At 68.4% G+C, this 54,901-nt stretch carries 56 protein-coding genes and 1 pseudogene (2 of these 57 running past the window's edge); 29 read left to right on the top strand and 28 right to left on the bottom strand.

Annotated elements, in window-relative coordinates:
• From CLV01_RS02335 to CLV01_RS02315, 5 genes are all read right to left on the bottom strand, one after another.
• Positions 1-770, bottom strand: partial view of a D-alanyl-D-alanine carboxypeptidase family protein gene (locus CLV01_RS02335; protein WP_013800247.1) — the 5' portion only. It extends 400 nt beyond the left edge of the window; 770 of the gene's 1,170 nt are visible here — the first part of the coding sequence; its start codon is at positions 768-770; the stop codon falls past the left edge of the window.
• A gap of 92 nt (positions 771-862) precedes the next feature.
• Positions 863-1,498, bottom strand: a complete 636-nt coding sequence (locus tag CLV01_RS02330; RefSeq protein ID WP_071953785.1) for an alpha/beta hydrolase — start codon at positions 1,496-1,498, stop codon at positions 863-865.
• Positions 1,499-1,578: 80 nt separating this feature from the next.
• Entirely contained in the window at positions 1,579-1,953 is a 375-nt protein-coding gene (locus CLV01_RS02325) for a (2Fe-2S) ferredoxin domain-containing protein (protein WP_063327689.1), read from the bottom strand.
• 10 nt (positions 1,954-1,963) lie between these two features.
• Positions 1,964-3,097 carry a VanZ family protein gene (locus CLV01_RS02320; RefSeq protein WP_063327690.1) on the bottom strand — a complete coding sequence of 378 codons (1,134 nt, stop codon included), beginning with the start codon at positions 3,095-3,097 and terminating at the stop codon, positions 1,964-1,966.
• 31 nt (positions 3,098-3,128) lie between these two features.
• Complete coding sequence (locus CLV01_RS02315) at positions 3,129-3,557, bottom strand: CopD family protein (protein ID WP_013800243.1); 429 nt, start codon at positions 3,555-3,557, stop codon at positions 3,129-3,131.
• 123 nt (positions 3,558-3,680) lie between these two features.
• On the opposite strand from CLV01_RS02315, the gene hemB reads away from it, so the two are divergent.
• Together hemB and CLV01_RS02305 are read left to right on the top strand one after the other, a co-directional pair.
• Positions 3,681-4,688: a porphobilinogen synthase gene (gene hemB / locus CLV01_RS02310; RefSeq protein WP_099732459.1), complete on the top strand. Its 1,008-nt coding sequence runs from the start codon at positions 3,681-3,683 to the stop codon at positions 4,686-4,688.
• Between the two features lie 4 nt (positions 4,689-4,692).
• Positions 4,693-5,895, top strand: a complete 1,203-nt coding sequence (locus tag CLV01_RS02305) for a magnesium transporter CorA family protein (RefSeq protein WP_013800241.1) — start codon at positions 4,693-4,695, stop codon at positions 5,893-5,895.
• 103 nt (positions 5,896-5,998) lie between these two features.
• Here CLV01_RS02305 and CLV01_RS02300 read toward each other — a convergent pair whose 3' ends face one another.
• Positions 5,999-7,849: a sensor histidine kinase gene (locus CLV01_RS02300; RefSeq protein ID WP_257221174.1), complete on the bottom strand. Its 1,851-nt coding sequence runs from the start codon at positions 7,847-7,849 to the stop codon at positions 5,999-6,001.
• A gap of 19 nt (positions 7,850-7,868) precedes the next feature.
• Positions 7,869-8,606: a response regulator transcription factor gene (locus CLV01_RS02295; protein ID WP_099732461.1), complete on the bottom strand. Its 738-nt coding sequence runs from the start codon at positions 8,604-8,606 to the stop codon at positions 7,869-7,871.
• A 228-nt stretch (positions 8,607-8,834) separates the two neighbouring features.
• Between CLV01_RS02295 and CLV01_RS02290 the strand changes: the two genes are divergently transcribed.
• The 3 genes from CLV01_RS02290 to CLV01_RS02280 all read left to right on the top strand — a co-directional run bounded on the left by CLV01_RS02290 (position 8,835) and on the right by CLV01_RS02280 (position 12,641).
• A complete protein-coding gene (locus CLV01_RS02290) occupies positions 8,835-11,453 on the top strand; it encodes a choice-of-anchor Q domain-containing protein (protein ID WP_099732462.1) in 2,619 nt (872 codons plus the stop codon).
• Positions 11,450-12,094: a molybdopterin-dependent oxidoreductase gene (locus CLV01_RS02285; protein WP_013800237.1), complete on the top strand. Its 645-nt coding sequence runs from the start codon at positions 11,450-11,452 to the stop codon at positions 12,092-12,094. Before CLV01_RS02290 ends, CLV01_RS02285 begins: the two co-directional genes overlap by 4 nt.
• Positions 12,095-12,323: 229 nt before the next feature.
• Positions 12,324-12,641 carry a hypothetical protein gene (locus CLV01_RS02280; RefSeq protein WP_099732463.1) on the top strand — a complete coding sequence of 106 codons (318 nt, stop codon included), beginning with the start codon at positions 12,324-12,326 and terminating at the stop codon, positions 12,639-12,641.
• On the opposite strand, the gene CLV01_RS02275 is transcribed toward CLV01_RS02280, so the two are convergent.
• Positions 12,642-13,334 (bottom strand): dienelactone hydrolase family protein, encoded by a 693-nt coding sequence (locus tag CLV01_RS02275; protein ID WP_013800233.1) that lies wholly within the window; start codon positions 13,332-13,334, stop codon positions 12,642-12,644. It abuts the gene before it with no gap.
• A 189-nt stretch (positions 13,335-13,523) separates the two neighbouring features.
• Here CLV01_RS02275 and CLV01_RS02270 point away from each other — a divergent pair, with 189 nt between their 5' ends.
• Entirely contained in the window at positions 13,524-14,171 is a 648-nt protein-coding gene (locus CLV01_RS02270) for a MarC family protein (protein WP_012202311.1), read from the top strand.
• A gap of 53 nt (positions 14,172-14,224) precedes the next feature.
• Here the strand turns inward: CLV01_RS02270 and CLV01_RS02265 are convergent, their stop codons facing one another.
• From CLV01_RS02265 to CLV01_RS02235, 7 genes are all read right to left on the bottom strand, one after another.
• Positions 14,225-14,725, bottom strand: a complete 501-nt coding sequence (locus tag CLV01_RS02265) for a hemerythrin domain-containing protein (RefSeq protein ID WP_099732464.1) — start codon at positions 14,723-14,725, stop codon at positions 14,225-14,227.
• A gap of 246 nt (positions 14,726-14,971) precedes the next feature.
• On the bottom strand, positions 14,972-15,559 hold the full coding sequence (locus CLV01_RS02260; RefSeq protein WP_013800231.1) for a hypothetical protein: 588 nt from the start codon (positions 15,557-15,559) through the stop codon (positions 14,972-14,974).
• 144 nt (positions 15,560-15,703) lie between these two features.
• Entirely contained in the window at positions 15,704-15,922 is a 219-nt protein-coding gene (locus CLV01_RS02255; protein ID WP_012202308.1) for a CsbD family protein, read from the bottom strand.
• A 302-nt stretch (positions 15,923-16,224) separates the two neighbouring features.
• Positions 16,225-16,893, bottom strand: coding sequence for an ABC-type transport auxiliary lipoprotein family protein (locus CLV01_RS02250; RefSeq protein ID WP_099732465.1), 669 nt, complete (start codon positions 16,891-16,893; stop codon positions 16,225-16,227).
• Positions 16,894-16,907: 14 nt separating this feature from the next.
• A complete protein-coding gene (locus CLV01_RS02245; RefSeq protein ID WP_013800229.1) occupies positions 16,908-17,870 on the bottom strand; it encodes an MlaD family protein in 963 nt (320 codons plus the stop codon).
• 197 nt (positions 17,871-18,067) lie between these two features.
• On the bottom strand, positions 18,068-18,871 hold the full coding sequence (locus CLV01_RS02240; protein WP_012202305.1) for an ABC transporter ATP-binding protein: 804 nt from the start codon (positions 18,869-18,871) through the stop codon (positions 18,068-18,070).
• The gene (locus tag CLV01_RS02235; protein ID WP_034397875.1) at positions 18,871-20,001 is read right to left on the bottom strand and encodes an MlaE family ABC transporter permease; all 1,131 of its coding nucleotides are present in this window, start codon (positions 19,999-20,001) and stop codon (positions 18,871-18,873) included. Before CLV01_RS02235 ends, CLV01_RS02240 begins: the two co-directional genes overlap by 1 nt.
• A 321-nt stretch (positions 20,002-20,322) precedes the next feature.
• Between CLV01_RS02235 and CLV01_RS02230 the strand changes: the two genes are divergently transcribed.
• From CLV01_RS02230 to CLV01_RS02210, 5 genes are all read left to right on the top strand, one after another.
• On the top strand, positions 20,323-22,080 hold the full coding sequence (locus CLV01_RS02230; RefSeq protein ID WP_099732466.1) for a GMC family oxidoreductase: 1,758 nt from the start codon (positions 20,323-20,325) through the stop codon (positions 22,078-22,080).
• A 371-nt stretch (positions 22,081-22,451) separates the two neighbouring features.
• On the top strand, positions 22,452-23,210 hold the full coding sequence (locus tag CLV01_RS02225) for a sulfite exporter TauE/SafE family protein (RefSeq protein WP_013800226.1): 759 nt from the start codon (positions 22,452-22,454) through the stop codon (positions 23,208-23,210).
• Between the two features lie 251 nt (positions 23,211-23,461).
• Positions 23,462-24,232, top strand: a complete 771-nt coding sequence (locus CLV01_RS02220) for an ABC transporter substrate-binding protein (RefSeq protein WP_013800225.1) — start codon at positions 23,462-23,464, stop codon at positions 24,230-24,232.
• 65 nt (positions 24,233-24,297) lie between these two features.
• Positions 24,298-25,080, top strand: a complete 783-nt coding sequence (locus CLV01_RS02215) for an amino acid ABC transporter permease (protein WP_012202298.1) — start codon at positions 24,298-24,300, stop codon at positions 25,078-25,080.
• Complete coding sequence (locus tag CLV01_RS02210) at positions 25,077-25,835, top strand: amino acid ABC transporter ATP-binding protein (RefSeq protein WP_012202297.1); 759 nt, start codon at positions 25,077-25,079, stop codon at positions 25,833-25,835. The genes CLV01_RS02215 and CLV01_RS02210 overlap by 4 nt, the downstream gene beginning before the upstream one ends.
• A 68-nt stretch (positions 25,836-25,903) precedes the next feature.
• Here CLV01_RS02210 and mrdA read toward each other — a convergent pair whose 3' ends face one another.
• The 4 genes and pseudogenes from mrdA to CLV01_RS02190 all read right to left on the bottom strand — a co-directional run bounded on the left by mrdA (position 25,904) and on the right by CLV01_RS02190 (position 30,778).
• Complete coding sequence (gene mrdA / locus CLV01_RS02205) at positions 25,904-27,949, bottom strand: penicillin-binding protein 2 (protein ID WP_097204528.1); 2,046 nt, start codon at positions 27,947-27,949, stop codon at positions 25,904-25,906.
• 13 nt (positions 27,950-27,962) lie between these two features.
• A pseudogene (gene mreD, locus CLV01_RS02200) lies at positions 27,963-28,480 on the bottom strand (rod shape-determining protein MreD).
• Positions 28,477-29,550 (bottom strand): rod shape-determining protein MreC, encoded by a 1,074-nt coding sequence (gene mreC, locus CLV01_RS02195; RefSeq protein WP_043821860.1) that lies wholly within the window; start codon positions 29,548-29,550, stop codon positions 28,477-28,479. Before mreC ends, mreD begins: the two are co-directional and overlap by 4 nt.
• 184 nt (positions 29,551-29,734) lie before the next feature.
• Positions 29,735-30,778 carry a rod shape-determining protein gene (locus tag CLV01_RS02190; protein WP_012202293.1) on the bottom strand — a complete coding sequence of 348 codons (1,044 nt, stop codon included), beginning with the start codon at positions 30,776-30,778 and terminating at the stop codon, positions 29,735-29,737.
• Positions 30,779-30,990: 212 nt separating this feature from the next.
• Here CLV01_RS02190 and gatC point away from each other — a divergent pair, with 212 nt between their 5' ends.
• Genes gatC through gatB form a run of 3 tightly spaced genes read left to right on the top strand, consistent with a single transcriptional unit; the run spans position 30,991 to position 34,291 of the window.
• A complete protein-coding gene (gene gatC / locus CLV01_RS02185) occupies positions 30,991-31,290 on the top strand; it encodes an Asp-tRNA(Asn)/Glu-tRNA(Gln) amidotransferase subunit GatC (RefSeq protein ID WP_012202292.1) in 300 nt (99 codons plus the stop codon).
• A gap of 52 nt (positions 31,291-31,342) precedes the next feature.
• Entirely contained in the window at positions 31,343-32,839 is a 1,497-nt protein-coding gene (gatA, locus tag CLV01_RS02180) for an Asp-tRNA(Asn)/Glu-tRNA(Gln) amidotransferase subunit GatA (protein WP_013800221.1), read from the top strand.
• A 6-nt stretch (positions 32,840-32,845) separates the two neighbouring features.
• Positions 32,846-34,291 carry an Asp-tRNA(Asn)/Glu-tRNA(Gln) amidotransferase subunit GatB gene (gene gatB, locus CLV01_RS02175; RefSeq protein WP_012202290.1) on the top strand — a complete coding sequence of 482 codons (1,446 nt, stop codon included), beginning with the start codon at positions 32,846-32,848 and terminating at the stop codon, positions 34,289-34,291.
• Between the two features lie 44 nt (positions 34,292-34,335).
• Here the strand turns inward: gatB and CLV01_RS02170 are convergent, their stop codons facing one another.
• Complete coding sequence (locus tag CLV01_RS02170) at positions 34,336-35,307, bottom strand: tripartite tricarboxylate transporter substrate binding protein (RefSeq protein WP_099732467.1); 972 nt, start codon at positions 35,305-35,307, stop codon at positions 34,336-34,338.
• A 127-nt stretch (positions 35,308-35,434) separates the two neighbouring features.
• On the opposite strand from CLV01_RS02170, the gene CLV01_RS02165 reads away from it, so the two are divergent.
• Positions 35,435-36,658: a serine hydrolase domain-containing protein gene (locus tag CLV01_RS02165; protein ID WP_012202288.1), complete on the top strand. Its 1,224-nt coding sequence runs from the start codon at positions 35,435-35,437 to the stop codon at positions 36,656-36,658.
• 161 nt (positions 36,659-36,819) lie between these two features.
• Positions 36,820-37,956, top strand: a complete 1,137-nt coding sequence (locus CLV01_RS02160) for an HPP family protein (protein WP_257221173.1) — start codon at positions 36,820-36,822, stop codon at positions 37,954-37,956.
• Between the two features lie 64 nt (positions 37,957-38,020).
• On the opposite strand, the gene serA is transcribed toward CLV01_RS02160, so the two are convergent.
• Complete coding sequence (gene serA / locus CLV01_RS02155) at positions 38,021-39,250, bottom strand: phosphoglycerate dehydrogenase (RefSeq protein WP_012202286.1); 1,230 nt, start codon at positions 39,248-39,250, stop codon at positions 38,021-38,023.
• 358 nt (positions 39,251-39,608) lie between these two features.
• Here serA and CLV01_RS02150 point away from each other — a divergent pair, with 358 nt between their 5' ends.
• The 4 genes from CLV01_RS02150 to CLV01_RS02135 all read left to right on the top strand — a co-directional run bounded on the left by CLV01_RS02150 (position 39,609) and on the right by CLV01_RS02135 (position 41,987).
• On the top strand, positions 39,609-40,586 hold the full coding sequence (locus CLV01_RS02150; protein ID WP_099732469.1) for a hypothetical protein: 978 nt from the start codon (positions 39,609-39,611) through the stop codon (positions 40,584-40,586).
• A 49-nt stretch (positions 40,587-40,635) separates the two neighbouring features.
• Positions 40,636-41,199, top strand: a complete 564-nt coding sequence (locus CLV01_RS02145; protein ID WP_013800216.1) for a nitroreductase family protein — start codon at positions 40,636-40,638, stop codon at positions 41,197-41,199.
• A gap of 122 nt (positions 41,200-41,321) precedes the next feature.
• Positions 41,322-41,558, top strand: a complete 237-nt coding sequence (locus tag CLV01_RS02140) for a hypothetical protein (protein ID WP_013800215.1) — start codon at positions 41,322-41,324, stop codon at positions 41,556-41,558.
• A 75-nt stretch (positions 41,559-41,633) separates the two neighbouring features.
• Positions 41,634-41,987: a hypothetical protein gene (locus CLV01_RS02135; protein ID WP_063327711.1), complete on the top strand. Its 354-nt coding sequence runs from the start codon at positions 41,634-41,636 to the stop codon at positions 41,985-41,987.
• Between the two features lie 30 nt (positions 41,988-42,017).
• On the opposite strand, the gene CLV01_RS02130 is transcribed toward CLV01_RS02135, so the two are convergent.
• The 3 genes from CLV01_RS02130 to pyrE form a co-directional block, all read right to left on the bottom strand.
• Positions 42,018-44,630: a membrane-bound PQQ-dependent dehydrogenase, glucose/quinate/shikimate family gene (locus CLV01_RS02130; protein WP_099732470.1), complete on the bottom strand. Its 2,613-nt coding sequence runs from the start codon at positions 44,628-44,630 to the stop codon at positions 42,018-42,020.
• Positions 44,631-44,841: 211 nt separating this feature from the next.
• A complete protein-coding gene (locus CLV01_RS02125) occupies positions 44,842-45,510 on the bottom strand; it encodes a hypothetical protein (RefSeq protein ID WP_043821876.1) in 669 nt (222 codons plus the stop codon).
• Positions 45,511-45,517: 7 nt separating this feature from the next.
• Positions 45,518-46,219 (bottom strand): orotate phosphoribosyltransferase, encoded by a 702-nt coding sequence (gene pyrE, locus CLV01_RS02120; RefSeq protein WP_088166584.1) that lies wholly within the window; start codon positions 46,217-46,219, stop codon positions 45,518-45,520.
• Between the two features lie 10 nt (positions 46,220-46,229).
• On the opposite strand from pyrE, the gene CLV01_RS02115 reads away from it, so the two are divergent.
• The 4 genes from CLV01_RS02115 to CLV01_RS02100 all read left to right on the top strand — a co-directional run bounded on the left by CLV01_RS02115 (position 46,230) and on the right by CLV01_RS02100 (position 47,702).
• Positions 46,230-47,033 (top strand): exodeoxyribonuclease III, encoded by an 804-nt coding sequence (locus CLV01_RS02115; RefSeq protein ID WP_013800210.1) that lies wholly within the window; start codon positions 46,230-46,232, stop codon positions 47,031-47,033.
• A gap of 92 nt (positions 47,034-47,125) precedes the next feature.
• The gene (locus CLV01_RS02110) at positions 47,126-47,374 is read left to right on the top strand and encodes a type II toxin-antitoxin system CcdA family antitoxin (RefSeq protein WP_088166582.1); all 249 of its coding nucleotides are present in this window, start codon (positions 47,126-47,128) and stop codon (positions 47,372-47,374) included.
• Complete coding sequence (locus CLV01_RS29805; protein WP_180288350.1) at positions 47,374-47,541, top strand: CcdB family protein; 168 nt, start codon at positions 47,374-47,376, stop codon at positions 47,539-47,541. The genes CLV01_RS02110 and CLV01_RS29805 overlap by 1 nt, the downstream gene beginning before the upstream one ends.
• Positions 47,538-47,702 carry a CcdB family protein gene (locus CLV01_RS02100; protein ID WP_099732472.1) on the top strand — a complete coding sequence of 55 codons (165 nt, stop codon included), beginning with the start codon at positions 47,538-47,540 and terminating at the stop codon, positions 47,700-47,702. The genes CLV01_RS29805 and CLV01_RS02100 overlap by 4 nt, the downstream gene beginning before the upstream one ends.
• 70 nt (positions 47,703-47,772) lie before the next feature.
• Here CLV01_RS02100 and CLV01_RS02095 read toward each other — a convergent pair whose 3' ends face one another.
• From CLV01_RS02095 to CLV01_RS02085, 3 genes are read right to left on the bottom strand one after another with little or no spacing between them, the layout of a single operon-like run.
• Complete coding sequence (locus tag CLV01_RS02095) at positions 47,773-49,197, bottom strand: NAD(P)(+) transhydrogenase (Re/Si-specific) subunit beta (RefSeq protein ID WP_012202277.1); 1,425 nt, start codon at positions 49,195-49,197, stop codon at positions 47,773-47,775.
• Positions 49,194-49,538: an NAD(P) transhydrogenase subunit alpha gene (locus CLV01_RS02090; protein ID WP_012202276.1), complete on the bottom strand. Its 345-nt coding sequence runs from the start codon at positions 49,536-49,538 to the stop codon at positions 49,194-49,196. Before CLV01_RS02090 ends, CLV01_RS02095 begins: the two co-directional genes overlap by 4 nt.
• Position 49,539: 1 nt before the next feature.
• Complete coding sequence (locus tag CLV01_RS02085; protein WP_063327715.1) at positions 49,540-50,655, bottom strand: Re/Si-specific NAD(P)(+) transhydrogenase subunit alpha; 1,116 nt, start codon at positions 50,653-50,655, stop codon at positions 49,540-49,542.
• A gap of 320 nt (positions 50,656-50,975) precedes the next feature.
• Between CLV01_RS02085 and CLV01_RS02075 the strand changes: the two genes are divergently transcribed.
• Together CLV01_RS02075 and CLV01_RS02070 are read left to right on the top strand one after the other, a co-directional pair.
• Positions 50,976-51,215 (top strand): zinc ribbon domain-containing protein, encoded by a 240-nt coding sequence (locus CLV01_RS02075; RefSeq protein ID WP_013800208.1) that lies wholly within the window; start codon positions 50,976-50,978, stop codon positions 51,213-51,215.
• Positions 51,216-51,300: 85 nt separating this feature from the next.
• Entirely contained in the window at positions 51,301-51,939 is a 639-nt protein-coding gene (locus CLV01_RS02070) for an MBL fold metallo-hydrolase (RefSeq protein ID WP_012202273.1), read from the top strand.
• A 13-nt stretch (positions 51,940-51,952) separates the two neighbouring features.
• Here the strand turns inward: CLV01_RS02070 and CLV01_RS02065 are convergent, their stop codons facing one another.
• Positions 51,953-52,639, bottom strand: a complete 687-nt coding sequence (locus tag CLV01_RS02065) for a Crp/Fnr family transcriptional regulator (protein WP_099732474.1) — start codon at positions 52,637-52,639, stop codon at positions 51,953-51,955.
• Between the two features lie 84 nt (positions 52,640-52,723).
• Between CLV01_RS02065 and CLV01_RS02060 the strand changes: the two genes are divergently transcribed.
• The 3 genes in view from CLV01_RS02060 to CLV01_RS02050 are tightly spaced (at most 14 nt apart) and all read left to right on the top strand, a layout consistent with a single transcriptional unit that may run on beyond the window.
• Positions 52,724-53,719 carry an ABC transporter substrate-binding protein gene (locus CLV01_RS02060; RefSeq protein ID WP_099732475.1) on the top strand — a complete coding sequence of 332 codons (996 nt, stop codon included), beginning with the start codon at positions 52,724-52,726 and terminating at the stop codon, positions 53,717-53,719.
• A gap of 14 nt (positions 53,720-53,733) precedes the next feature.
• Positions 53,734-54,534 carry an ABC transporter ATP-binding protein gene (locus CLV01_RS02055; RefSeq protein WP_099735002.1) on the top strand — a complete coding sequence of 267 codons (801 nt, stop codon included), beginning with the start codon at positions 53,734-53,736 and terminating at the stop codon, positions 54,532-54,534.
• Positions 54,524-54,901, top strand: the 5' end (the start) of a protein-coding gene (locus CLV01_RS02050; RefSeq protein WP_099732476.1) for an ABC transporter permease. The gene runs 378 nt beyond the window's last position; 378 of the gene's 756 nt are visible here — the first part of the coding sequence; its start codon is at positions 54,524-54,526; its stop codon lies off the right edge, out of view. Before CLV01_RS02055 ends, CLV01_RS02050 begins: the two co-directional genes overlap by 11 nt.

Genomic DNA, 54,901 nt, shown 5'->3' with positions numbered 1-54,901 from the left:
GAGATCAGGCGGCGGCTGCCCACGTTGGGCAGGTCGCGCTTGGCGGTGGCCACCAGACAGTAGCCGGCGGCGGCGGTGTGGCCGGTCTTGAGGCCATCGACGGTCGGGTCGCGGAACAGCAGCGAGTTGCGGTTGGTGCCGTTGGAGGCCGGCGTGCCTGGATAGAAGTACTTCTTGGTCGAGTAGTAGTGCATGTACTCGGGGAAGTCCTGCATCAGGCGCTGGGCGAGGATGGACAGGTCGCGCGCCGTGGTCAGGTGGCCGGGCTCGGTCAGGCCTTCGGGGTTCTTGTAGCTGGTGTTCTTCATGCCCAGCGCCTTGGCCTGCTCGTTCATGAGCCGCACGAAGTTCTCGGCCGAGCCGCCCACGCCTTCGGCCAGGGCCATGGTGGCGTCGTTGCCGGACTGCACGATCATGCCCTTGACCAGGTCATCGACCGGCACCTGCATCTTGGGGTCGATGAACATGCGCGAGCCGGGCATCTTCCAGGCGCGCTCGCTCACGGGCAGGCGCTGCTCCAGCGTGATCTTCTTGGCGCGCAGCGCGTCGAAGACCAGGTAGCCGGTCATCAGCTTGGTCAGCGAGGCCTGCTCGATGGGCGCATCGATGTCCTTGGCGCCCAGCACCTGGTTGGCGGTGACATCGACCAGCAGATAGTTGCGCGCCGCGATTTCGGGCGGCTGGGGCGGGGTGATCTGCGCCAGCGCCAGGGCCGGCGCCATGGCGGCCGCCAGTGCCAGGACTCGCAGCGTGGAGGAAAGTGGCTTCATGAGGAAAACTCTCGCTAAAGGGCAGGAAATGCAGGAAAGGCGAAAACATGCCCGCCCGATGGGGCAGGCATGTTGAGCAGCGGCGCGGGCCGCTAGGGGAGTGAGCGCAAATGGCGGACCACGAGGCTTTTGAGCAGCGGCAATTGTCCGTGAAAGAAATGACCGCCCCCGGGCACGACGGTAACAGGCAGTATCTGCGGGCGCGCCCAGTCCATGACGGCAGACAGCGGCACCGTGTCATCGGCTTCGCCGTGCACCACCAGGGTCCGGTCATGGGCCTCAGGCGGGACAGGCGCCACGGTGAAACGGCTGGCCGCCGTTCCCACCAGCACCGCCTTTTCCACCCGGCCCTCGTTCCAGAGCTCCGCCAGCACATGGCTGGTGACGAAGGCTCCGAAGGAGAAGCCGGCCAGCGCGATCGGTCCTTCGGGGGCGACCTGGCGGACCACGGACAGCATGTCCTGGGCCTCGCCGACGCCTGCGTCGTGCTCGCCGGCACTGGCGCCCACGCCGCGGAAGTTGAATCGCACGGCCGTGTAGCCGCACTGCACGAAGGCACGCGCCAGGGTCTGCACCACCTTGTTGTCCATGGTGCCGCCGAACAGCGGATGGGGGTGGGCGATGATGGCCACGCCGCGCGGCGGTGCATCGGCGGCCGGCGCATCGCGCAGGGCCTCCACGGCCCCGGCAAGGCCGGTCAAGGTCAAACGTTCGGTCTGCGCATTCACAATCGCTATCCTAGTAGTAGCAGCCAATCCAAGCTGACAAAGCACTGATGCCCGGAAAGGCCCAAAGTTCCAGCCGGTGCTCAGCGACCCACGTCGGGCGGCAGCAGCAGGCGCTCAACGGGCTGGCCGTTCTTGAGGTGGGACTCGACGATCTCGTCGATGTCGGTCTCGTCCACGAAGGTGTACCAGGTGCCTTCGGGGTAGACCACGGCCACGGGACCGCCCGCGCAGCGGTCCAGGCAACCGGCCTTGTTCACGCGCACCTGGCCCTTGCCGGCCAGGCCCAGCTGCTTGACCTGCTTCTTGCAGTGGTCAAAGCCCGCCTTGGCGCCGTGCAGCGCACAGCAGTCCTCGCCGTTGGGCCTCTCGTTGAGGCAAAAGAAGATGTGGCGCGCATAGTAGTTGCCTGCGCCTTGCTGGCCGCTGTCGGCCCCGGGACGTGGGTGTTCGCTCATGGAGCGGATTCTAGGCCTGCGGCACTGCAGGCGCCGGGGGCGGCGGAGGTGCCGCATCGCGGCGCGCCAGCCTGAGCAGCACATAGACCAGGGTCGCATAGGGCCACAGCCAGCCCAGCCACTGGCCCAGCCCGTAGAAGCGGATGAAGCGGCCCTGCTCCCAGGCCTGCAGCGTTTCCGAGAAATAGGCGCTGGTGGGGGCCTGGTTCAGGATGCTCAATTGCAGCACCAGCACCAGCAGCAAGAGGGCCGCACAGGCCCTGCGCGGCAGCGGCATGGCCACCATGGCCAGGCCCAGGCCACCCCACACGCCCATGCGCACCGGCAGGTCCACCCACTCCCAGGCATGGGCCGGCCCCCAGCTCAGCGCGGCCGACAGTGCCGAGACACCGATGCCGATCACCACCGCAGAGCCCGCCAGCATGGCGCGCCGGCCCATGTGGCGCATCACGCAGTAGGCCAGCAGACAGGGCACCCACAGGCCCAGCATCACGCACAGCATCTCGGTCACGGGCGACAGCGGCGTCAGCGCGGACTCGCGCAGCGGCAGCCACATGAGGAAGGGCGTGCCTTCAAGCAGATCCAGCAGCCCCTGCTCCAGCCGCTCCAGCACCTGGCCCAGGCCAAAGGGCACGGCGGCGGGAAAGAGCAGCGCCCAGGGCCACAGCGCCAGCAGCACCATGGCGCCGCCGCCGTCCTCGCCCAGCCAGTGGGTGCGAAAGGCGCTCCAGCGCGCCAGCGCGCCCAGCCGCTCCAGCAGCAGCGCCACCAGCGCCCCCAGCAGGGTGCCGCCCGCATTGAGCACCAGATCCAGGTTGGAGGGAACACGCCGCGGCAGGTAGATCTGCAGGAACTCCATGGACAGCGACAGCAGGGTGCCTGCCAGCGCCGCCAGCGGTACGGCCGCGCGCGGGCTGCCGCTGCGCACCAGGGCCAGCGCCAGGAAAAAACCCAGCGGCGCGTAGCCGACGATATTGATGTTGACGTCGAACCAGGTCCAGTACGGCGGCGGGATCTTTGCCGTCAGGAAGACCAGCGGATCAATGCCCTGGGCACGCCAGCCATCGAAAGGAAACAGGCTCGCGAAAACGATGAGCACCGCATAGACCAGCGCCAGCGGCCAGGCCGAAGTCTTTTGCACCACGCCCTGCCTCCCTCTTCGTTGGATCGGTTTCTCAGAAAGGTTTGACGACCACCAGGATGACGATGGCCACCAGCAGCAGCACCGGCACCTCGTTGAAGAAGCGGAACCAGCGGTGGCTGTGCTGGTCCCGGTTGTCGATCAGCTTGCGCAGCAGGCGCGCGCAGGCGTGGTGGTAGCCGATGACCAGCAGCACGCCGGCCAGCTTGGCATGCATCCAGCCGTTGCCCGGCCCCTTGCCGATGCCGTAGCCCAGGTACAGCCACAGGCCCAGGCCCAGTGCGGGCACGGCCAGCAGCGTGGTGAAGCGCAGCAGCTTGCGTGCCATCAGCAGCAGGCGCTCGCGCTCGGCCACCGAGCCGGGCGTGACCATGGCCACGTTGACGAAGATGCGAGGCAGATAGAACAGGCCCGCGAACCAGCTTGCCACGAAAACGATATGAAAGGCTTTGACCCACAGCATGCGGGCAGTGTACGTGCGTACAGGGGTGCGCCAGGCTGCGCAGGCGCAAAAGCCGAGTCCCGCGTGCCGGCGTCGTCGCAAGGGTTGCGGGGCCTGCGGCGGGAATGGGGCACAATTTTCGGCATGCATCTGTCCAGCCCCACCCCCTTCCCGCACAACCGCCCTCGCCGCCTGCGCCGCGACGCCTTCACGCGCAATCTGGTGCGCGAGAACGTGCTCACGGCCCATGACTTCATCTACCCCGTGTTCGTGCACGAAGGCACGAACCAGCGCGAGGCCGTGCCCTCCATGCCCGGCGTGGACCGCCTGAGCCTGGACCTGCTGCTGCCCGTGGCCGAGCAGTGCGTGCAGCTGGAGATCCCGTTCCTGGCGCTGTTCCCCGCCATCGAGACCTCGCTGAAGACGCCCGACGGCAAGGAGGCGCTCAACCCCGACGGCCTGATCCCGCGCGTGGTGCGTGCGCTCAAGAAGGAGTTCCCGCAACTGGGCGTGATGACCGACGTGGCCTTGGACCCCTACACCAGCCACGGCCAGGACGGCATCCTGGATGAGTCCGGCTACATCATCAACGACGAGACCGTGCAGGTCCTGGTGGGCCAGACCCTGAACCATGCCGAGGCCGGCGTGGACATGGTGGCGCCCAGCGACATGATGGACGGCCGCATCGGCGCCATCCGCGAGGCGCTGGAGGCCCACGGCCACATCCACACACGCATCATGGCCTACAGCGCCAAGTACGCCAGCGCCTTCTACGGCCCGTTCCGCGACGCCGTGGGCACGCGCGGCGCGCTGGGCAAGGCCGACAAGAACGTCTACCAGATGGACCCCGCCAACACCGACGAGGCCCTGCGCGAAGTCGCCCAGGACCTGGCCGAAGGCGCCGACATGGTCATGGTCAAGCCCGGCATGCCGTACCTGGACGTGGTGCGCCGCGTCAAGGACGAATTCGGCGTGCCCACCTTTGCCTACCAGGTCAGCGGCGAGTACGCCATGCTCAAGGCCGCCGCCGCCAACGGCTGGCTGGACCATGACCAGGTGATGATGGAATCGCTGCTGGCCTTCAAGCGCGCGGGTGCCGACGGCATCCTGACCTACTTCGCCATCGACGCCGCGCGCAAGCTGCGCGGCTGAGCGCATGCAGCCGGTGACGCCGCCCGCGGGAGCCGCTCCCGCCGCCAGGAACATGCGCATCTTCCACCTGCAGCCGGGCGGCGCCACCGAACTGGCCGCCCTGCCCGACCAGGCGCCCGCGCAGGGATTCGTCTGGATCTCCTGCACCCGCGCCACCTTGCAGGAGCGGCTGGCCGAGGTGCAGCGCACGCTGCAGCTGCTGTCGGGCCAGCAGCTGGTGGACCTGCATGTCTCGGACCTGCTCAACGCCCAGCTGCCCTCGCGCTACGACTACACCTCGCAGTACGACCTGCTGGTGTTTCGCCGCCTGGCCAGCGGGCAGGCACGTGCCGCCCCGCAGGCCGGCACGGCCTCTTCGCCTGCGGCGCAGGCGCTGCCCCCCTCACCTCCCGTGCGCCGCACAGGTCCGCCCGTGCTGCGCAACATCGACACCAGCCCCGTGGGCTTTGCCATGTTCGATCAGGTGCTGCTGTCCGTGCACCCCGACGACTGCACCGTGCGCGACGCCTATGCTGCGCGGCTGCTGGCTGCCGTGCCCAATGACCCGCGCGAGGGACGGCTGAACCCCACCTCCGGCACGCGGCTGCCTGCCAGCCCGCCCGACCTCATGCTGCGCGTGGTCAATCTCATCGTGGACGGCTTCCTGGACCTGCGCCGCGAACTGTCGCGCCAGCTGGACCACTGGCAGACCGAGCTGCTGCGCCCGCGCACGCGCTTTGCCAACTGGAGCGCGCTACTGGACGCACGCCTGGCCCTGCACGAGCTGGACGAGGTCTGCGAAGACCAGCGCGCCGCCGTGCAGGACTGGACGGACGCGCTGGAGACCTGGGCGCCGCCTGAAGATGCGGCGGCGCTGCGCGAGCTGGACCTGCTCAAGGTGCGCAGCCGCGACGTGCTGGAACACATAGAGCGCGTGGTCCACCACGTGCGGCGGCTGGAGCAAAGCACCGAGACCGTGGTGCAGATGCATTTTTCGGTGCAGAGCAACCGCACCAACGACATCATGCGCACGCTGACCGCGCTGACGGCCGTCTTCCTGCCGCTGAACCTGATTGCCGGCATCTTCGGCATGAATTTCGAGTTCATCCCCCTGGTGCACAAGCAGGACGGCTTCTGGTGGGCCATGGGCTCGATGACGACGATTGCCGTGGGCCTGACCGTGTTCTTCTGGCGCAAGCGCTACATGGCGCGCACGGCGCAGGACTAGGGCCCTGCCCGCTCCAGCGGCATCCACAGCGTGAAGCGATTGCCGCCGGCCAGCGGCACCCAGTCCAGCCGCGCCTGCAGCGCCAGCGCGCGCGTGCGCATGTTCACCAGTCCCTTGCGGCCCTCGGTGGGTGCCTGGGCGCGGTCGAAGGGGTGGCCGTCGTCCTCCACCAGCACCTGCACGCCGGCCCGGCCGTCCAGGGGGCCTGGGCCGTGCGCACCGTGATCTCGCGCGCGCCGCTGTGCTTGATGATGTTGGTCAGCACCTCCTGCAGGATGCGTAGCACATGCAGGGCGGCCTGCGCGTCCAGCCAGGGCAGCGCGGGCAGGTCGCTGACCTCCCAGTGCAGCCGCAGCCCCGCCCCCTCCAGGCGCGGCCCCAGCCTATAGCGCAGCCCGGCCAGCAGCGCCAGCAGGTCGCAGTCCAGCGGCTCCAGCGAATCGATGGACAGCTTCAGGTCATCGATGCACTCCTGCAGCAGCTGCACCAGGTCCACCGTGCCGGCCTGGTTGAACTCCACCACGCGCAGCGCGCTCATCAGCGAAGAGCCCACGCCGTCGTGCATCTCGCGCATCAGGCGCTGGCGCTCGTGCATCAGCGTCTGCTCGCGCTCCACGGCCAGCAGGCGCTCATGGGCCTGGGCCAGCTCCGCCTCCTGGGCCTTGAGCCGTTCCGCCAGATGCAGGTTGGCGTTCTCTGCCACGGCCAGCGCGCCGTTGTAGCGCCGGTAGGCCACCAGCAGGAACAGCGTGAACAGCCCCAGGTACACATAGGGCGTGAGGTAGATGCTCTCTATGCTGATCAGGTAGCTCTGCAGCGCCAGGTCATGGAAGCCGATGGGAAACGACAGCAGCATCCACACCGCCAGCATGGTGCTGCCGCCATCGCGCATGCGCCAGGCGCCCGCCACGGCCATGCACAGCACCAGGATCTCCGGCGGCACCATCAGCAGCCGCAGCAGCGGCAGGATGGTCTCGTGCGCCGGCCCCCACAGCGGCACCGCCACCAGCAGCACCGTGCCCACATAGCCCTGCAGCACCCTGCCCAGCCATGGCCGGCGCCTGCGCTGCATCAGGCACAGGAAATGGAAGGCCGCCACCGTGGCGCCCATGAGGCCGGCCAGCGTCAGCCAGGAGAACCAGCCGTCCGACAGGGCCAGCCCCTCGCCGTCCACCATGAACTGCAGCGAGCCCAGCAACTGGCACAGCGACATCAGGAAGAACAGCAGGAACACCACATCCCCGCGCCGCCGCTGCAGCGTCCACAGCGCCAGCGCGAACAGGCCCAGCACCAGGTAGGAGCCCGCCGTGTAGACCACCAGATCGGCCTGGAGCAGGCTGCGCAGCCGCCAGGACAGGCGCAGCGACTCGGCCGGCCCCGCCCACAGGCTGGACAGCGCCCCGCCCACGCCCTGCTGGCTGGCCATGCGCACATGCACCTGCAGCGGCCTGCCCGGCTGCGCCAGCCCGCCCAGGTCCAGCCACACCGGCCGGTTGAAACTGTTCCATACCCGGCTGCCGCGCGTCTGCCAGGCCAGCTTCCCGTCCACATACACCGCCACCGTGCCCACCGTCTGCCAGCGCGGGATATACAGGCGCGCGCCCTGGGGCGTGGGCGCCAGCGCCTCGGGCGGCACCACGGCGCGGAACCAGCGCACCTCAGGCGGCGCCGCGGCCAGGTCGCCGCTGCCCGACACGGCCCTGTCGCCCCCATAGGGCAGGTCCACATCGCTCCACGGCGTCGATGCATCCAGCACCGCGTCGTCGGCCGACGCAAGCGCCGCAGGCGGCGCCCAGTGCGGGCTGTACGACCGCCACAGCTGCGCCTGGCGCAGTTGCACCGCTTCGCCTGCGGCGGGGCCACGCAGCCCGAACGCCCCCGCCAGCAGCATCGCCAGCGCCACCAGTCCCGCCGAAACCAGCAGGACCCTCCCCCGCAGCAGCGGCTGCGTCATCTGCCCACCCTGGCGGCGCTCATTGCAGCCCCTCGGCCAGCCAGCCGCGCTGCAAGGCCACATGCATCATCTGCGTGCGGCTGGACACCTGCAGCTTGCCGTAGATGCGCCGCACGAAGGTGCGCACCGTATGGCGCGACACGCCCAGCTGGCGCGCCACCTCGTCCAGCGTATGGCCACGCGCCACCAGGCGCAGCACCTCCAGCTCGCGCGCAGACAGCGCCTGCGCGGCGGCCTGCGGCTCGGCAGGCGGCTGCAGCCCGGCCACCGCCCCGGCCCGCTGCTGGCGCAGCAGCAGCTTGCGCGCCACCATGGGATTGATGGGGCTGCCGCCCGCGTGCAGGCTGCGCACTTCCTCCAGCACCGCGTCGGCGGCCAGGTCCTTGAGCAGATAGCCCATGGCGCCGGCCTCGATGGCGGCCAGCACATGCTGCTCGTCGCCAAAGATGGTGCTGACCATCACCGCCGCCCCGGGATGGCGAGTGCGCACGGCAGCAATCACCTCCAGGCCGCTGCCGTCGGGCAGGCCCAGGTCCACCAGCATCACGTCCATGGCACCGGCCCCATCGGCCCGGCCGAGCTGGTGCAGGGCCTCCGCGCGGCTGGCTGCCGCCCAGCACAGGACCATGTCCTTCGCGGCATTGATCACGCCCACCAGGGCGTGGCGGCAGGCGGCGTCGTCCTCCACCACGGCCACGCGGATGACTGTGGCGCCACCCGTCGCGGCGGCAGAGTAAGGGTCTGTGTGCGTGTCCATGTGGGTGGAGTGCGTGGCGAGGGCCGCATGTTCACATGGAACAAGACCGCTGTCATGTCGCCCGGATAGGTGACATGGGCGGCATGGGTGACACGGGCGGCATGGCGCCCCCGCCCCCTCTCATCGCCCATGTAGCCCGAACGGGGGACATACAGAAAGCCGGACACCCCATAGATTTGCCCTCTTCAGCACATCACAAAGATGCTGTGCCTACCGAGGGGGTTCACCATGTTCGCCATCCACCCGCCTGCTGCAGCCGACGTACCACCCATACCCACGCCGAGCCCCTGGGGCCGGACATTGCCGGGCCTGGCGGGCGGGTTGGCCCTGGCCCTTGCCGGCGCCGCGGCCCAGGCCGCCACACTCACCGTCACCACCGCCGGCGAGATTGCAGACACCGAGCCGCTGTCTCGTGCGCAATGCTCGCCTGCCGCAGGCGACCGCAACTGCGACACCCTGCGCGACGCCATCAACCATGCCGCCGACGGCGACACCATCGTCTTCGGCGCGGCCCTGGATGGGCAGACCATCTCGCTGACCCGCTTTACCAACTGCCTGGACACCGGGCAGGCCGCCGGCGCCACCTGCCTGCCGCTGGCCAGCTGGCCCGGCTACGTCTCGCAGTTCGGCCCCAGCGCCTTCTTCATCAGCGGCAAGCGCATCACCCTCGATGCCACCGCCAATGGCCTGACGCCCCAGGGCGTGAGCGTGCAGCGCCTCGGTACCGCAGGCTTCCGGCTGTTCGACATCGATGCGCAGGGTGGACTGGTCCTGCGCGGCCTGACCCTGGCCGGGGGGCAGGCCACAGGCGGCTCCAGCCGCTTTGGCGGCGGCGCGCTGGGTGCGGGCGGTGCCATCTTCAATCGGGGCCAGCTCACCATCGAACGCAGCACGCTCACGCGCAATCACGCACAAGGGGGGCAAGGAGGCAGGCTTTCCTTGAACTCCTTTGCAGGTGCCGGCGTGGGCGAGGATGCGACTTTTTCCCCGGGGGGAGGGCCGAACGCTGGCGGCCCGGACGATGGCGGCCTGGGCGGCGGCAGTGGCAGCGCCAGCGGCAAGAACGGCGGCTTCGGTGGTGGCGGCGGCGGCTCCGGCGGTGGCGGATTTGGCGGTGGTGGTGGCCGTCGTGGCAGCGGTGGCGGCTTCGGCGCTGGCAACGGTGGGGGCGGCGCCTTCGACGCTGGCGGTGGCGCAGGCGGCATGGGAGGGGCTGTTTTCAACAACGCAGGCACCTTGACGCTGAACCAGGTCACCCTGGCTGGCAACGGTGCACACGGTGGGCTGGGCAATAGCAGCGGCGGCGGCGCCGGCCTGGGTGGCGCCGTTTTCAACTACAACGGCGTGCTCACCATCCGTTTCTCCACCCTGGCCGGCAATACCGTGCAGGCCAATGGCGACGACAACCCTGCCGCGCAAGGCGGCGCCATCTACAGCCTGGGCGATTCCCAGGCCGCCTGCAGTGCGGGTGGCAACACCAGTTGCACCCGCAGCGGTGCCTCGCTGGAGATGCAGGCCAGCATTGCCCAGGGCAGCGTGTTCGAGCCGGCCACCAAACAGCCCGCTGGCAGGGACGTGGTGCTGGACCTGCGCAATGGCGGCACCAGCGATGCCAGCGGCAGCAACAATCTGCTGGGCCTGGCGCAGGCCCTGAACAATGCCGACATCAGCGCCCTGGCCTTCACCACGGGCAACCCGCAGCTCGGCCCCCTGGCCAGCCACGGCGGCCCCACCCAGACCATGTTGAACAGCACCGGCAGCCCGGCACTGGACGGGGTGGCCTGCACGGCCGCACCCGGCACGGACCAGCGCGGCGTGGTCCGCCCCCAGGGTGCGCGGTGCGACATCGGCGCCGTGGAGGCGAACGTCTTCCAGGCGGCATTGACCGTTCTGGCCAGCGGCGCGGGCGGCGTATCGGCGCAGGCCTCCCCGCCTGCGGCCACGGGTGCCGTACAGGACTGCGGCCGCCCAGGCGGCCTGTGCCAGGCCGGCTATGGCTACTTCGAAGGCGCGCCCACCCTGGTGACCCTGGCCGCCACGCCCGACGCTGGCCATGCCTTTGCCGCCTGGGGTGATGCCTGCAGCGGCAGCACGTCCACCTGCAGCGTCACCATCGATGCAGCCAGGAGCGTACAGGCCAGCTTCACGGCCTTCAGCGTCACGGCAAGCCTGCCCTCCGGCACCTACGGCACGGCCTACAGCCAGCCGCTGGCGCCCGTGCCCGGCGGCGGCGTGGGGCCGTTCAGCTACAGCGTGAGCGGTTTGCCCGCTGGCTTCAGCCAGGCCGCCGGCACGCTCTCGGCTCCAGCCACGCAGGCGGCAGGCAGCTACAGCTTCACGCTGACTGCCACCGATGCCAACGGCGCCACCACCGAACCCGCAGCCGTGACCGTGGTGATCGGCCCGGCAGCCACCAGCGCCCACCTGTCGGCCTCCCCCGCTGCGCCAGGCCATGGCCAGAGCGTGACTTTCAGCGCCCAGGTCACGCTGCCTGCCGGCGCCAGCGGCACGGTGGATTTCTTGAACGGAACGCAGGTGCTGTGCGCCAGCGTTCCGGTGACCGGAGGGCAGGCCAGCTGCAGCGTGCCCCGGCTGCCACCGGGCACGGCCACGGTGCAGGCGCGCTATGTGCCCGGTGATGGCAATACCTCCGGCTCGGACAGCAACACCGTGACCGTCACGGCGGCCCCCGCACCATCTGCGGCGCCCATTCCAGCGCTGGGCGCCGGGGGGATTGCGCTGCTGAGCCTGCTGACCGCAGCGGGCGCGGCGTTGTCGCGCAGGATGGGCACTTCACGGAAAATCGGCGCTGGCAGATCGCCACGCACCCCCAGGAGTTCCCCATGACCGCATCCGCAAGCCGGAGCCCGCTTTCACGCCGCAGCCTGCTGGCCGCCAGCGCAGCCACCGGCCTGGCCCTGTGCGAAAGCGCCCTGGCCGCCCCCGCCGCCCCCGGGAAAAGCACCGAAGCCGCCGTGCTCACCATCAGCGGCCCCGGCGTGCGCGGCAACCGGGGGCCGCTGGACCCGGTGGCCGACCTGCTGCTGAAAAACCATGGCCTGGCCTTCGACTCGGCCTGGACCACAGGGGCCCATGCGCTGGAGCGCCTGCCCACGGTGGAGATCACGCCCCATATCGAATACGACGGCCAGCCCCACCGGCTGCGCGGCCCGCTGCTGGCCACCGTGCTGCAGGCGGCCGGCGTGGACAGCGCCGCCGCAGCGGCCAAGGGCCAGTGGATCACCCTGCAGGCCATCGACGGCTACCGCGCCCAGCTGCCGCTGGCGCAGGCCCTGCAATGGCGCATGCTGCTGGCCACGCACATGGACGGCCGGCGCCTGGGCCTGGGCGGCCTGGGCCCGCAATGGGCCATGTACGACGCCGACCGCATTGCCGATCTGGCAGGCAAGCCCCTGAAGGAACGCTTTGCGCAGGCGCCCTGGGGGCTGTACCACATGGGGCTGCACGCGCAGCAGCCCCAGGGTTGAACCTGGCTTCAGAGCGCGGCAGAACGCGCATTTGGAGTACCATTTCGCGATCCCCTCGGGGGATACGGGCTTGGCGGCCCGAAACAACGTAGGCGCAGCAGCCGCACGCCTTTTTCACGAGGCAGCGGCTTTTTCATCTTCCCGGTGCTGCGCCGGGCACAGTTCCGTTTTGGCGGGGCTGTGCGGGACCTCCGCAAGGGGGTGCCAGTCCAATGCCAAAGGAGCCGCCATGCCTGACCTCGATGCACCCAGCGGAGCACACGCCTCCCCGCCTTTCTTTTCTTCCCCGCAACTGCCGAGGGAAGAGACCAGCCTGTACTACCCCATTTCCGAATACGAGGTCTATCGCATCAAGGACTGCATGCACCAGATGGGCCTGGTGATCGACCTGTGCTGCATGGCCGGCCCCGACCAACAGCTGAACGACCTGGGCGGGCTGATGAGCTTCCTGACCGCGCAGCAGCGCGCGCTGCGGGGCACGCTGCAGACCGTGCAGGCGCGCAAGGCGACGCCGGGGCCGGCCTGTGATCCGGACCCCGGGGACTGATCAGGCCAGATGCTGGTCGAAGAAGGCCAGCGTGCGGTCGCGCGCCTGCAGGGCGCTGGCCTCGTCGTAGGCGCTGCGCTGGTCGCAGTTGAAGCCGTGGTCGGCGTCGTACAGGTGCACCTGCACATGCTTTTGCGCCTGGGCGAAGGCCTGCACGGCGTCCACGGGAATGTGCGTATCGCGCCGGCCGAAGTGGGCAATCACGGGGCACAGCGGCTCGCGGCCCATCTCCAGCGGCGTGGTCATGCCGCCGCCGTAGTAGCAGGCCGCAGCCGACAGGCTGGGCAGGTTGCAGGCCGCGCGCCAGGCCCACAGGCCGCCCCAGCAAAAGCCCACGATGCCCACCTTGCCGCCGGGCACCAGCGTGGCGGCATGGGCGATGGCGGCCTCGATCTCGGGCAGCACGCCGGGCTGGGGCAGCGCCTCGGCGGCGGATTTCAGCGCCATGCCCTTGGCACGGTCGGCGTCGCCGTAGCCCAGGTCCACACCGGCCTCGACACGCGTGAACAGTGACGGCGCCACGGCCACATAGCCGCGGGCTGCCAGGCGGTCGGCCACGGCGCGGATATGGGCGTTGACGCCGAAGATCTCCTGCAGCACCACGACGGCACCGCGCGCGGGCACATCGGGCCGCGCCACCCAGGCCGGCGAAGCCGTGCCATCCAACGAAGTCAACTGCACAAAACTGCCCATGTCCGCGTTCCTTTCTGTCTGAGAACCTGTTGTGATTTCCCGGTGGGCGGACGCGCCCCGCAATGCTGTAATGGCGGCGGGCCGGCCCGTGCGGCAATTCTTTCACAGGAGACATTCGATGGAACGAAAAGTCGTGCGTACCGGCAAGCGCCGGGCACAGGTGGGCGGCGGCAACCTACAGGGAATGCGATGGACCTCAAACCGCTGATCACGCTGGTGGCCATCATCAACCCGCTGGCCATCGTCCCCTTCTTCATCCACTACACCGAGGGATTCAGCGCCCAGCAGCGCCAGCAGACCATTCGCACGGCGGCGCTGGCCTCGTTCTGCGTGATCGCGGCCTGCGCCATCATCGGGCTGCAGGTGCTGGACTTCTTCAACATCTCGCTGCAGAGCTTTCAGGTGGGCGGCGGCCTGCTGCTGCTGATCAGCGCGATGAACATGCTCAACGCCCGCCCGGCCGAGGAACGGCCCAACGCGCCCACGCTGGTCGCTGGCGCGGAAAAGGCCGCCATGGGCAACAGCATTGCCGTGGTGCCGCTGACGATTCCGCTGCTGACGGGGCCGGCCTCCATGTCCACCGTGGTGATCTACGCCGACCAGGCACGCACCATCTGGCAGCACCTGGCCCTGGTGGGCTATGGCGTGGTGGTGGCGCTGGTGGTGATGGTCTGCTTTTCGCTGGCCGACCCGATCGCCCGCGTGCTGGGCAAGACCGGCATCAACGTGATGACGCGGCTCATGGGCCTGATCCTCGCGGCCCTGGCCGTGGAGGTGATGGCGGGCGGGCTGGTGAAGATCTTCCCCATCCTGGCATCGCCCGCGATCGTGCCCTGAGCGGGCTGGCTGACTGGTGGCCTTACTGCCGGTTCAGATCGGTTCAGGCCGGATCAGGCCGGCACGGCCCGCGCGCGGTCGGCGCTGCCGTCGCAGGCACCGCCGCAGCCCGTGATGGGCTGCTCGGGCAAGGCCTCAGGGTGTGCCAGGGAGCCCGTGGCGGGATCGAAGCCCGCACTGCGCAGATGCAGGGCCAGCGCCGCATCCATGGTCTGCGCATGGTGCACGAACCAGGCCGCCAGCTCGCCCGCCATGCTGCGGATCACGGCCAGATCACCGGCCGCCGCCTTGCTCGCCCCCTCGCGCATCACCTGCAGCACCACCTTGTGCTGCAGGCTGTGGCAGTTGGTGCTGGTGAAGCGCGTGGACTGCATCCAGCGGTCTTCCTGGTCGAAATGCACCTGCGTATGCGCGATCAACTCATCCCAGCGCGTGCACAGCTGCGCATCATCGGCCGCCTCCACCTCGGCCAGCAGCAGGACGAACTCCTGATGCACCTCGTCCATGGCCGGCAACTCCAATGCCAGCGCTCCGCTCCATTCCAGCACGGCCATATGCTTCTCCTGCCTTCATCGTGAAAGCCTGCAGCTTAGGAACAGCACCGCCCAACCCGTTTGACCCACATCAGCCAACCCGAAAACAGCAAAGCCCCGCGAGCGGGGCTTGGTCAAGGCGGATAAAACTGGCGCGCCCCAACATCAGGGACGCCAAGCAAGAGCCGCCTCGCGGCGAGGGCGTCGTCCCCCTCCCTCGCGTAGCGAGTCGAGAGGGGGAAGCGGCGTCAGCCGCTCAGGGGGAGCTTACTGTCCAAACTTCCGCTTGGCATCAGCCACGCAGGTGTCCTTGGCAGCGCCGCTCATGGTGTCGCAACGGGCCTTGGCAGCCTTGTAGTCGGCTTCGCGGGTTTCCTCGGCAGCGTCCTTGCGGGTTTCGGCCACGTTGGCAGCCTTGGCTGCGGAGTTGGACGCGGGCTCGGCCTGGGCCTTGTTCACCTTGGCGGCTTCCACGGCGTGCACGTGGGCGGCCTTGGCATCCTTCACGCAGACATCCTTGGCGTCGCCCTTGAGGTCGTCACACTTTTCCTTGGCGATGTCGTAGTCCGCATCAGCCTTGGCCTTGAGTGCCTTTTCGCTGTTCTTGGGCGAAGGATTGCGGCGCGATTCCAGTTCGGCCTTGGCCACGTTTTCCTGGCCCTTGGCCTGCTTCTCGCAGACGTCCTTGGCGTTGTCCTTGAGCGGCTTGCACTGTTCCTTGGCAGCCTTGTAATCGGCCTCGATCTGGTTCTTGGCGGCCGTGTGCTCCGCATTGGTCATGGCCATGGCGCCGGAGGCCATCAGGCCCAAGGCGACAGCGGAAAGCATATGGCGAAAGCGTTGCGGTGTTTGCATGATGGAACTCCTTGTATTTGTACTGAACCGGCCCTTGGTGCCTGCGGCGGCGGGCCATTGGTGCGTGCCCTCAAGCACGCTGGCTGTCGAGGAGCGGATGGCGGCGCCGGCCAGGGCGTCCAGCCCATCCGCAGTCCACCCCCGTCAGTCTTCGAAGCGGAAGTCGGGGTTGCGCTTTTGCCAGTCGGTCAGCTGCTTTTCGGCAGCGTCGCGGGCCAGGCCCTGACGCTCCTGCAGCTTGCCCAGGAATTGCTCGCGCTTGCCGGCGATCACATCCAGATCGTCATCGGTGAGCTTGCCCCATTGCTCACGGATCTTGCCGGTGAATTGCTTCCAGTTGCCCTTGATGCGGTCTTCATTCATGGCTTGGTCCTTTCAGTGATGTTGAAGTAGCGCCGTGCAATCAGGCCTTGTTTTTTCAAAGCCGCGATCTGCATCAGCGACGGTTCCACTGTAAAAAACCTGGGGGCTGCGCGTCGTAGTCTGGACCTAGTGTTGACGGTCGTCCCAGGGGCAGCCGAGACGGTGGGATCGGGACTACAGCCCCTGACGGACGCGCGGGAAGCGCTGGGTCAGGCAAAGACAAAAACAGCCGGAAGGTGCAGTGCACCAACCGGCTGTTTTTGAACGGAAAAAGAGAAGAGGCGTGGGTGGCCCGAAGCCGCTCAGTGCCCCTGCTGCCCCAGCCACGCATCGATCTGCGCAATGGCCGTATCAGTGGCCTTGGCCAGGGCCTGGGCGCCGCCTGCGGCATCGCCCGAAGCTGCAGGACTGCGCACCTCGAAGAGCTTCTGACCCAGCAGGCGGTCCACGGCACCGCTTTGCTCGACCAGGGTGGCGCGCAGGCGCACGACGCCGGCACTGGAGCCGGGCGCGTCAAAGACCTGGCTGAACTCTTCGATGTCCACGCGCAGCAGCGTGGGCACGGCGCCCTGCAGGCGCGGCTGGGCCACGCTTTCGCTGCTGGCAAGCACGGGGCGCTGCACGCCCAGCTGGCTGCGCAGGCGCTGCTGCAGCAGCAGGGCCGGAGGCTGGCTCCAGCGCGCCAGCTGGTAGGGGCGCAGTTCCTGGCCGTTGGCATAGGCCAGGCGGTAGAACATGGCGGTGCTGCCGTCGGACAGGGCGGGAGCCTCCACATCGGCCAGCGCCAGCGGCGTGCGTGCCTGCGGGGCGGCGGATGTGGCGGCCTGCGCGGGCGCGGACAGCGGCGCCAGGCCGAAGTCATAGCGCGCGGGCTGGGCGGGGGGCTGCGGCAGGGCCGAGCAGCCGGCCAGCAGGATCAGGGCGGCGGCCAGTCCAGCGCTGGCCACGGCGGTCTTGCGAGATAGGGGCATGCGGGTTCCTTGGGTCAGGGCTGGGTGGCTGCGGACGGGGCGACGAAGCCGGGCTCGCCCGGCCCAGGGCGGGCCTGGCCCGGCCCGTAGATCACGGCCTGCGGGTTGTCGCTGAAGCGGCTGGCCGCCGTGCCCATCTGGCGCGCGGCGCGCGAGACATCATCGGCCGCGCGGTTGGCGTGCGGCACCGTGCTGCGGCCCAGGGAGTCGGCCATGCGGGTCAGTGCGCGCGTGCTCTGGGCGATCTGCTCCAGCGGCCCGTCCTGCGCGTTCACGCGGCGCACGGTCTGCTGCAGTTCGGAGGCCACGGCAGAGGCGCCGTTGCTGGCCTTCTCCAGCGACTGCAGGGTGTTGTGGGCGTCGGCGGCGAGCTGCGGCACCTGGGTGGACAGCGTGCGGTCCAGGTTCTGCGTGAGCTGCTGCACGCCTGCGGCAGCGGCTGCAATGTTCTCCAGCGCCTGGCTCACGCGCTTTTGGTTGTCGGTGTCCAGCATGTCGCTGAGGCGGCGCGAGATCTCATCGGCGCGCTCCAGCAGCACCTGCCCCTGGTCGGCCAGCATGCTCAGCGGCGACGAGCGCAGCGGCAGGCGCGGCAGGCCGCTGGGGCCGGGCGGCAGCTGGGGCTGCGGCTGGTCCGCATCATCGAGCTGCACATGGGCCAGGCCCGTGACGCCCTGGTAGCCCAGCACGGCGAACGTGGTGGGCGTGATGGGCGTGTTCACACCGATGGCGATGCGGATCAGCACATTGCCATTGGTCTGCGGATCGAACCCGATCCGCGTGACCTTGCCCACCGCCACGCCCTTGTAGCGCACGGCCGCCTGGGCCTGCAGCCCGCTGATGCCGTCCTTGGTGGACAACTCGTACTCGTTGTACTGCCGCGTATCGCGCGTCAGCCAGATCGCCAGCCCCGCCAGCAGGGCCGCCACGACCAGCACGAAAATGCCGGCCGCCATGGCATGTGATTTGTTTTCCATATCAATGGTCCATAACGTTAGCCCAGCAAACAAGGCATGGGGCCGTGGCCCCCAGTCAATCCACAACTCAGGGCGAGACCTTCAAAACCGGCGCACCCCAAGGCAAGGGACACCGAGCAAGGGCCGCCCCGCCGCGAGGGTGTCGTCCCCCCCGCAAAGCGAGAGGGGGAAGGCGCGAAGCGACTCAGGGGGGCTTCTCATACCGTGCTCATCGCGCGCCTGCCGCGCTCCCCCTGGAAGAAATGCTCGATGAACGGATGCTTGAACTCGGCCACCTCGCGCGGCGGGCCGCTGACCAGCACCTTCTTCTCGGCCAGCACGGCCACGCGCGAGGACAGGGCGAACAGCGTGTCCAGGTCGTGCGTGACCATGATGACGGTCAGGCCCAGTTCGGCACGCAGCTCGCGCAGCAGTTCGCAGAATTCGTCGGAGCTGGTGGGGTCCAGCCCGGCCGTGGGCTCGTCGAGCAGCAGCAGGGGCGGGTCCATGATCAGCGCCCGCGCCAGCGCCACGCGCTTGATCATGCCGCCCGAAAGATCGGCCGGCATGCGCGAGGCATGCTCGGGCTTGAGGCCCACCATCTGCAGCTTGACCAGGGCCGCGTCGCGCACCAGGTCGTCGGGCAGCGTGCCCTGCTCGCGCAGCGCGAAGGCCACGTTGTCCAGCACGCTGAAGGCCGAGTACAGCGCCCCATGCTGGAACAGCATGCCCACGCGGCTGGCGGCGCCCTCGCGGCCCATTTCACTGGCCGGGCGGCCCAGCACTTCGACACGGCCCTTGGTGGGCTCCAGCAGCCCCAGCATCTGGCGCAGCAGCACGGTCTTGCCCGTGCCCGAGCCGCCGACGATGGACAGCATCTCGCCGCGCTGCACGTCCAGGTCCAGGTCCTGGTGCACGGCAAAGGCGTTCTCGCCTTCGCCGAACACGCTCCACAGCCCGGCGATGCGCACGATGGGCTCGTCGGCTGCGGGCGTGGAGGAGGTTTCGGTGTCCATGGCCATCAGATGCCTACGTCCTTGAACAAGATGGCGAAGATCGCATCCACCACGATGACCATGGTGATGGCCGTCACCACCGAGGCCGTCGTGCCCTTGCCCAGGCTCTGCGTATTGGGCTCCACGCGCAGGCCCCAGTGGCAGCCGATCAGGGCGATGAGGGCGCCGAAGACCACGGATTTGCCCATGGCGATCCAGAGGTTGCCGATCTTCACGGCGGCAGGCAGGGCCTCGGCAAAGTAGGCGCCCGTGACGCCCATGGTGAGGTCGGCCGCGAGCATGCCGCCGGCCAGCGCGGCCAGCGTGGTCCACAGCGAGACCAGGGGCATGGCGATGGCCAGCGCCAGCGCGCGCGGCAGCACCAGGCGAAAGCCGTGCGGTATGCCCATGACCTGCATGGCATCCAATTCCTCGGTCACGCGCATGACGCCGATCTGGGCGGTGATGGCCGAGCCCGTGCGGCCCGCCACCAAAATGGCCGCCAGCAGCGGACCCAGCTCGCGGATCAGCGAGATGCCCAGGATGTTGACGATGAAGGATTCAGCCCCGAACTGGCGCAGCTGCAGCGCCATCAGGTAGGCCAGCACCACGCCGATCAGAAAGCCCACCAGGGCCGTGATGGGCAGGGCCGTGGCGCCCATGGAGTAAAGATGGCCGGAGATGTCGCGCCAGGGCCCCCGGTGCGGGGCACGCGCAAAGCGCAGCAGGTCGATCAGCAACTGGCCGATGAGCCGCGTCATCTGCGCGAAATGGCCGCAGGCGTTGATCACCAGGCAGCCCAGGCTGTCGATGCGCTCCAGCAGGTTCGGGCGCGGGGGCGGCGGCGCAGGCTCCTTGGAGAAACGGCCCACGCGTTCGAGCATGGCGCGCTGCGCATCGCTGGCCGCAAGACGCGCGGGCAGGCGACGGCCCCAGTGGTTCCACAGCAGCTGCGCGCCCACGTGGTCCAGCCAGTCCAGCCCTTCGAGGTTCCAGCCCAGGTCATCGCCCTTGGCATCGGCCAGCTGCGCACGCAGCCTGCGCCATTGCGCCCGCCGGCCCAGCTCGGCCGCGCCCCAGGAGCCGGTCAGCAACGCCCACTGGCCGTCGTTGTCGCGGCGCAGGCTGCATTGGGGGGGATTGTTGAGGGCAGACAAGTGCGGAAAGTCCTTGGGGGTTGCGAAGGCGGGGCGCGCAGGCAGGGCCGGGCGGCATTGCAGCCAAGACCGCAGGATAACCGAGCGGCACGGGCCGCAGATTGCCTGGCGGCGCCGTGCGCACGACAGCTTTGCCCTACGCGTGCAATTTTTATCAAAAAACCAGCGCGACAGCCATGACTGCTGCATGCGATGCTGCGAAAAAAGGAGTCCAGCGCGCTTTCCCTCTCGACAGTGCGCATGCCGTCCGCACAATGGGCCGAAGCACCAACCCCGGCTCCCAAGGACGTTCCGGCCCGCAGCGGACGCCCGCCCATCTCCATGAGCAACACCACCTTCGACTACATCGTCATCGGCGCCGGCACGGCGGGCGCCCTCCTGGCCAACAGGCTTTCGCGCGATGGCCGCAGCCGCGTGCTGCTGATCGAGGCAGGCGCCAAGGACGACTACCACTGGATCCACATCCCCGTGGGCTACCTGTACTGCATCGGCAATCCACGCACCGACTGGCTCTACCAGACCGAGCCCGACGCAGGGCTCAACGGCCGCAGCCTGCGCTATCCGCGCGGCAAGACGCTGGGCGGCTGCTCCAGCATCAACGGCATGATCTACATGCGCGGCCAGGCCCGCGACTACGACGGCTGGGCCGAACTGACCGGGGACGACGCCTGGCGCTGGGACCAGGTGCTGCCGGCCTTCCGCCAGCATGAAAGCCATTGGCGGCTCGATGCCGGCGGCAACGCCGATGCAGGCTTTCGTGCCCTGCACGGCGGCACGGGCACAGGCGGCAGCGCTGAATGGCGCGTGGAGCGGCAGCGCCTGCGCTGGGACATCCTGGACGCCTTTGCCGAAGCCGCGCAGCAGGCCGGCATTCCGGCCACCGAGGACTTCAACGGCGGCAGCAACGAGGGGGTGGGCTACTTCGAGGTCAACCAAAAGGGCGGCCTGCGCTGGAACACCGCCAAGGCCTTCCTGCGGCCCACCTGCTATGGCCGCCCCAATTTCGAGCTGTGGACCCATGCCCAGGTCAGCCAGCTGCTGTTCGAACAGCTGCCCGCCGGCGGCCTGCGCTGCAGCGGCGCCCAGGTCTGGACCGGCTCGGAAATGGTCAACGTGCAGGCAAGCCAGGAGGTGCTGCTGTGCGCGGGCGCCGTCAACTCCCCGCAGATCCTGCAGCTGTCGGGCATCGGCCCGGGCGCGCTGCTGCAGAACCACGGCATTGCCGTGCGCCACGACCTGCCCGGCGTGGGCGAGAACCTGCAGGACCATCTGCAGATCCGCTCGGTCTACAAGATCAAGGGCGCGCGCACGCTGAACACCATGGCCAATTCGCTGTGGGGCAAGGCCGGCATCGGCCTGGAATACCTGCTGCGCCGCAGCGGGCCGATGAGCATGGCGCCCTCCCAGCTGGGGGCCTTCACGCGCAGCAGCCCGCAGCAGGCGCACCCCAATATCCAGTACCACGTGCAGCCGCTGTCGCTGGACGCCTTCGGCGAGCCGCTGCACGGTTTTCCAGCCTTCACGGCCAGCGTCTGCAACCTCAATCCCACGAGCCGGGGCACGGTGCGCATCCACAGCGGGGACTTCCGCCAGGCGCCGGCCATTGCGCCGCACTACCTGTCCACGCCCGAGGACCGGCAGGTGGCCGCCGACAGCCTGCGCGTGACACGCCGCATCGTCGGCCAGAGCGCACTGGCGCGCTTCGCCCCCGAGGAATGGAAGCCTGGCGTGCAGTACCAGAGCGACGAGGATCTGGCGCGCCTGGCCGGCGACATCGCCACCACCATCTTCCACCCCGTGGGCACGACGAAGATGGGCCGCGCCGACGACCCCATGGCCGTGCTGGACAGCCGCCTGCGCGTGCGCGGCGTACAGGGCCTGCGCGTGATCGATGCAGGCGCCATGCCGCGCATCACCAGCGGCAACACCAACAGCCCGACGCTGATGATGGCGGAGAAGGCCGCCGGCTGGATTCTTGCGGACCGGCAGGGACAGGCAGGGATAACGACAGCGACAACGACAACGACAGCGACAGCGACGGCGGCACCAGCCGACGCAGCGGTGGCGATGGCCGCCTGAGGGGCGCCAAGCCCGGGCGGACCAGGGTTGTTGTGGGCAGAAACAGATCGATGAGGAACGGATGGTCGCCCTGGCGTCAAAGCCGCGGCACCCGGTGTTCACGGCCCTTTGCTGGTGCAATCCCGCACTTTTGCGGTAACTGCGGGAAATCCCCGATGCACCACCCAGGTGCGACCATTAAAGTCCACCCACTCTCGCGGCACCACAGTGCTGCACAAGAGGGGCCGAGGAGACAACTCGTACACAACCAGATCAACATTCATAAATAGCATCTCAAGATGCATTTCCCAGAGCGCCGGCAAGTCCGGCGCTTTTTTTATGCCTGCGGCCAGCCTGCTGCGGCACCTGGGCGGTGCGACAATCGCCGCCCTATGGAATGGATCATCGTCTCGCTGGCCTCGATGCTGGCCGGCTTCGTGGACGCCATCGTGGGCGGCGGGGGACTCATCTTGCTGCCCGCGCTGTTCGCCACCTTCCCCACCGCACCGCCCGCCACGCTGCTGGGCACCAACAAGAGCGCCTCGGTCTGGGGCACGGCCATGTCCACCTGGCAGTACGGCCGCAAGGTGCAGTTGCCCTGGCGCGCGATGATGCCCGCGGCCTGCGTGGGCATGGCGGGCTCTTTTGCGGGCGCCTGGGCCGTCACGCAGATCTCCCCCGATTTCCTGCGCCGGCTGCTGCCGCTGGTGCTGCTGGGCGTGCTGGTCTACACGCTGGCGCGCAAGGACATGGGCCGCCACCACACGCCGCACTATTCGGGCCGCGCCGAGACGCTGATCGCCTGCGCCATCGGCCTGGTGATTGGCTTCTACGACGGTTTCTTCGGCCCCGGCACGGGCAGCTTCTTCGTGTTCCTGTTCGTGCGGCTGATGGGCTATGACTTCCTGAACGCGTCGGCCTCGGCCAAGCTGCTGAACATGGCCACCAACCTGGCGGCGCTGGCGCTGTTCGCGCTCAAGGGCCATATCTGGTGGCACCTGGCCGTGCCCATGGCGGTGGCCAATGTGCTGGGCGCCATGCTGGGCACGCACATGGCCCTGCGCCATGGAACGGGCTTTGTGCGCGGCATTTTCATCGGCGTGGTGAGCCTGCTGATCCTCAAGACCGGCTACGACGCCTTCATCGCCTGAGCACGGGCCAGCGGCGTTCGCAACACCTGCCATCGGCGTTGGCGACGGCAACCTTCTATAATTGCCGACTTTTCGCCTTGAGCTGCGGCGGCTGGTGCATGTCGCACCCCTGCCAGCGGCCGTACCCGACCAGCCGACCAGCCGCAAAAAACCGGCCCCGCCGTCCATGGCCCATGCACTGATGCGTGCCTTGGCGCTTTCTTCATGCTGCGGCGCCGGGGTCAGGTCTTGAGCGACAGCCCAGGAGTTCCATGAAACGCTTTACCGTCATCGCCGCCGCCGCGCTGGCCCTGTGGACCGCCGCCGGCGTTCAGGCCCGCCCCTTCGACGCCATCCAGAAGGAAGGCACGCTTCGCCTGGCCACCGAGGGCTACTACGCGCCCTTCGCCCATTTCGAGGGCAAGCAGCTGACCGGCTTCGAAGTCGAGCTGGCCCAGATGATGGCCGCCAAGATGGGCGTGAAGTACGAGTGGAAGACCATCAGCTTCGACGCCCTGCTCACGGGCCTGCAGCAGGACCGCTGGGATCTGGTGATCTCCTCGCACGGCATCACGCCCGAGCGCGAGAAGGCCGTGACCTTCACCCAGCCCCACTACTGCTCTGGCGCCATCGTGATGTCGCTGGACCCGGCCATCCGCTCGGCCAAGGACCTGGCGGGCAAGACGGTGTCGGTGCAGACCGGCACCACCTATATGCAGTACATGGAGAAGAACCTGCCCGGCATCAAGCGCCTGGTCAACTTCCCCACCAACGAGGCCGCCCGCAATGCGCTGCTGTCCAAGCGGGTGGACGCCTGGGTGACCGAACGCTTCATCGCCAAGGAACTGCAGCAAAAGAACCCCAATGCCCAGCTCAAGCAGGGCGAGTTGCTGCTGGTCGAGCGCATTGCCGCCGCCGTGGCCAAGGACAACAAGTCGCTGGCCGATGCCTGGAACAAGGCCTTCAAGGAAGCCCTGGCCGACGGCAGCTACGCCAAGCTGTCGCAGAAATACTTCCACGAAGACATCCGCTGCCCTGACTGAGGCCCCGGGCAGATCTGCCCGACCGGCGCCCACTTGCAGGGCGCCTTTTTGTTTCTAGCCCACCTATGCTTACCGTCCTCTGGCCCGCCCACTGGAGCCGCTCGCAGCGCAGCAACGCCACCCTGGTCACGGCCCTGCTGCTGATGGTGCTCGTGGTTTCGCTGCTGGGGCAGTTGCTGTCCCTGCTGCCCGAGCCCATAGGCTCCAATGCCGACACCTTCGCCGAAGGCGCGCGCACCACGCTGTACCTGACGCTGGTCAGCGGCGCCGCCGGCCTGGTGCTGGGCATCGCCGCCGCGCTGGCGCGCACCTCGCGCACGGCCGCCCTGCGCTGGGCCGCGGGCTTCTACGTCTGGGCGATCCGCGGCACGCCGCTGCTGGTGCAGATCCTGTTCATCTACTTCGCGCTGCCGGTGCTGATCCCGGGCCTGAACCTGCCCGACTTCGCAGCCGCCTGCATTGCACTGGCGCTGAACGTGGGCGCCTACAACGCCGAAGCCGTGCGCGCCGGCCTGCAGGCCGTGCCGCGCGGCCAGGCCGAGGCCGCACGCGCCCTGGGCCTGCCGCGCATCTGCGTCTTCATGGACGTGGTGTTCCCGCAGGCCTTCAAGATCTCGCTGCCGCCGCTGGTGAGCAACTTCGTGGCCCTGCTCAAGGATTCGTCGCTGGCGTACGCCATCGGCGTGGTGGAGCTGACCAATGTGGGCAATCGCATCCAGTCGGCCACCTTCCAGCCCGTGGAGACCCTGGTCACCGTGGGCGTGACCTACCTGGTGCTGACCACGCTGGTGACCCAGGTCACGGCTGCCGTGGAGTACCGCTTCGACGTGGAGGGCCGCCACAAATGAGCGCCGACAAGCTGGCACGGGGCATGCCCTACATCGTGGCCGAGAAGGTCACCAAGTCCTTCGGCAGCCACCAGGTGCTCAAGGGCGTTTCCACGCAGTTCTGCACGGGCGAGGTGACGGTGATCATCGGCGCCTCGGGCTCGGGCAAGTCCACGCTGCTGCGCGCCATCAACCGGCTGGAGCCGCATGATGGCGGGCGCATCACCATCGACGGCGTCGAAGTCACCGACAACGAAGCCACGCTGCAAAAGCAGCGCTGCGAAGTGGGCATGGTGTTCCAGCAGTTCAACCTGTTCGGCCACATGACGGTGCTGGACAACGTGACCCTGGCGCCGCGCCGCATCCACAAAACGCCGCGCGCCCAGGCCAATGCCAAGGCCATGGCCCTGCTGGAGCGCGTGGGCATGCAGGCCCATGCCCACAAGTACCCGTGGCAGCTGTCGGGCGGCCAGCAGCAGCGCGTGGCCATTGCCCGCGCCCTGGCCATGGAGCCGCAGGTGATGCTGTTCGACGAGCCCACCAGCGCGCTGGACCCGGAGATGGTGCAGGAAGTGCTGGACGTGATGCGCGAGCTGGCACGCGGCGGCATGACCATGATCGTGGTCACCCACGAAATGGGCTTCGCCCGCGAGGTCGCCGACCGCGTGATGTTCTTCGACCAGGGCTGCATCGCCCACGAGGCGCCACCGGCCGAGTTCTTCGGCAACCCGGCCAGCGAGCGGATCGCGGCGTTCATCGGGCGCATGGGGCATTGAGGCCTGGGCCTGCGCACGCAGGCTGCTCAAGAAAACAAAGAGCCGGCAATGCCGGCTCTTTTGCTTTCTCAATCCTCCAGCTCGCCAGCAGACGGCGGCGGCAGCGCGGCAGCGCGGTTGGATGCCACGGGCACCGATGCCTCGGGCGGCTCGTAGCGCGGCAGGCCGGGCAGGTTCACGGTTTCTGCGTCCAGCGTGATTTCGGAGACGCGGCGCGGGGCGCCTATGGGCACGCCGGCCTGGCCCTTGCGCATGGCGGCCATGTCCTCCAGGCTGGGGTAGCGGCCCAGCAGCCAGTAGTCGAACACGCGGCGTGCCAGCGGCGCGGCAGCGGCGGCGCCAAAGCCGGCGTTCTCCACGATGACGGCGACGGCGATGGTGGGGTTGTCGGCCGGCGCGTAGGCGATGTACAGCGAGTGGTCGCGCTGGAACTCGGACAGGCGCGAGGCGTTGTACTTCTCGTTCTGGCGCACGCCCACGGCCTGGGCCGTGCCGGTCTTGCCGGTGGAGGTGTAGGGCGCGTTGCCGAAGATGCCGCGCGAGGTGCCCTCCACCGTCACGGCGGCCACGGCAGCGCGCACGGCTTCCACGTTCTCTGGCTTGTAGCCCATGCTGGTGCCGGGGTCCTTGTTGATGGCCGAGAACTGCTGCGTCACGGCATCGACACGTCCCACGGCCAGGTGGGGCCGGTGCTTGACGCCCTTGGCCGCCAGCGTGGACATGGCGTTGGCCAGCTGCAGGATGGTGAAGTTGTTGTAGCCCTGGCCGATGCCCAGCGAGATGGTCTCGCCCGCGTACCACTTCTTCTGCTCGGGCCGCTTGTAGGTGTTGCGCTTCCACTCGGTGCTGGGCAGCACGCCGCGCGCCTCGCCGCGCACGTCGATGCCGGTGATCTGGCCGAAGCCCAGCGGCTTCATGTAGTCGTGGATCATGTCCACGCCCATGTCGTTGGCCAGCATGTAGTAGTACACGTTGGACGACTTGATGATGGAGCGGCGCAGATTGGTCGGCCCGTTGGGGTGGCCCGAGCGGAAGGTGTGGCCGCCAAAGGTCCAGCTGCCGTTGTCCATGATGGTGGTGTCGGGGCGGCGCTTGCCCGACTCCAGCGCGGCAATCGCCATGAAGGGCTTGTAGGTGGAGCCTGGCGGATAGGTGCCGCGCAGCGCGCGGTTGAGCAGCGGGCGGTTGATGGATTCGTTGAGCGCGGTCCAGCTTTCCTGGTCGATGCCATCGACGAAGAGATTCAGGTCGAAGGTCGGGCGGCTGACCATGGCCAACAGCTCGCCGCTGCGCGGATCGATGGCCACCAGGGCGCCACGGCGGTCGCCGTACAGCTCCTCCACCATGCGCTGCAGCTTGATGTCCAGCGACAGCACCAGGCTGTCGCCGGGCGTGGCGGGGCGGCTGCCGAGCTTGCGCACGGCATGGCCGCCGGCCGAGGTTTCCATCTCTTCCCAGCCGGTCTGGCCGTGCAGGTCGGTTTCGTAGCTCTGCTCCACGCCCAGCTTGCCGATGACGTCGGTGCCCCGGTAGTTGGCGGCGTCGTCGGAGTCTTCCAGCGCCTCTTTCTCGCGCTGGTTGATGCGGCCTATGTAGCCGATGACGTGGCTGGCCGTGTCCTGCATGGGATAGGTGCGGAACAGCCGCGCCTTGATGTCCACGCCCGGGAAGCGGTAGCGCTGCGCGGCGAAGCGCGCGACCTCGTCATCGGTCAGGCGCGTGCGGATGGGCAGGGAGTCGAAGCTGCGGGAATCATCCACCAGGCGCTTGAACTTGCGGCGGTCGCGCGGCGTGATCTCGACGATCTCGGCCAGGCCGTCGATGGTCTCTTCAAGGTTGCCCGCGCGCGAGGGCATGATCTCCAGCGTATAGGCCGAGTAGTTGGTGGCCAGCACCACGCCGTTGCGGTCCAGGATCTGGCCCCGGTTGGGCACGATGGGCACCACGGCCGTGCGATTGCTTTCGGCGCGCTCTGCCAGCTCCTCATGGCGCTGCACCTGCAGCACCAGCAAGCGAGCCACCACCAGCCCGAAGGCCAGCAGCACCACCACGCTCATCACCCATGCGCGCAACCTGAATCGCTGCAGCTCGGCTTCTGTATTGCGGATTTCCATCACGCGTCAAGCCTCACAGGGGACGGTTCTCGTCACTGTCCGGCGGACGGCGCTGCGGCGCCAGCAGCAGGCCGCTGACCAGGGGCCACAGCAGGGCCTCGATCAGGGGAGCCACCACCACCAGCGGGCCGGGCACGATGCCGCCCGCCACCATGCGCAGCAGCACCTGCAGGCCGTGCACGACGGCGAACAGGGGCAGCAGGTGCAGCGCCTGCACGGGCGTGGAGAACCAGGACAGGCGCCGGCCCATGGCGCCAGCCGCGAACACCAGCAGCGCATAGGCCAGCGCATGCTGGCCCAGCAGGGAGGAGCGGTCCACATCCATGCACAGTCCCAGCAAAAGGCCACGCCCATGCCCACGCGCTGGGGCTGGTTCAGCGCCCAGAAGGCCAGCAGCACCATCAGCAGGTCGGGCTGCCAGGCCTGGCGGCCCAGCGGCAGCATGTTGAGTGCCAGCGCCGCCAGCAGGCTGACGACGATGAACAGGGGGTTGACCGGCAGCAGCAGCTGCTGGCCGCGCGGCATGATCATGCGGGCTCCTTCCTGGCGGAGGCGGGTGCGGCGGGAGCAGCGGGTGCGGCAGGCGTGGCCGGCGCATCTGTCTTGCCGGCCTTGCCGCCGTCCTTGGAGGCTTCCTTGCCCTTGCCGTCCTTGGCCTTGTCTTTTTCCTTGCCCTTGTCTTTTTCCTTGCCCTTGCCGGCGCGCAGGGGTTCTGCGGCGCCTTCCGCCTCGGGGTGGGTGGCGCGGTCCAGCGGCTTGAGCACCACCACGTGGCGCACGCCCTGCACGCGGCCCACGGGCTCGCAGTAGATGCGCGAGAAGGCCGAGTCGGCGCGGCGCTCCACCGAGACCACCTTGGCCACGGGCAGGCCCGGCGGGTACAGGCCATCGACGCCGCTGGTGGTCAGCAGGTCGCCTTCCTGGACATCGGCATTGCTGGGCATGAAGCGCAGCTCGATGCCGCCGGTGCGCAGCGGCGACGGATCGCCATAGGCCACGCTGCGCGCGCCGGTGCGCGGATTGAAGACGGGAATGGCCTGGTCGCGGTCGATGAGCAGGGTGACCTCGGCACGCAGCGGATACACGCGCGTGACCTGGCCGACCACGCCCTTTTCATCGAGCACGGGCGAGCCCTGGTCGATGCCATCCACCTGGCCGCGGTCGATGACCACGCGGCGCGTATAGAGGTCGGGGCTGTCGTAGACCACCTCGGCAGCGGTGCCTGGCGTGGTGAGGCGATCGCGCAGCTGCAGCAGCTCGCGCAGGTGGTCGTTTTCCTGGATCAGCTCGTCGGCCAGCGATGCACGCTGGGCCATGGCCACCAGTTCCTTGCGCGCGGCCTGTTCGCGGGCCTGGGCATCGTCCAGCGAGCCCAGGTAGCGGCTGGCGTCGTGCACGGCCTGCACCGGCTTGAGCATCACCCATTGCACGGGGTACAGCACGGTGGCCACGGCCACGCGCACGGGATCGGTGATCCTGAAACGCGCATCGGCCACCATCAGAAACAGCGCCAGGGCGCTGTACAGGGCCAGTTGCGAGACCCGCGAGGGCCGCCGCTTGAACAGCGAGGGCGCCGAGTGGTCCAGGGTATTGGGATTCATGCGGCCCTCCCGCGTGGCAGGGCCTGCCCTGCCGCACTTGCTGCAGCCTGGAAAGCACGGGCCGGTCCCGGTGCGAAGGAAGGCAGGGCAAGCATGCAGGTCACCACGGAAGGGGGAGAAAAGTCGTTGCAGTCAGACGGCTGCGGCCCCGGGCCCGCGACAACGGGCCCCGGCCTGCGCCGCATCAGTCGCTGGTGAAGATGCTGCCCTGGCGGTCCATGGTCTCCAGCGCCATGCCGCAGCCGCGCACCACGCAGGTCAGCGGCTCTTCGGCCACCAGCACGGGCAGGCCGGTTTCTTCGGCCAGCAGGCGGTCCAGGTCACGCAGCAGCGCGCCGCCGCCGGTGAGCATCATGCCGCGCTCGGCAATATCGGCGCCCAGCTCGGGCGGTGTCTGCTCCAGCGCGTTCTTGACGGCGCTGACGATCTGGTTGAGCGGATCCGTCAGGGCTTCCAGCACCTCGTTGGACGAGATGGTGAAGCTGCGCGGCACGCCTTCGGAGAGGTTGCGGCCCTTGACTTCCATCTCCTTGACTTCGGAGCCGGGGAAGGCCGAGCCGATGTTCTTCTTGATGGACTCGGCCGTGGGCTCGCCGATCAGCATGCCGTAGTTGCGGCGGATGTAGCTGATGATGGCTTCGTCGAACTTGTCGCCGCCCACGCGCACGGAGCCCTTGTAGACCATGCCGCCCAGCGAGATCACGCCGACTTCGGTGGTGCCGCCACCGATGTCCACCACCATGGAGCCCGAAGCCTCGGACACCGGCAGGCCGGCGCCGATGCCGGCAGCCATGGGTTCCTCGATCAGGTAGACGGAGGTGGCGCCTGCCGCCTCGGCCGCGTCCTTGATGGCGCGGCGCTCGACCTGGGTGGAGCCGCAGGGCACGCAGATGATGATGCGCGGGCTGGGCGTGAGCACCGAGCGCGGATGCACCATCTTGATGAACTGCTTGATCATCTGCTCCGTGATGACGAAGTCGGCAATCACGCCGTCCTTCATCGGGCGGATGGCCTCGATGTTGCCGGGCACCTTGCCCAGCATGGCCTTGGCCTCGCGGCCCACCGCCTGGATCACCTTCTTGCCGTGCGGCCCGCCTTCGTGGCGGATCGCGACAACGGAGGGTTCGTCCAGAACAATGCCCTTGTCGCGGGCGAAAATCAGGGTGTTGGCTGTGCCAAGATCAATGGCAAGGTCGGTGGAGAAATACCGACGGAAAGCTCCGAACATTACGAGAGTCCTCTCAGGCACGGCATGCTCGTCGGCCTGCCATCGCCGGGATGAAAGTTAGGGAGTCTGGATGGGGTTGGCTTTTCGCACAATGACCGGCTCGGAGAGGGTATTGCGGCAAAGCCGAGATAATACCGTATCCCCTGTGAATAACTTCTACTGCCGGGGCTTGAAATACGGGTTTACATCCCGTTGCCCCCTTCAAAAATCCTATGGCACTGAACGCACAAGACATCGCACGCATCGCGAACCTGGCACGACTTGAGCTCTCCTCCACCGAGAGTGAGCGCATGCTAGGCCAGCTCAATGATTTTTTCGGCATCGTGGAGAAGATGCAGGCTGTGGATACTTCAGGCGTCAGCCCGCTGTCACATCCGGTCGCCGCCATCCAGGACATTGCCCTGCGTCTTCGCGAGGACATTGCCAGCGAGCCCGACCAGCGCGACGCCAACCAGCGCAGCGCACCGGCCGTCGAGCGCGGCCTGTTCCTGGTCCCCAAGGTGATCGAGTAAGCGCCGCGCGCCCTCGTCACTGGCATCCGTCCCCGTTTTCCGCACCCCATACATGACCCAGCAAACCACTGATCTGCACACGCTCGGCGTGTCGGCCCTGTCGGCCCTGCTGCGCGAGCGCAAGCTCGGCGCCGTCGAAGCCGCCCAGCATTTCCTGGCCCGCGCCCAGGCGCACCAGAACCTGGGCGCCTTCGTCAGCATCGACGAAGAGGCCACCCTGGCCCAGGCCCGCGCTGCCGACGCCCTGATTGCCCAGGGCAAGGGCGGCCGCCTAGCTGGCGTGCCCATTGCGCACAAGGACATCTTCGTCACGCGCGACTTCCCGACCACGGCCTCCAGCAAGATGCTGGCCGGCTACCGCTCGCCCTTCGACGCCACCGTGGTGACGCGCCTGGCCGAGGCCGGCGCCGTGACGCTGGGCAAGCTCAACTGCGATGAATTCGCCATGGGCTCGGCCAACGAGAACTCGGCCATCGCGCCCGTGGGCTTCGACGCCCCCGCGCCCGTGCGCAACCCCTGGAACACGGATCGCGTGCCCGGCGGCTCCTCGGGCGGCTCGGCCGTGGCCGTGGCCGCCGGCCTGGCGCCCGCCGTCACCGGCACCGACACGGGCGGCTCCATCCGCCAGCCCGCATCGTTTTGCGGCATCACGGGCATCAAGCCCACCTATGGCCGCGCCAGCCGCTACGGCATGATCGCCTTCGCCTCCAGCCTGGACCAGGCCGGTCCCATGGGCAAGAGCGCCGAGGACTGCGCCCTGCTGCTGTCCGAGATGTGCGGCCCCGACCTGGACCGCGACTCCACCAGCCTGGACGTGCCCGCCGAGGACTTCACGGCCCGCCTGAACGACGGCATCGAAGGCCTGCGCATCGGCATCCCCGCCGAGTTCTTCGGCGAAGGCCTGTCGGCCGACGTGCGCGCCGCCGTGGATGGCGCCCTCAAGGAATACGAGAAGCTGGGCGCCCGCCTGGTGCCGATCTCGCTGCCGCGCACCGAGCTGTCGATTCCCGTGTACTACATCCTGGCCCCGGCCGAGGCATCGTCCAACCTCTCGCGCTTCGACGGCGTGAAGTTCGGCCACCGCGCCAAGGACTACACGGACCTGGTGGACATGTACAAGAAGACCCGTGCCGAAGGCTTCGGCGACGAGGTCAAGCGCCGCATCATGATCGGCGCCTATGTGCTGTCCGAGGGCTACTACGACGCCTACTACCTGCAGGCGCAGAAGATCCGCCGCATGATCGCCGACGACTTCCAGGCCGCCTTCCAGCAGTGCGACGTGATCGCCGGCCCCGCCGCGCCCACCGTGGCCTGGCAGCTGGGCGGAAAGAGCGACCCGCTGGCCAACTACCTGGCCGACATCTTCACGCTGCCCGCATCGCTGGCCGGCCTGCCCGGCATGAGCGTGCCCGCTGGCTTTGGCGAGGCCGGCATGCCCGTGGGCCTGCAGCTGATCGGCAACTACTTCAAGGAAGGCCAGTTGCTCAACGCCGCCCACCGCTTCCAGCAGGCCACCGACTTCCACCTTCAAGCTCCGAAGGGCATCTGATACCCCATGACCGCGAAACTCATCCAGGGCTATGAAGTCGTCATCGGCTTCGAGACCCACGCCCAGCTGGCCACCCAGTCCAAGATCTTCAGCCGCGCCAGCACCGCCTTCGGCGCCGAGCCCAACACCCAGGCCTGCGCCGTGGACATGGCGCTGCCCGGCACGCTGCCGGTGATGAACAAAAAGGCCGTCGAGTGCGCCATCCGGCTCGGCCTGGCGCTGGGCTCGCACATTGCGCCGCGCAGCATCTTCGCGCGCAAGAACTACTTCTACCCCGACCTGCCCAAGGGCTACCAGATCTCGCAGTTCGAGATTCCCGTGGTCCAGGGCGGCGAAGTGTCCTTCTTCCTCGGCGACGAGAAGAAGACCATCCGCCTGGTGCGCGCCCACCTGGAGGAAGACGCCGGCAAGTCGCTGCACGAGGACTTCATCGGCCAGTCGGGCATCGATCTGAACCGCGCCGGCACGCCGCTGCTGGAGATCGTGACCGAGCCCGACATCCGCAGCACGGAAGAAGCCGTGGCCTACGCCAAGACGCTGCACCAGATCGTGACCTGGATCGGTATCTGCGACGGCAACATGCAGGAAGGGAGCTTCCGCTGCGACGCCAACGTCTCCGTGCGCAAGCCCGGCCAGCCGCTGGGCACGCGCCGCGAGATCAAGAACCTCAACAGCTTCAAGAACATGCAGCTGGCCATCGACTACGAGATCCGCTGGCAGATCGAGGAAATCGAGGACGGCCGCCGCATCCAGCAGGCCACCGTGCTGTTCGACCCCGACACGGGCGAGACGCGCTCCATGCGCACCAAGGAAGACGCGGCCGACTACCGCTACTTCCCCGACCCGGACCTGCCGCCGCTGGTGGTCGCGCCCGAGTGGGTGGAACAGGTCAGGGCCGACATGCCCGAGCTGCCGCGCGCCATGGCCGCGCGCTTTGTCGAGCAGTACGCCCTGCCCGAGTACGACGCCACCACGCTGACGCAAAGCCAGGCCATGGCCGCCTACTTCGAGGACACGGCCCGGGCCTGCAATGCGCCCAAGCTGGCCAGCAACTGGATCATGGGCGAGATCTCGCGCCGCCTGAACACCGAGGAAATCGGCATGGAGGCCGCCAAGGTCTCCAGCGCCCAGCTGGCAGCGCTGATCCAGCGCATCGGCGACGGCACCATCTCCAACAACGCCGCCAAGCAGGTCTTCGAGGCGCTGTGGAGCGGTGAAGGCAGCGATGTCGATGCCATCATCGAGGCCAAGGGCCTCAAGCAGATGAACGACACGGGCGCCATGGAGAAGATCATCGACGAGGTGATCGCCGCCAACCCGGCCAACGTGGAGCAGTACCGCGCAGGCAAGGACAAGGCCTTCAACGCCCTGGTCGGCCAGGTCATGAAGGCTTCCAAGGGCAAGGCCAACCCGGCGCAGGTCAACGAGCTGCTCAAGGCCAAGCTGGCCTGACCGGCCGCAGCGGGCGCCCCCACGCGCTCCGGGGGGCGCCTGCCTCAATCCACCGAGGCGCCCGACTGCCGCACGGCCTGGCCCCACTGCGTGATCTCGGAGGCCACGAAGGCATCCATCTCGCGGGGCGTGGTGGGCGCAGCCTCCGATCCCCGGTCGCTGATGAACTTGCGCATCTCGGGGCTGCGCAGGATGGCCACGGCCTCGCGGTTGAGCCGGTCTATCACTTCCTGCGGCGTGCCCCTGGGCGCCATCAGGCCCAGCCAGCCCACGGCCTCGAAGCCCCGGAACTCGGGCAGGCCCGATTCGGCAATGGCCGGCACCTCGGGCAGCTGGCTGGAGCGGGCGCTGGACGTCACGCCCAGCGGCACCGCCTTGCCCGCCTGGATATTGGGCAGGGCGGCCGTCACCGAATCCACCATCAGCGGCACCTGGCCGCCCACGAAGTCCGCCTGCGCGGGGCCGCTGCCCTTGTAGGGGATGTGCTCTATCTGTATCTTGGCGCGCGCCTTGACCATCTCGGCGCTCAGGTGCTGGGTGCCGCCGATGCCGGCGCTGGCGTAGTTCCAGCGGCCCGGCTCGGCACGCGCCTTGGCCACCAGATCTTTCATGGATTGGATGCCCGCACCCGGGTGCGCCAGGAACACCAGCGGCACCTTGGCGATCAGCGTGATGCCCACCAGGTCGGTGCGCGGGTCGAAATTCACCTTCTTGTACAGCGTCTGGTTCACGGCCATGGCACTGCCGGCCACGAGCAGCGTGTAGCCGTCGGCCGGGCTGCGCACCACCTGCTCGCTGCCGATGTTGCTGCCGGCCCCGGCCTTGTTCTCCACCACCAGCGGCTGGCCCAGCTTCTGGGCGAGCTTTTCGGCCAGCGCGCGCGCAAAGATGTCCGTGGCCTGCCCGGGCGGGAAGGGCACGACCAGGCGGATGGGCTTGTCGGGATAGGCGGCGCTGGCCGGCATGGCCAAGGCGGCGGCCGCGCAGGCTGCGGCGGCCAGAATGATCTGCTTCATGGTGTCGTTGTCTCCTGCGGGCCAGTTTAGCGGCGACATGCCCGCTGCACCCGCACGCCGCTGTCCCGCAGCCAACAGCGCACCAGACCATCTGCCGGAACAATCGACGCACACCACAGGAGACTCCATGACCGCCAGCACCGACCGCCTGCACATCCCCGGCCTGCCCTGGGCCGACTCCCCTGAAACCGTGGGCCTGGGCAGCGCACGCCTGGCACGCCTGTCGGCCCGGCTGCAGCGCGGCGTGGACACCGGCGAGATCCCGGGCGCCGTGGCCCTGGTGGCACGGCGCGGCAAGCTGGCCTACCTGGAGAGCTTCGGCCTGCTGGACCCCGAGGCCGGCACGGCCATGCGGCCCGATGCCATCTTCCGCATCGCCTCCATGAGCAAGCCCATCACCTCGCTGGCCATCATGATGCTGGCCGAGCAGGGGCGGCTGTCCATCATCGAGCCTGTGGAGCAGTACCTGCCCGAGCTGGCCGCGCTGCGCGTGGGCCTGGAGCGCGCGCCGCTGGCGCGGCCCATCACGCTGCAGGACCTGCTGCGCCACACCTCCGGCATTCCCTATGGATTCGCCGGCACCGAACACCCCGTCAAGAAGATGTACCTGGATGCGGGCCTGTTCAGCGGCAAGTTCACCAATGCGCAGTTCATCACCAGGCTCGCGCAGCTGCCGCTGGTGGCCCAGCCCGGCGAGACCTGGGAATACGGCATGTCCACCGACGTGCTGGGCCGCGTGGTCGAGGTGGTCAGCGGCCAGACGCTGGCCGCCTTCGTGCGCGAGCACATCACCGGACCGCTGGGCATGGCCGACACGGGCTTTCATGCGCCCGACAGCGAGATCGCACGGGCCGCAAGGCCCCAGCCTGAAGGGCCGCAGAAACAGATGCCGCCCATCCCCCCGGTCACGCGCGCCATGATGTTCGAGTCGGGCGGCGGCGGCATGGTCTCGACCATGGCCGACTATGCGCGGCTGTGCCTGTTCTGGTGCAACGGCGGCACGCTAGACGGCGTGCGCCTGGTCTCTCGCAAGACCGTGGAGCTGATGACCACCAACCACCTGCCCGCCAGCGTGCGCATGGGGCCGGACATGGCGTACTTCGGCGCCCAGCTGCCCTCGCCCGAGGTGGGCCAGGGCTTCGGCCTGGGCTTTGCGGTGCGCACGGCGCCCGGCCTCAACCCGCTGCCGGGCAGCGTGGGCGACTTTTCATGGAGCGGCATCTACGGCACCTTCTTCTGGGTGGATCCGAAGGAGGATTTGTTCGCCATCCTCATGATGCAGTCCATGGCCCAGCGCATTCCCTACCGCTGGGTGATGCGCGAGGGCGTGTACCAGTCCGTGGTGGACTGAATCTTCCAGGTTTGCACCAAGGCAGTGCAAAGCCCATGCTGCCAGCAAGAGCGGCGTCCCTTCCTAAAATGACGCGCTTTTGCAGCCCTGCCCCGGGGCCGCGCAGGCAAAGACAAAAAGACAACAAGGCCATGGGCTGGAACAGAAAAGCATGGGGGCCGGTGGTGCCACGCCCCGCGCCTGCGGACATGTGGCGCGTGGCCATGGGCTCCATCGTGGGCATGGGGCTGGCCACGGCCCTGGTCTGGCTGGCGCATGCGGGCACCTGGGATCTTCCCCTGCGCCTGTTCGCGCCGCTGGGTGCCACGGCCGTGCTGCTGTTCGCCGTGCCCACCAGCCCGCTGGCCCAGCCCTGGTCCTGCGTGGTGGGCAATACGGTGTCAGCGCTCTGGGCCCTGTTCGTGCTGCAGTGGTGCCCGCCCCAGCTGGCCCCTGCGCTGGCCGTAGGTGGCGCCATAGGCTGCATGCTGCTGACGCGCTCGCTGCACCCGCCAGGTGGCGCCATGGCCCTGCTGACGGTGCTCAACGCCAAGGCCTCGCTGGCCGCCGGCTGGATGCTGCCCTTCCTGCCCGTGGGCGCGCTGACACTGGGGCTGGTCCTGGCGGCCACGGCGCTCCACCGCGCCACGGGCCGGCGCTATCCGCACCATGCCGACACGGCGCCCAAGGCCGCGCCCGCCGATGCTGCCCACCGCCATGCCTCGCGCCTGGGCCTGTCCCATGCCGATCTGGAGGGGCTGCTGCTGCGCTTCGGCCAGGAAAACAACCTGGAAGCCGATGACCTGGCCGAGCTGCTGGCCGCCGCCGAGGAAACCGCCATCGAGCACCGGCTGGGCGGCGTGCGCTGCGCCCAGCTGATGACGCGCCATCCCGTGAGCTGCTCCATGGACGACGACGTGCACGCCGTGGCCGCACGCTTTCGCGCGCACCCGGCCAAGAGCCTGCCGGTGCTGGACGCCGATGGCGGCCTGGCCGGCACGGTCTCCCGTGCCGAGCTGTACGAGTGGCTGTGGATGAGCCCCGTGCGCCCGGCCGAATCTGCGGCAAAACCTTCTTTGTTGAACTGGCTGGGCCAGCGCCTGCCCGGCAAGACCCGGGCCGCGCCCCGCCTGTCGGAGCTGCCCCAGCTGGTTCATGCGCCTGAACTCAGCGTGGACGAAGACACGCCCGTGGGCCAGTTGCTGGACGCCCTGGCCCGGAACAGCGTGCCCTGCATTCCCGTGATGCGCGAAGGCCGTCTGACCGGCCTGATCACGCGCACGGATCTGATGCGGCTGCTGCTGCAGCCGGGCAGATAGGGCGCCCCGGCAATGCGCCAGTTTCAGGAAGTGCGCCCAAGCGCAGCATCCTGAAACCTGGCCATCAGAACAGCACGCGGCAGCGGATGGTGCCCGGAACCTGGGTCAGCTTTTCCACGGCCAGGCCCGAGGACTGGGCCGCCAGGTCGATCACCACATAGCCCACCTTCTCGTCGGTGCGCAGGTACTGGCCGGCGATGTTGATGCCGTTCTCGGCAAACACCTGGTTGATGGCCGACAGCACGCCGGGCTGGTTGTGGTGCACGTGCAGGATGCGGTTCTGGCCGGGGTGGGCGGGCAGGGCCACTTCGGGGAAGTTCACCGCCGAGGTGGTGGTGCCGTTGTCGCTGTACTTGACCAGCTTCTCGGCCACTTCCAGGCCAATGTTGGCCTGGGCTTCCATGGTGGAGCCGCCCACGTGCGGGGTCAGGATGACGTTGTCCAGGCCGCGCAGGGGCGAGACGAATTCATCCTTGTTGCTGCGCGGCTCGGTGGGGAACACGTCGATGGCGGCGCCCAGCAGCTTGCCGGCCTTCAGGGCCTCGGCCAGCGGCTCGATTTCCACCACGGTGCCGCGCGAGGCATTGATCAGGATGGCGCCGGGCTTCATGGCCGCGATTTCCTTGGCGCCGATCATCCACTGGGTGGAAGGCAGCTCGGGCACGTGCAGGGTGACGATGTCGCTGCCGGCCAGCAGATCGGCCAGCGATGCGGCCTGGCGCGCATTGCCCAGCGGCAGCTTGGTGGACACGTCATGGAAGAGCACCTGCATGCCCACCGACTCGGCCATCACCGACAGCTGGGTGCCGATGGAGCCGTAGCCCACGATGCCCAGCGTCTTGCCGCGGATTTCGTAGGAATTCTCGGCGCTCTTGAGCCAGCCGCCGCGGTGGGCGGAGGCGTTCTTGGCGGGCACGCCGCGCAGCAGCAGGATGGCCTCGGCCAGCACCAGTTCGGCCACCGAGCGCGTGTTGGAGTAAGGCGCGTTGAAGACCACCACGCCGCGCTCGCGCGCCGCGTCCAGGTCCACCTGGTTGGTGCCGATGCAAAAGCAGCCCACGGCCACGAGCTTTTGCGCGGCGGCAAACACGTCGGCCGTCAGCTGCGTGCGCGAACGGATGCCGACGAAGTGCACGTCGGCGATCTTGCGCTTGAGCTCCTCGCCTTCCAGCGCGCCCGTCACGGTCTCCACATTGGTGTAGCCCGCGTTGCGCAGCACTTCGAGTGCGGAAGGATGGATGCCTTCGAGCAGCAGGAACTTGATCTTCGATTTATCCAGCGACGTTTTGGTCATGGGCGAGCCCTCTCTAGTCAGTCAGAAATCAGAGCGAGCATTACAGCGGATTCGGGAAGCCGCTACAGCCGGTAGGCCCAAAGCCTGCGCGCCCGCAAGCGGGAGAACCATGCGCCCTGCGGCCATGAACGCCCCGCCATCCGGCAGGCGCTCATTGCAGGACGGTGCATGCCACGGGAGCACATGCACACTTCGAGATTGGCGCGAAATGTAAAACATTGAGAACCGGTGCGCCCGTGCGCGGCAGCCTTCCTAGAATTCGCGCGTCTGTGTCCGGCGCTTTCAAATCAATAGCAACAGAACAGGCCTGCAGGCGGGCCGGACACGCCCTTGTTTTACGAACCAACCGAGGATTCCGATGATTACAAACATGCTGCGCAGGATCGAGGACCTGCTGGTGCAGGTGGTGCGCGTGGTGCTGCTGGTGTTCTCCCTGCTCGTGCTGGTGGGCATGGCACTGTGGACCTGGGAAAGCTTCAGGCCCGGCAAGGCCGAGGCGCCCCAGGCCGTGGCCCAGGAATTGAACTGGAAGGACGCCAGGCCCGACCTGCAGTTCGTCGTGGACGAAACCAGCCGCGACCTGGGCGCGGGCGGCGGCGAACCCGCCATGGAAAAGCGTCTGGCCGATCCGGCGCTGCGCCCCGCCTTCCAGAAGGCCGACGCACTGGTGCGCGCCTACGTGAACAAGGATCCTGCGCGGCGCGAGCGCACCGAGCGGGACAACCAGGCCCGGGGCCTGGCACCGCTGCACCCGCTGCTGCAAGGCGACGTCCTGCCGTCCGAGGCCGAGGTGCAGCGCCGCATCCAGGAACGCGGGCAGCGCGAAGGCGATGCCGGGGCCGTGGATGCGGCGGCCGACGCAGCGGCTGCCGATGCAGCGGCTGCCGCAGCCGCCTCCACCGACGAGGAAGACGGCTGGATGGTCGAGCCCGTGGATACCGCCGCCGCCATCCACGAGCGCGCCCAGGCCGCCGAGCTGGAACACGGCAAGGGCGCCTATGCGGCCTATGTGCAGGGCCTGCCCGCCGCGCTGGAGCAGGTCTTCGGCAATGCCGCCCTGGAGCCGCGGCTGCAGGCGCAGACGGCCCAGCAGATCCTGTCCACGGTGCTGCTGAACTACACGCTGTCCCTGGACAATGCGGCGCGCGCGCTGCGCGGCGAGGACAGCCACGGCAGCAGCTCCTGGAAGGAGCGCTTCGGCGCCGTGGAGACGGCCTTCTGGAGCATGCTGATGTCATTCCTCGTGCTGGTGGTGATGGTGCTGGTCTTCATCCGCATGGAGCGCCACCTGCGCGTTATCAGCCAGCAGCATGGCCAGGCACCGCGCCAGCCCTGAGGCCTTGCGCTATCGTTGCCGCTTTCCTTTCTGCTTGCCGCCTACCCGCATGACACGCAACACCACCACCCCCATCCATCCCCAGTTCCTGGGCCGCATGTCGCCGCGCGCCTTCAGGCCCGAGGCACTGAGCCAGGCCCAGATCGAGCAACTGGCCGACGCCGCGCGCTGGGCGCCTTCGGCCAGCAACAAGCAGCCCTGGCACTTTGCCTATGCGCTGCGCGGCGATGCGAACTGGCAGGCCTTCAGCACCATTCCCAACGAGTTCAACCGCCGCTGGTGCCTGGAGGCGGGCGCGCTGATCGTGCTGATGTCCGACCGCCAGGCCTCGCCCGGCAAGCACAGCTTCGACGCGGGCTGCGCCTGGGGCTACCTGGCGCTGGAAGCCCACGCCATGGGCTTGGCCACGCACGCCATGGGCGGCTTCTCGGCCGACGCCGCCCGCGAGGTGCTGCGCCTGCCCGAGCACCTGGAGCCCGAGGTGGTGATCGCCGTGGGCTGGCGTGGCGATGCGGCCACCCTGCCCGATGATCTGCGCGAGCGCGAGGTGCCCTCGCCCCGCAAGCCGCTGGCCGAAGTGCTGAGCGCCGGCCCCGTGGCCACGGGCGGCTGACGGCGGGTTCCAAGTCCTACGCCGCTTTGCGGGGATGCCCCGGATGGCCGCTCCAGGCCCCGGGGCTACACTGGCCCACAGGCCTGCGGCGCAGCAGGCGTCCATGACCCCAAGGAGTTGCCATGACCCCATCCACCAGCCCCAATCTCGACAAGCTGCGCAACATCGTCCAGAAGTTCGGCGCCAGCTCCTTCACCACGGACCAGGTGGCCAGCGAATACGACGACGCCCCGGCCACGGCGGAAAGCACCGAGCAATTCGACGCCCTGCTGCAGCGCCACGCGGCCGTGCTGGGCATCCATGCCGTGCCCGGAAGCGGCGGCCAAGGCCACGGCGCCACCGTCTGGCAGCCGGCCTGAGCGCGCAGGCGGCGCAAAGCACGGCGCCGCTACACTCCCTGCGGCCGGCACGGTGCCGGCGCGCAGTTTCTTTTGATGTCCTCACTCTCTCCCCATACCTGGCTGCAGCTGTCCGTGGCAGCCAGTGCCTTGCTGGTGCTCGCCTCCATCGGCTGGGTCTGGCACGGCACGCGCGCCCTGCCCGCGGATTCGCGCGATGGCCGCAGCGCCCGGCGCATGGCGGCCCTGTTCGCCCTGGGCGCCCTGGCCTGGCTGGCCTACGGCCTGTACACGGGCTATGCCGCGCTGTGGAAAGCCGACGCGCTGATGCTGTTCGCCCAGCAAGGCGCGCTGCTGCGCCTGCCGTTTCTGATCGGCGGACTGGCCTGGGTGGCCGCGCTGCTGGTCACCCGCGTGCTGCGCATGCTGGGCCGGGCCGGATCGGCATGACCCGGCGCAGACCCCCACGGCGCTGAGCGCTCAGGGCGCCGCCACCTCCTTGGGCAGCACATAGGCGCGCACGCTGTCCCCGGCCTTGGTTCCGGTCGAACCATGCCCACCCGCCACCACCACCAGGTACTGGCGCTGGTCCGTGCCCAGGTAGGTCATGGGCGTGGCCTGGCCGCCTGCGGGCAGGCGGTCCTGCCAGAGCTGGCGGCCGCTGTCCACGTCGTAGGCGCGTACATAGTTGTCCAGTGCCCCCGAGTAGAAGGCCACGCCGCCAGCGGTCATCACCGGGCCGCCAATGCCGGGCACGCCCATGCGAAAGCCCAGCGGCAGCGGGCTCAGGTCACGCGGCGTGCCGTTGCGGCGCTGCCAGACGATCTGGCCCGTGCGCAGGTCGGCACCCGCCACAAAGCCCCAGGGCGGCGCCTGGCAGGGAATGCCCAGCGGCGAGACAAAGGGCTTGAGCCGCACCGCAAACGGTGCGCCGAAGTTTTCGTTGAGCGCGGGCAGGCCGTCCTTGGGCGGGCCGCCATCCTGCACCAGCAGCGAGGTATCGTCCGCACGCGGCACCAGGGTGGAGACGAAGGCCAGCCGCGTGGGCGTGGCAAACACCACCTGCCGGCGCGGGTCCACGGCCACGCCGCCCCAGTTGAAGACGCCGAAGTTGCCCGGATAGATCAGCGAGCCCTGCTCCGAGGGCGGCGTGAAGCGTCCCTCGTAGCGCAGGCGGCGAAAGGCCAGCCGGCACCACAGTTGCTCGAAGGGGCTGGCGCCCCACATGTCGCGCTCGGTCAGGGCCGGGGGGTTGAAGCTCAGTTGCGAATGCGGCTGCGTGGGCGCCGTGCGGTCGCCGCGTGCCGCGCCCTGCGGCGCAGCCACCTCGGTGACGGGCAGCAGCGGCTGGCCCGTGCGCCGGTCCAGCACGAACAGCTCGCCCTGCTTGGTGGGCTGTACCAGGGCGGGCACGCTGTGGCCGCCGATCTCCAGGTCGATCAGGCTGGGCTGCGAGGGCACGTCGTAGTCCCAGAGATCGTGGTGCACGGTCTGGAACACCCAGCGCACGGCGCCCGTGGCAATGTCCAGCGCCACCACCGAGGACGAATACTGCTCGGCCTCGGCGCTGCGCCGCCCGCCCCATTGGTCGGGCGGCGCATTGCCCATGGGCACGAAGACGAGGCCCAGCGTCTCGTCCACGCTGGAGATGGACCAGCTGTTGGGCGAGCTGGGCACATAGGTCTGCCCCAGGGGCAGCGGCGTGCTGTTGCCTGGCCGCCCCGGGTCCCAGGCCCACAGCAGCGCGCCCGAGCGGATGTCGAACGCACGAATCACGCCCGAAGGCTCGCGCGTGGAATGGTTGTCCAGCACCGTGCCGCCCACGATGATGCGGTCGCGCGCCACCACCACCGGCGAGGTCGAGTAGTACGAGCCCGGCTTGCGCTCGGGCATGCCCTGCCAGAGGTCGATCTGGCCCTGCCCGCCCGCCACATTGCTGCAGGTCTGGCCATCTGCGGGATTGAGCGCGACCACCTTGCCGTCGGCCGTGGCCATGAACAGCTTGGCGGTGCAGCGGCCGTCATCGCCAGGGGCTGCAGAAGCAGAAGCCGAAGCCGTGGATGCGGCGGTGGGTGCAGGCATGGCCTGCGCGCCGGGCTTCCTTGCAGCCGGCGCCACCGCCGAATGCGTCTGCCCTGCCGCCGCGTCGAACTGCGCGGCCGCCTGCGCCGACTGGTAGGACAGGCCCCGGCAGGTCAGATGCTGCAGCGCCAGCCCCTTGGGCATGGGCAGGTCGCGCCGCCACAGCTGCTTGCCCGTGGTGGCATCGAGTGCAATCACCGACTGGTGGGGCGTGCACAGGAACAGGCGCTCGCCGATCTTCAGCGGCGTGACCTCGAACGTGGTTTCTTCGGGATCGCCGGGTTTGCCGCGCACATCGCCCGTGCGGAACTCCCAGGCCAATTGCAGCAGCCGCACGTTGTGCGGGCCGATCTGGCGCAGCGGCGAATAGCGCTGGCCCGCTCCGGTGCGGCCATAGGCATGCCATTCGCCCTCGGGCACGGCATCGGTGGCATCGCCCTGCAGCACCGGCGGGCTGCGCAGGCCACCGGCATCGGAGGCCACCATGGACATGTTCTGCACGGCCGTGACCTGGCCGTCGGCCGGCAGGTCCGACGCGGCGGCGGCCGCGCCCGCAAACTGGCCCTGGGTTTCATGGGCATCGCGCTGGCGCCCGAATGACAGGCCCGCAAGAATGGCCGTGCCCAGCACCACCAGCGCCAGCGCCGCATGGGCTGGTGCCAGGCCCCGGTTCTGGCCCATGTCGGGCTCATGGCGCAGCGCACGCACCGACCAGGGCAGCACCAGCAGCAGGCCCATCAACCAGGGCACCCCCAGGCGCCCCGCCAGCGGCCACCAGTCCAGCCCTATCTCCCAGACCGCCCACAGCGCGGTGCCCAGCAGCCACAGCGCAAACAGCCACAGCGCCATGGCCGACCGGCGCGCCACGCCCAGGCCCACGGCCAACAGCAGCACACCTGCCACCACGTAGTAGCCGCTGCCCCCGGCCCACAGCAGTTGGGCGCCTCCCCAGGCCAGCCAGGCACCGGCGGCCCACAGCCACAGCACCGTCAACCATCGCCATGCCGTCATGCATGCTCCCTTCTCGCGGCGGCCCGGCACCTGTGGCTGCAGCGCACACCAGCAGCCAGGCCCTGAGGGCCCGGGAAAATCCGTGGCCGGGAATGTAGTGACAGCCTAGACCGCCGCAATGGCAGCGCTTGCAGGACGAATCCGATTCACGCGCACCGGGCGTGCGGCAGGCCGTTCGCGCCAGACGGGAAAGACAGGGGGCAAGGGCCGTTCAGCGGCCCGTGGGAGCCGCAGCGGCGGCGGCCGCGCTCCACAGCGCACGCAGCGACACGAGCTCGGCATCGAAGCGCTGGTTGATGCGGCTTTTTTCCTGCTCCTGCTGCTGGATGAAGCGCTGCTGCTCCTCCTGGCTGCTGCGGTTTTCATCGAGCTGGCGGCGCAGGGAGGCGGGGGCCTTGGACGGGTCCTTGCGGTAGAACTCCATCTCGCCATCGATCTTGACGCGCTGGGCCTGCAGCTCCTGTATGCGCTGGCGCGCCAGGTTGGCGACCTGGTCGGTCTGCGACAGGGCCTCGGCGCGTTCGGCGTCGTGCGCGGCCTGGTTGGGATAGCGCGCAATCAGCGCGCGCTCGCGCGAGCGCTCCTCGCGCACACGGCGCTGTTCGGCCTGCTCGCGGCGGCGCTGGGCATCGAGCTCGGCGCGCTCGTTGTCGGTCAGCGTGGGGCCGACGCGGCGCAGCTCCACACCGGAGCTGCCCAGCACACGCTGGTCGCGGTCCACGCATTCGGCAATCGGGCGGTCTGCCGTCAGGCGCCGGCCCTTGGCGTCGGTGCATGCATAGATGCCGGCCGGCACGCCGGCATCCAGGGCGCAGGCAGGGCCAGCCGCGGCACCAGCCAGGGCGCACCACAGGAACCGTGCATGCAACGCCTTGTTCATCAAACCCTTATCCCTTGTCGTTGACTCCGTAACGCTGGCGGTAGGCCAGCACGCGCTCATGGTGGCCGCTGCCTTCGCTGCCACCTTGAATCTCAAGATAAAGCAATAAGTCTGCCAGTTTTGCAATAGTGCAGACCTGCATGCCCAGCTGGTTGCGCACGTACTGCACGGCGCTGTGGGGCACGTCCTGGCCATTCTCGGTGGCCATTTCCTGGCGGTCCAGCGCGATCGCCACGGCATGCGGCGTGGCGCCTGCGGCGCGGATGATGGCGATGGACTCGCGCGCTGCCGTGCCGGCGCTCATCACGTCGTCCACGATCAGCACGCGGCCCTTGAGGGGCGCGCCCACCAGGGTCCCGCCCTCGCCGTGGTCCTTGGCTTCCTTGCGGTTGTACGCAAAGGGCTTGTTCAGGCCCATGCGGGCCAGCTCCACGGCCACCGTGGCGGCCAGCGGGATGCCCTTGTAGGCGGGGCCGAAGATCATGTCGAACTCGATGCCGCTGGCTGCGATGGCTTTTGCATAGAATTCGGCGAGACGGCCCATCTTGCCGCCGTCATCGAACAGGCCGGCATTGAAGAAGTACGGGCTCATGCGCCCGGCCTTGGTCTTGAACTCGCCGAAACGCAGCACCCCTGCGTCAACGGCGAATTGCACAAATTCCTGCGCCAGACGGCCTGTGTCATCGGCCTGCAGATTACTCACCACCATGGATTCATCCTTGTTCAAATTGACCAGCCTCAACCTCAACGGCATCCGCTCGGCCTCGACCAAGGGCGTCGAAGCCTGGATCGAGGCCACTGCGCCGGATTGTATTTGCGTGCAGGAAATCAAGGCCCAGGCCGCCGACATGACCGGACGCTTCGAGCTGCTGGCCGGCCTGCGCGGCCACTTCCACTACGCCGAGAAGAAAGGCTACTCAGGCGTGGGCGTCTACAGCCGCCACGAGCCCAGCGACGTCGTGGTCGGCTTCGGCTCGCACGAATTCGACGCCGAGGGCCGCTACGTGGAGGCGCGCTTCGACACGCCCGCGCGCAAGCTGTCCATCATCAGCGCCTACTTTCCCAGCGGCAGCTCGGGCGAACTGCGCCAGACGGCCAAGTTCCGCTTCCTGGCCGAAATGCACGATCACCTGATGCGCATGAAGGGCGAGCGCGAGTTCATCCTGTGCGGCGACATCAACATCGCCCACCAGCAGATCGACCTCAAGAACTGGCGCAGCAACCAGAAAAACAGCGGTTTCACGCCCGAAGAGCGCGAGTGGATGACAAAGTTGTTACACAAAACTGATCCCACGGGCGGTCTTGTGGACGTTTATCGCCTGCTCCAGCCGGACACCACGGACGCCTGCTACACATGGTGGAGCAACCGCGGCCAGGCCTATGCCAACAACGTGGGATGGCGCCTGGACTACCACCTGGCCACCCCGGCCACCGCCGCACTGGCTCGCACCGAGCACATCTACAAGGATGTGAAGTTCTCGGACCATGCGCCGGTCACCATCGGCTATGACATGAAGGTGTGAGACGTTCAAGCAGGGCCTTGGGTCGCGGCGGTTTGACTCGTCGCGCTCTCATACAGACACTGTGCGCATGATCTTTATCTGAGGGTTCCGAGATGAAATCCATTGCTGTCTCCAGCGCCAAGCGGCCAATCCATCTCACGATCAATGCAGATCTGGTGACGCAGGCCAAGGCCTATACCGACAATCTCTCGGCCACCATGGAATCCCTGCTGGCCGAATACGTTGCCAGGCAGGAGGGCGCACAGCGTGAGCGCCAACGGCTTGCCGACGCCTGCGCCTGCGACTGGAACGCGGTCAACATCGCGGTGGGTTCGTTCGCAGACGAGCACTCGACGCTCTAGTGGCGCAATTCGACGTTCATCGCAACAAGGGAGCCTTGCGCGACTCGATTCCCTACGTCGTCGTGGTCCAGTCCTCGCTGTTTGACCGCTACCGCCGTCGCGTCGTGGTTCCACTGGTTCGGCAGAATCTGCTGCCGCGCGGCACTCCAACCGTGGGACGAGGATGAATCCTGTGTTTGTCATTGAAGGCGTGCCGGTCGTCCTGCATGCCCTGGACATGGTTTCAGTCGCCCTGGATCAATTGGGTGAAGTGGTGCCCTCACTGGAGCATGAAGGCCAAGCCATCGCCGATGCGCTGGACGAATTGCTGACCCGGTCCGGGGGCTGACCCAAGATCGTTTTCAAGGAGGCCAGGGCTTGGGCCCTGCCCTCCTCGGACTTCAGCCCGGGCGCACGCCTCACTCCAGCGCCTTGCCCATGTCCTCCACCACCTTCTTGGCGTCGCCGAAGACCATCATGGTCTTGTCCATGTAGAACAGCTCGTTGTCCAGGCCCGCATAGCCGGCCGCCATGGAGCGCTTGTTGACGATCACCGTCTTGGCCTTGTAGGCCTCCAGGATGGGCATGCCGTAGATGGGGCTGCCCTTGACGTGTGCGGCGGGGTTCACCACGTCGTTGGCGCCCAGGATGATGGCCACGTCGGCCTGGCCGAACTCGCTGTTGATGTCCTCCATCTCGAAGACCTGGTCGTAGGGCACCTCGGCCTCGGCCAGCAGCACGTTCATGTGGCCGGGCATGCGGCCCGCCACCGGGTGGATGGCGTACTTCACGGTCACGCCCCGTTCGGTGAGCTTGTCGGCCAGCTCCTTGACCGCGTGCTGGGCACGCGCCACGGCCAGGCCGTAGCCGGGCACGATGACCACGGTCTCGGCATTGCCCAGGACGAAGGCCGCATCGTCGGCGCTGCCGCTTTTCACGTTGCGCTGCTGCTGGGAGCCTGCCGCCGCGCTGGTGGCCTCGCCGCCGAAGCCGCCCAGGATCACGCTGAAGAACGAGCGGTTCATGGCCTTGCACATGATGTAGCTCAGGATGGCGCCCGAGCTGCCCACCAGCGAACCCGCAATGATCAGCATGCTGTTGTTCAGCGAGAAGCCGATGCCCGCCGCCGCCCAGCCCGAGTAGCTGTTGAGCATGGACACGACCACCGGCATGTCCGCGCCGCCAATCGGAATGATCAGCAGCACGCCCAGCAGCAGGCCCAGGGCGATGACCAGCACGATGTCCATCCAGCTTTGGCTGTGCCAGAAGCCGAAGACGAAGAAGGCTGCTGCCAGCCCCAGCACGGCGTTGAGCGCATGCTGGCCCTTGAACTGCACGGGCGCGCCCTGGAACAGGCGGAACTTGTACTTGCCGCTGAGCTTGCCGAAGGCGATCACCGAGCCCGTGAAGGTCACGGCGCCGATGAAGGCGCCCAGCGCCAGCTCCACGCGGTTGCCGCCGGGAATGGCGCCGCCCTTGGCCGTGATGGCAAAGGCCCAGGGCTCGGCCACGGCGGCCACGGCGATGAACACCGCCGCCAGGCCGATCATGCTGTGCATGAAGGCGACCAATTCGGGCATCTTGGTCATCTCCACGCGCTGGGCCATGACGGCACCGGCCGTGCCGCCGACCAGCAGGCCCAGCAGCACCCAGCCCAGGCCCAGGGCGTTGCCGCCGGCCAGTTGCACGATGAGCGCCGCCGTGGTCAGCACGGCGATCACCATGCCGGCCATGCCGAACAGGTTGCCGCGTATGGAGGTGGTGGGATGCGACAGCCCCTTGAGCGCCTGGATGAAGCAGACGCTGGCCACCAGGTAGAGCAATGTGACGAGGTTCATGCTCATGACTGGCCCTCCGCCTTGGCGTCCTTGCCGTCCTTTGCCGGAGCGCTCTTGCGCTCTTTCTTGCGGAACATCTCCAGCATGCGCCGCGTGACCAGGAAGCCGCCGAATACGTTGACCGCAGCCAGCGCCACGGCCAGCACGCCCATGGTCTTGCCCAGGCCCGTTTCCGTGAGCGCCGCCGCCAGCATGGCGCCGACGATGACGATGGCCGAGATGGCATTGGTCACCGCCATCAGCGGCGTGTGCAGCGCGGGCGTGACGGTCCACACCACGTGGTAGCCCACGTAGATGGCCAGCACGAAGATGATGAGATGGATGATGGTGGGGGATACGGCTTCCATGTCATTTCCTCCGCAGCTGGCCTTCATGGGCCATCAGGCACGCGGCCACGATGTCGTCCTCCATGTCCACATGCAGGGCGCCATCCTTGTTGATGATGAGCTTGAGAAAATCGAGCACATTGCGTGCATACAGGGCCGAGGCATCGGCCGCCACCATGGCGGGCAGGTTGGTCAGGCCCACGATGGTCACGCCATGCGTGACCACGGTCATGCCGGCCTGGGTCAGCGGGCAGTTGCCGCCGCGCTCGGCCGCCAGGTCCACGATGACGGCGCCGGGCTTCATGGCCTGCACCATCTCGGCCGTGACCAGCACGGGAGCGGGCCGGCCCGGGATCAGCGCCGTGGTGATGACCACGTCGGCCTGGGCCACGCGCTTGGCCACCTCGGCCTTCTGGCGGTCCAGCCAGCTTTGCGGCATGGGGCGGGCGTAGCCGCCCACGCCTTCGGCGGCCTCCTTCTCCTCGGCGGTCTCGTAGGGCACGTCGATGAACTTGCCGCCCAGGGATTCGACCTGCTCACGCACGCTGGGCCGCACATCGCTGGCCTCGATCACGGCGCCCAGGCGCTTGGCCGTGGCAATGGCCTGCAGGCCGGCCACGCCCACGCCCAGCACCACGACGCGCGCGGCCTTCACCGTGCCGGCCGCCGTCATCAGCATGGGAAAGAAGCGCTGGTACTGGTTGGCCGCAATCATCACGGCCTTGTAGCCGGCGATATTGGCCTGGCTGGACAGCACGTCCATGCTCTGCGCACGCGTGGTGCGCGGAGCCGCCTCCAGCGCATAGGCCGTGATGCCCGCATCGGCCAGGCGCTGCAGGCCTGCGGGCTGGAACGGGTCCAGCATGCCAACCAGCGTTGCGCCCTTGCGGATGCCGGGCAACTCGTCCTCCGAAGGGATACGGACCTTGAGCACCAGGTCGGCGCCCAGGGCGCCTGCCACATCGACGATCTCCGCGCCCGCTGCCTCGTACAAGGCATCGGGCACGCTGGCCGCCACTCCCGCCCCCGCCTGCACGCGCAGCACATGGCCTTGCGCACGCAGCTTCTTGACGGTCTCGGGGGTCGCAGCCACCCGGGTTTCTCCTGCCATGGTCTCGGCAGGCACGCCAATCAACATACCGGTTCTCCCTCGCGTGATGCCGGTACCCGCCCTGCATTGCGCAGGTGGCGGCCCGGCCCATCCTCGAAAAAATCCTTGCGTGCCTGCATCGGGGGCAGGCTGGCTTGGCGGCACGGCTAGCTTGTAACACGGCGGCGTTGCCGCAGCCACGGGGTCTGCCCGCGAGGCTGTCTCCTGTCCGTCACAGGACCTGGATTGCCACGAGATGACAGCCACATTAAATGATCGCCATCCACGGCCCGGCGGACCGCTGCCGTGTCCCAATGCGCCTTTGAACGACTGCAGCGGCGCATCCGCGCAGTGCGAAGGAATACACCATGGGACTCTTGCAAAGACTGTTCGGAAATCATTCGCGCGGCGGCCACCACGGCGGCGGCGCATACCGTGCCGCAGCCGTGGCGGCGGTCTGCCCCGGCTGCCGTGCATCCATTGCCGCCAGCTCGCGCTTTTGCCCGCAGTGTGGCGGCGCGGTGCTGCCGCAGGCCTGCAGGAACTGCAACGCCAGCCATCCGGCCGGCGCGCGGTTCTGCGGGCAATGCGGCCAGCCGACCACCTGAGGGCGCAAGCGGGGCGGCCCTGCGCTGCCATCAGGGGAAGGAGCGGGAATAATGGGCGCTTTCGCCAGAAGCACCCACGCCGCCCATGCTCCAGTACCACACCATCCCCGTCACCGCCTTCCAGCAGAACTGCTCGCTGGTCTGGTGCGACCAGACCATGGAAGCCGCCGTCATCGACCCGGGCGGCGACCTGGAGCAGATCGGCTGGGAGATTGAGCGCCTGGGCCTGGCGCTCAAGGCCATCTGGCTCACGCACGCCCACATAGACCACGCGGGCGGCACGCGCGAGCTGGCCGATGCACAGCAGCTGCCCATCATCGGCCCCCATCCCGGCGACCAGTTCTGGATCGATGCGCTGCCCCAGCAGGGCGCCATGTTCGGCTTCCCGCATTCGGACCCCTTCACGCCCACGCGCTGGCTGCACGATGGCGACACGGTGAGCATCGGCCAGGAAACGCTGCAGGTGCGCCACTGCCCCGGCCATACGCCCGGCCACGTGGTGTTCCATGCGCCGCAGATCGACCGCGCCTTCGTGGGCGACGTGCTGTTCGCGGGCAGCATCGGCCGCACCGACTTTCCCCAGGGCAACCACCAGCAGCTGATCGACAGCATCGTCCAGCGCCTGTGGCCCATGGGCGACCAGACCGTGTTCATCCCGGGCCACGGCCCCGAAAGCAGCTTCGGCCGCGAGCGCAAGAGCAACCCCTACGTGGGCGGGACCTGAGCCTGCAGCTGTCTCAGCCCAGCACCTCGATCCACCGATAGCCCAGACGCACGCTGCCGCCCGCCTGCAGCTTGCGCAGCTCCTCGTTCACGCGCTGGCGCGAGGCGCCCACCACATGCGACAGATCGCCCTGCGATATGCGCAGCAGGGTGCGGCCACCGGGCAGGGGCTGGCCGTTCTCTGCCGCCAGAACCTGCAAGGTGGCCCAGACCCGGGCATGCAGCGTGTCCTCCGAACTGATGAAGATGGTGTCCAGCAGCCCGTTCACGCGCAGGCTCAGCAGGCGCGCCACAGCCAGGCATGCGGGTGCATCGCGCTCCAGGAAGTCCAGCAGCGGCTGGCGCGGCAGCACCAGCACCTCGACATCGCCATCGGCCACCAGGTCCACGGGCACGGGCGCATTGCCCAGCACCGAGCTGATGCCGGTGATCTCCCCGGCCTCCAGCCAGCGCGTCATGCGCTCGGTGCCGCCCACGGTGAAGGCCACGACACGAAAGCGCCCTGACAGCAGCACCAGCGCATGGTCGGCCGCATCGCCGCGCTTTTGCACGAACTTTCCATCGCGGTAGCGGCGCCTGGAGCCTATGGCCCGCAGCCCGCGTGCCGATGCGGCCGGCAATTCGGCCAGCAGGTCCACGCGATAGCGCTCGCTGCGGGCCTGCGCCAAAGACGTGTTGGGGGAACCGAGCTTGGTGTTCACCCGCCCATTGTCCCTTTCGCGGCAATTGGCGCATAGCACCATCCTTGTAATCGGCCCCATACCCACACGTATGGAGCCCGCCCCATGATCCGCACCACGCTCGCCCTGGTATCCGCCTTCGTGTTCGCCCTGCTCTCGACCCAGGCAGCCCTGGCACAGACGCCCACGCTGCGTATCCAGGACTACCCCGGCATCGGCAATTTCCTGGTGCGCGTGGCCAACGCGCGGGGACTGTGCGAGAAGCACGGCATACGCTGCGAACTTCGCCCCATCCCGCAGGCGCCGCTGGCGCTGCAGACCTTGCTGGCCGGTGACCTCGAAGTGGCGTTTACGCCGCCCGAGGTGCTGCTTCAGGCGGTCAACAAGGGCGCCGACCTCAAGGTGATCGGCAGTGGCGCGAGCGCGCCGACGTTCTTCCTCATGGCCTCGTCGGCCCTGCCCACCCCGCATGCCGCCCAGGGCTATCCCGCCGTGATGCAGGACTTCAAGGGCCGGCGCATCGGCGTGACGGCGCGTGGCAGCGCGGCCGAGTTCCAGCTCGTGAGCCTGCTGCAGGGCGCGGGCATGAAGGCGGACGACGTCACCATCGTCGCCGTGGGATCGCCCAACACCGCCTTTCCGGCGATTGCGCAAAAGCAGGTCGATGGCCTGATGCTGTTCTCGCCCATGGATGGCTTTTGCGAGGTCAGCCAGGCCTGCCGCATCGTCGTCGATCCGCGCAGGGGCCAGGGCCCCGCCGAGGTGTTGGACACCAACGGCGCCGGCGTGCTGCAGGTGGTGCGCGCCGACTTCCTGCGCAAGAACGCCCCGGCCGTGGAGGGCTTGCGCCGCGCCATGAACGAGGCGGCCGACTATGCCCGCGAACCGGCCCATTTCGATGCATTGCTCAAAGTCGCGCAGGACAGCTTCAGGATCAACACGCCAGGCGGCGACCGGATCCTGGAGGTGGCGCTGCGCAACGCCATTCCTTCCATGCAGTTCGCAGTGGACCCCGGGGCATTGCAGCACGCCGCCCGCTACCTGCAGCGCACGGGGCAGATCAGCCGGCTGATCGACACCGCGCCCCTGCTGGCGCAGTGAAGGAGGCGCTCGCCATGACTCCCAATGGATCACGCCTTCCGCCCCCGCAGGCCATTGCCGCCGACGGCCTGCACCTGAGCTTCGACGGCCGCACGCAGGTGCTGGACAACATTGCGCTGCAGGTGGCCGAGGGCGAATTCGTCTCGCTGGTCGGGCCCAGCGGCTGCGGCAAGACCAGTCTGCTCAACCTCTGCGCGGGCCTGGTGGCCCACACCGGCGCCGGCACGCTGCGCGTGCTGGGCGAAGCACCGCGCCTGGGCAGTTCCCGCGTGGGCTACATGCTGGCGCGCGACAGCCTGCTGCCCTGGTGCACGGCGCTGGAGAACGCCGCCTTCGGCGCGCGCGTGCGCGGCGTCGGCACGGCCGACAGCACGGAGCGCGCACTGCGCATGCTGCAGGAGGTGGGCCTGGCCGACCATGCGCAGGCCCTGCCCAAGGCCTTGTCCCACGGCATGCGCCAGCGCACGGCGCTGGCGCGCACCTTTGCGCTGGACGCGCAGCTGCTGCTGATGGACGAGCCCTTCGGCGCCCTGGACGCGCAGACCAAGCTGCAGCTGCAGGACCTGCTGCTGCGCCTGTGCCAGCAGCACCGCCACAGCGTGCTGTTCGTGACCCACGACCTGGCCGAGGCCGTGGCGGTCTCCGACCGCGTGGTGGTGATGTCCTCGCGACCGGGCCGCATCATCGCCGACCTGCCCATAGACCTGCCGCGCCCGCGCTCCATCCGCGACCTGCAGAAGTCGCCGCGCTTCCATGAACTCTATGCGGCCCTGTGGTCGCAGCTCGAATCGGGATGGGTGCACCATGAAGGCTGACCGTCTGCAATGGCTGGCGCTGCATGCGCTGTTCATCTGTCTCGTGCTGGGACTGGCCGAATGGGCCGCCGCGCGCCGCTGGCTGGACCCCACCTTCTTCGGCCAGCCCAGCGGCGTGGCCGCCTATCTCTGGAACCATGCGGGCACGGCCCGGTTCTGGTCCGACCTGGGCTGGACGCTGGCGGCCGTGGCCTGCTCCTTCGTGCTGGGCAGCGTGGCCGCCTTCGCCACGGGGCTGGCCTTCGTGCGCTGGCCGACCATCGAGCGCTTTGCGGAGCCCTACTTCAACGCGCTGAACGTGATGCCGCGCATCGCGCTGGCGCCGCTGTTCATCCTGTGGTTCGGGCTGGGGCTGGGCAGCAAGATC

It is taken from the genome of Delftia sp. 60, assembly GCF_002754395.1.
Taxonomy (GTDB): Bacteria; Pseudomonadota; Gammaproteobacteria; order Burkholderiales; family Burkholderiaceae_C; genus Comamonas; species Comamonas acidovorans.
Note: the sequence above shows the minus strand (reverse complement) of the source record. Positions and strands in the feature narration are given on the sequence as shown.

Bases quoted from the DNA above. Each gene is read 5' to 3' on its own strand.
- CLV01_RS02110 (WP_088166582.1), top strand. From the start codon at position 47,126: ATGAAATCCATTGCTGTCTCCAGCGCCAAGCGGCCAATCCATCTCACG.
- CLV01_RS02135 (WP_063327711.1), top strand. From the start codon at position 41,634: ATGTCCTCACTCTCTCCCCATACCTGGCTGCAGCTGTCCGTGGCAGCC.
- CLV01_RS02145 (WP_013800216.1), top strand. From the start codon at position 40,636: ATGACACGCAACACCACCACCCCCATCCATCCCCAGTTCCTGGGCCGC.
- gatB (WP_012202290.1), top strand. From the start codon at position 32,846: ATGACCGCGAAACTCATCCAGGGCTATGAAGTCGTCATCGGCTTCGAG.
- CLV01_RS02305 (WP_013800241.1), top strand. From the start codon at position 4,693: ATGCAGCCGGTGACGCCGCCCGCGGGAGCCGCTCCCGCCGCCAGGAAC.
- CLV01_RS02290 (WP_099732462.1), top strand. From the start codon at position 8,835: ATGTTCGCCATCCACCCGCCTGCTGCAGCCGACGTACCACCCATACCC.
- hemB (WP_099732459.1), top strand. From the start codon at position 3,681: ATGCATCTGTCCAGCCCCACCCCCTTCCCGCACAACCGCCCTCGCCGC.
- serA (WP_012202286.1), bottom strand. From the start codon at position 39,250: ATGACCAAAACGTCGCTGGATAAATCGAAGATCAAGTTCCTGCTGCTC.
- CLV01_RS02245 (WP_013800229.1), bottom strand. From the start codon at position 17,870: ATGGAAAACAAATCACATGCCATGGCGGCCGGCATTTTCGTGCTGGTC.
- CLV01_RS02100 (WP_099732472.1), top strand. From the start codon at position 47,538: ATGAATCCTGTGTTTGTCATTGAAGGCGTGCCGGTCGTCCTGCATGCC.
- CLV01_RS02315 (WP_013800243.1), bottom strand. From the start codon at position 3,557: ATGCTGTGGGTCAAAGCCTTTCATATCGTTTTCGTGGCAAGCTGGTTC.
- CLV01_RS02070 (WP_012202273.1), top strand. From the start codon at position 51,301: ATGCTCCAGTACCACACCATCCCCGTCACCGCCTTCCAGCAGAACTGC.
- CLV01_RS02085 (WP_063327715.1), bottom strand. From the start codon at position 50,655: ATGTTGATTGGCGTGCCTGCCGAGACCATGGCAGGAGAAACCCGGGTG.
- CLV01_RS02150 (WP_099732469.1), top strand. From the start codon at position 39,609: ATGATTACAAACATGCTGCGCAGGATCGAGGACCTGCTGGTGCAGGTG.
- CLV01_RS02260 (WP_013800231.1), bottom strand. From the start codon at position 15,559: ATGCAAACACCGCAACGCTTTCGCCATATGCTTTCCGCTGTCGCCTTG.
- CLV01_RS02225 (WP_013800226.1), top strand. From the start codon at position 22,452: ATGGAATGGATCATCGTCTCGCTGGCCTCGATGCTGGCCGGCTTCGTG.
- CLV01_RS02060 (WP_099732475.1), top strand. From the start codon at position 52,724: ATGATCCGCACCACGCTCGCCCTGGTATCCGCCTTCGTGTTCGCCCTG.
- CLV01_RS02230 (WP_099732466.1), top strand. From the start codon at position 20,323: ATGAGCAACACCACCTTCGACTACATCGTCATCGGCGCCGGCACGGCG.
- mreC (WP_043821860.1), bottom strand. From the start codon at position 29,550: ATGAATCCCAATACCCTGGACCACTCGGCGCCCTCGCTGTTCAAGCGG.
- CLV01_RS02165 (WP_012202288.1), top strand. From the start codon at position 35,435: ATGACCGCCAGCACCGACCGCCTGCACATCCCCGGCCTGCCCTGGGCC.
- CLV01_RS02250 (WP_099732465.1), bottom strand. From the start codon at position 16,893: ATGCCCCTATCTCGCAAGACCGCCGTGGCCAGCGCTGGACTGGCCGCC.
- CLV01_RS02090 (WP_012202276.1), bottom strand. From the start codon at position 49,538: ATGGAAGCCGTATCCCCCACCATCATCCATCTCATCATCTTCGTGCTG.
- gatC (WP_012202292.1), top strand. From the start codon at position 30,991: ATGGCACTGAACGCACAAGACATCGCACGCATCGCGAACCTGGCACGA.
- CLV01_RS02285 (WP_013800237.1), top strand. From the start codon at position 11,450: ATGACCGCATCCGCAAGCCGGAGCCCGCTTTCACGCCGCAGCCTGCTG.
- CLV01_RS02125 (WP_043821876.1), bottom strand. From the start codon at position 45,510: ATGAACAAGGCGTTGCATGCACGGTTCCTGTGGTGCGCCCTGGCTGGT.
- CLV01_RS02130 (WP_099732470.1), bottom strand. From the start codon at position 44,630: ATGACGGCATGGCGATGGTTGACGGTGCTGTGGCTGTGGGCCGCCGGT.
- pyrE (WP_088166584.1), bottom strand. From the start codon at position 46,219: ATGGTGGTGAGTAATCTGCAGGCCGATGACACAGGCCGTCTGGCGCAG.
- CLV01_RS02280 (WP_099732463.1), top strand. From the start codon at position 12,324: ATGCCTGACCTCGATGCACCCAGCGGAGCACACGCCTCCCCGCCTTTC.
- CLV01_RS02240 (WP_012202305.1), bottom strand. From the start codon at position 18,871: ATGGCCATGGACACCGAAACCTCCTCCACGCCCGCAGCCGACGAGCCC.
- CLV01_RS02055 (WP_099735002.1), top strand. From the start codon at position 53,734: ATGACTCCCAATGGATCACGCCTTCCGCCCCCGCAGGCCATTGCCGCC.
- CLV01_RS02270 (WP_012202311.1), top strand. From the start codon at position 13,524: ATGGACCTCAAACCGCTGATCACGCTGGTGGCCATCATCAACCCGCTG.
- mrdA (WP_097204528.1), bottom strand. From the start codon at position 27,949: ATGGAAATCCGCAATACAGAAGCCGAGCTGCAGCGATTCAGGTTGCGC.
- CLV01_RS02140 (WP_013800215.1), top strand. From the start codon at position 41,322: ATGACCCCATCCACCAGCCCCAATCTCGACAAGCTGCGCAACATCGTC.
- CLV01_RS02190 (WP_012202293.1), bottom strand. From the start codon at position 30,778: ATGTTCGGAGCTTTCCGTCGGTATTTCTCCACCGACCTTGCCATTGAT.
- CLV01_RS02095 (WP_012202277.1), bottom strand. From the start codon at position 49,197: ATGAGCATGAACCTCGTCACATTGCTCTACCTGGTGGCCAGCGTCTGC.
- CLV01_RS02170 (WP_099732467.1), bottom strand. From the start codon at position 35,307: ATGAAGCAGATCATTCTGGCCGCCGCAGCCTGCGCGGCCGCCGCCTTG.
- CLV01_RS02220 (WP_013800225.1), top strand. From the start codon at position 23,462: ATGAAACGCTTTACCGTCATCGCCGCCGCCGCGCTGGCCCTGTGGACC.
- CLV01_RS02275 (WP_013800233.1), bottom strand. From the start codon at position 13,334: ATGGGCAGTTTTGTGCAGTTGACTTCGTTGGATGGCACGGCTTCGCCG.
- CLV01_RS02075 (WP_013800208.1), top strand. From the start codon at position 50,976: ATGGGACTCTTGCAAAGACTGTTCGGAAATCATTCGCGCGGCGGCCAC.
- CLV01_RS02255 (WP_012202308.1), bottom strand. From the start codon at position 15,922: ATGAATGAAGACCGCATCAAGGGCAACTGGAAGCAATTCACCGGCAAG.
- CLV01_RS02300 (WP_257221174.1), bottom strand. From the start codon at position 7,849: ATGACGCAGCCGCTGCTGCGGGGGAGGGTCCTGCTGGTTTCGGCGGGA.
- CLV01_RS02265 (WP_099732464.1), bottom strand. From the start codon at position 14,725: ATGGCCGTGCTGGAATGGAGCGGAGCGCTGGCATTGGAGTTGCCGGCC.
- CLV01_RS02215 (WP_012202298.1), top strand. From the start codon at position 24,298: ATGCTTACCGTCCTCTGGCCCGCCCACTGGAGCCGCTCGCAGCGCAGC.
- CLV01_RS02210 (WP_012202297.1), top strand. From the start codon at position 25,077: ATGAGCGCCGACAAGCTGGCACGGGGCATGCCCTACATCGTGGCCGAG.
- CLV01_RS02325 (WP_063327689.1), bottom strand. From the start codon at position 1,953: ATGAGCGAACACCCACGTCCCGGGGCCGACAGCGGCCAGCAAGGCGCA.
- gatA (WP_013800221.1), top strand. From the start codon at position 31,343: ATGACCCAGCAAACCACTGATCTGCACACGCTCGGCGTGTCGGCCCTG.
- CLV01_RS02295 (WP_099732461.1), bottom strand. From the start codon at position 8,606: ATGGACACGCACACAGACCCTTACTCTGCCGCCGCGACGGGTGGCGCC.